The organism is Paenibacillus sp. JT22N12 (assembly GCF_056269365.1).
In genome coordinates this window covers 173,015-230,685 of record NZ_JBWDNU010000008.1, presented here as the reverse complement: position 1 = coordinate 230,685, position 57,671 = coordinate 173,015, and the positions used below count along the sequence as shown (strand labels likewise).

Below are 57,671 nucleotides of genomic sequence, written 5' to 3'. Positions count from 1 at the left end.
GCAGCATGGAGCTGGATCTGCTGCTGAGGTTTCAGGCGCATACCCTGATGCAGGCGATCCAGGAGCGGGATGATATTCCGGTGCTGGATCTGACGCCGGGCATCCGCTCTCTGCAGGTTCATATCGATTCCAAGCGGATAACGGTGCAGGAAGCCTGCCGGATCATTCTGGAGCTGGACAGTCAGCTGCCGCCGCTTGCTTCCATTCGCGTTCCTTCGCGGATCGTCAGACTACCGCTTTCCTGGGATGATCCGGCGACCCGGCTGGCCATTGAACGCTACCAGCAGAATGTCAGGCCGGACGCTCCCTGGTGTCCAAGCAACCTGGAATTTATCAGGCGTGTGAATGGTCTTGCATCCATCGATGAAGTGAAGAGAGTCGTCTTCGACGCGAACTATCTGGTGCTGGGTCTGGGTGATGTCTATCTGGGTGCGCCTGTGGCGACGCCTGTGGACCCCCGGCACCGTCTGGTTACGACCAAATATAATCCGGCCCGCACATGGACGCCGGAGAACGCTGTCGGTATCGGCGGAGCCTATATGTGCGTCTACGGCATGGAAGGGCCTGGCGGCTATCAATTCGTCGGCCGCACGATCCAGATGTGGAATTTGAACCGGCAGAACGCGAGCTTTCAGCCTGGGAAGCCCTGGCTGCTGCGATTTTTTGATCAGATCCAGTTCTATCCGGTAGAGGCGGAGGAGCTGCTTCAGCTGCGGGAGGATTTCTCCCGCGGCAGGTTCGAAGCCGATATCACAGAGACGACCTTTGATCTGAACGAATATTTGCAATTTCTGGACTCCATCAGCGAGAGCTCAGAAACCTTCCGCAAGCAGCAGCAGACGGCTTTTCATGCGGAACGGGAAAGCTGGAGAGAGCTTGGGCTCTCCGAATATATCTCGGAGCATGAGTCGTCAGCGAAGAATGCGCCGGAGGACGAACTTCCGCCGGGCACTACGGCTGTTCGCTGTTCCATGCCCGGCAGCGTGTGGAAGGTGCTTGTCACTCCCGGGCAGGCGGTACGGAAAGGCGATGTGCTGATCATCGAAGAAAGCATGAAGATGGAATTCTCCCAGCTGGCGCCATGCGACGGCATCGTCGCTGCCGTATTGGTGAAGCCGGGCGATGAAGTGTTTACAGGACAGCTGATTGTAGGGATTACCAATGAAAGCGAAAGCGTGGTGACCGCAGTATGAAACCCTTCCAGCTTCCCCGGGAGCTCACAATAAGCGGGCTGCGGCGGATGTATGCCAGCAAGGAAGCGACGCCGAGGCAGATAATCGCAGAAATTTTAAATCGTGCAGACAGGGACAAAGAAATGAATATCTGGATCACTCCTCCGGCAATTGAGCATATAGAGCCTTATCTGGCGAAATTGGATTCGCTTGATCCGGCCAGCTCGCCGCTGTGGGGCATCCCTTTTGCCATCAAGGATAATATTGACCTGGCCGGCATGCCGACTACGGCAGGCTGCGTGGAATATGCCTATACGCCGGATGACAGCGCGGCGGTCGTTGCGCGGCTCACCGCTGCGGGCGCCATTCCGCTGGGCAAAACGAATCTGGACCAGTTCGCGACGGGGCTCGTCGGAACCAGAAGCCCATACGGCGAAACCCGTAATTCCCTGCGGGAAGAGCTGATCAGCGGCGGCTCCAGCTCAGGTTCCGCCGTGGCTGTTGCCTGCGGGCAAGCGGCATTCGCCCTCGGTACCGATACCGCAGGCTCGGGGCGGGTGCCGGCAGCGCTCAACCGCCTGGTCGGCTTCAAACCGAGCCTCGGCGCCTGGCCGACCAAGGGTCTTGTACCCGCCTGCGCAAGCCTGGATTGCATCACGGTGTTCACGCATAGTCTGGCCGACGCATTATCCGTAGATTCCATTGCGCGCGGCGTGGATCTCACAGACCCGTGGTCCAGAAGCGTGCCTCATCCCAAGGCCCGCCAGCCTGCCCTTATTTACCTGCCGCGCGGGCCGCTCGAATTCTTCGGACCTTATGCGGAGGACTACAGGCAGGCCTGGGAAGCTTCCGTCAGGACATTGGAGAAGCTTAAGATTCCTGTTGAATATATAGATACGGATTTGTTCGCGGAAGCTGCCGAAATCCTGTATGGCGGTCCCTTGGTGGCGGAGCGCTGGGCAAGCCTGGGCAGTTTCGTCGAAGAATATCCGGACGCCATATTTCCGGTAACCGCTCAGGTACTGCGTACCGGAGCAGCAACCCGCTACACGGCGGCATCCGTATTCCAGGCTATGCACAAGCTGAAGCGCCTGAAGCTTGCAGCCGGCGGGCTGCTGAATGACGCCGTTCTCGTGATGCCGACATGCGGCGGAACCTGGACGCGCGATCAGGTCAGAGAAAATCCCGTCAGCACCAACAGCGATATGGGACGTTATACGAATCACTGCAATCTGCTGGATTTGTCGGCAGTGGCGGTCCCTTCAAGCGATGCGGCAGAGGATCTTCCCTTCGGCATTACGTTGTTTGGCCTCTCAGGGGAAGAGGGGATGATTTGCGAAGCTGCGAAGTATTTCGTCGAGGCGGCCGCCGGCAATGCTGCAGTTGATCATTCCGCGGCTCCGGAAGCTGCCGCTGCCATGGAGGAAGCAGCCACGCTGGTGGCGGTTTGCGGCCTGCATATGCGCGGGTTTCCGCTGGAGAAGCAGATGCGCGCATGCGGTGCACGATTCGTGCGCGAGACGGCAAGCGCAGCGAAATATAAGCTGGTCAAGCTGCCGACAGCGCCAGCCAAACCGGGCATGATCAAGGTGAATGGCGGCGGTTCCGCCGTTCTGCTGGAGGTGTGGGAGATGCCCCTTGCCGCATTCGGCTCCTTCGCGGCGTCCATTCCCGCACCCCTTGGGATCGGCAAGGTCGAGCTGGAGGACGGGACGGAGGTTCCCGGCTTTGTCTGCGAAGGGTATGCCTTGTCCGGCGCGGAAGACATCACGGCTTCCGGCGGATGGCGCAATCATATGATGAAGTAATGGCTGATCTCTTCATGAAATACAGCAAGCTGAGGCCGGTGTTCCGCTCTAAGGAGAGGAAGGCCGGCTTTTCTGCGCTTCTGCACTCCTGCTAACGATTCTCTTGCAGCTTGCTCCGGCCTCGTGAAGAACAGCTTGTCAAACGAGGATGCGCGCATTAGGATTGTTCGTAGGTTAGTCGTTTATGAAGATGCATGCGTGGGGACAGAAGAAACCTCATTTGTAATCGGTTGATAAGTGTTTTTTCTACTTTATAGAAAATATAAGTCTCACGCCTATATATTTCTAAAAAGTATGAGGGAAGAAACTTACTCGCCAAGCCGTTTCTTCTTAATATATGCTAAAGAAAGGGACGCGATCGGCATGGCAATCGGTTTGTTCGTTCTGGCGGGTCTGGCCGAAATCGGAGGCGGGTACCTCGTATGGCTGTGGCTGCGTGAATCCAGGCCTCTATGGTTTGGCATTGTCGGGGGATTGATTCTCCTCGTATACGGCATTATCCCGACATTGCAGCAGTTCCCCAGCTTTGGCCGCGTATATGCCGCATATGGCGGCGTATTTGTGGTACTGGCGGTGCTTTGGGGATGGGCAGTCGATAAGAAAACGCCTGATCTGTATGATTGGGTCGGAGCGCTTATTTGCCTCGTTGGCGTTTCGGTCATTTTATGGGCGCCGCGGAGCTGACACAGGATTTTCACGCCTGCAGTTGGGTGATGCTATTGCGCCTGGCGGCTTGGCAGTCGACAGATCTGCGGCAACGCTGCATGGGATTGACAGCGTCTTTTATTGGTATAGGCTTCGGAAATCGTGTAAAATTCCTAATGGAGGGATTTAGACGATGACAGAGAAACCGGATATGGAAAACAGTCAGAAACCGCCCGCACAGACAAGCCAAGGCTTGCGCGTGCTTATTGTAACGTCTGTGAACGCGGAGAGAGATGCCGTACTGCGGGGACTCGGCGGTACAGGAGCAGAACGGTTCGAAGTTCTTGTTGGCGGAGTCGGCGTGGCCGCTGCGGCAGCCAGCACGGCAGGCGCCCTGGCATTATTCCGTTATGATTTGATTATTTGCGCAGGCATTGCCGGAGGCTTCAAGGATAAGGCGGAGATCGGCACGATTGTCATGGCCAGCGAGATTATCGCAGCCGACCTGGGGGCCGAGACGCCGGATGGCTTCCTCAGCGTGGACGAGCTTGGCTTCGGCAGCTCGCGGTTTCAGGTGAATTCCGGCCATTTGGCTGCCTTGACGGAAGCAATCCGCGCGGCGGGTGTCAGCGTTCAGACCGGTCCGGTGCTGACCTTATCCACCGTTACCGGAACAGCGGAGACAGCCGCTTTGCTGGCCGAGCGTGTACCCGGTGCCGCAGCTGAGGCCATGGAAGGCTATGGCATTGCAGCTGCCGCATATCAGCGGGGCGTGCCGGTGCTGGAAATCCGGGCGATCTCCAATATTGTCGGCCCCCGCGACCGCGACGCCTGGCGGATCGGGGACGCGCTCAAAGCGCTGGAAGCTGCAAGCTCAATTTTAACGGAGGTGTTACAATGAATATTGCTTTTTCACCATGTCCCAATGATACCTTTGTTTTTCATGCATGGGAGCACGGCCTCCTGCCGGATGCGCCTGAGTTGAATGTAACCTATGCGGATATTGACATAACCAATAATCTTGCTGCCAAGGTCAGCGGGCCCGAGGTCATGAAGGTATCCTATGCAGCTCTGCCGTGGCTGCTGTCCGACTATGCGCTGCTGCCCTGCGGAGGAGCGCTCGGCAGAGGCTGCGGGCCGCTGGTTCTTACCGCTGGCGGTGATGGCAGCGCGAGTGATCCGGCATCGCTGAGCGGCAAGCGCGTAGCTGTGCCCAGCGAGCGATCAACGGCCTATCTCCTGTTCCGCCTATGGGCAGCCCAGAATATTCCGGGGGGCGTCGGCGAGATTGTCGTCATGCCTTTCCATGAAATTATGCCTGCTGTGAGGGATGGCTTGATCGATGCCGGTCTGGTCATACACGAAGCCCGCTTTACGTATCCCTCCTATGGCCTCACTCTGCAAACCGATCTTGGCAGCTGGTGGGAAGCGGATACGGGGCTGCCGATCCCGCTCGGCGCTATCATTGCCCGGCGATCCATGGATCTGAATGCCATCGCCGGCTGGATTCGCGCCTCTGTCGAATATGCCTGGGCGCATCCCGATGCTTCACAGGGTTATGTGCTCGAGCATGCGCAGGAGATGTCGCCCGAGGTTGCCCAGGCGCATATCAACTTGTATGTGAATGAATTTACGGCCAATCTTGGCGAGGATGGATATGCGGCCGTTACCGCTCTGCTCGGCAGAGCGGCAAAGGAAGGACTGGTTCCGGAAATCGATCCGGCGCTGCTGCGCTAGCAAAGGAAGCCATTGTTTCAACATATAGGAAAGGTCGAAAATAGCTATACTTTGCTTCTATTACATGAGGAAAACAGGCGGATTCATCGTCTGTTTTTTGTTTTTTTCACATTTGTCTGCCATTATCATGAAATTATGATGTTTTCTCTATTGTACGGATTTCCCGCAGCAGGCTATGATTAGAGAGGATGGGTTATTTAGACATAATAGAGAGAGGGAGAGAGAAGCTTGAAAAAAGGGTTGCTTTATTTGACAGGTGCGCTGGTTGTACTCTTCGTGCTTCTCACGGGCTGCGACAAGGAAGAAGCGGAGAAGCCTTCAGATGTGTTTCAGGCTTACTTGACGGACTGGCAGCAGCAGAATTTTGCAGGCATGTATACGAAATTGACGCCGGCAGCCAAAACCGCCATCACAGAGACGGATTTTGCCGAGCGCTACAGCAAGATATATGAGGGCATTTCAGCCAGTCAGCTGTCGGTTACGGGCACGGTTCCTCTTGAGGAGGACAAACCAGGCGAAGAAGCTGCGGAGATCAGCTACACGTATAATGTCAAAATGGAAACAGCGGCAGGTCCCGTGACATTCAGCCACGCTGCAAAGCTGCTCAAATCTGTCATCGATAAAGAAACGAAGTGGCTCATCGCATGGGAACCGTCGCTTATTTTTCCGCAAATGGCGGAGGGCGATAAAATTCGTGTGCTGACCTCGGAAGGTCAGCGCGGCGAGATTTATGACCGGTCCGAGAATGGACTGGCTGTCAATGCTGAGCTTCCGCAAATCGGCATCGTACCCGGGAAATTAGGCGACAACCCCGAAGAGGCCAAAGCCGGGCTGGCTGAGAAGCTTGATATAACGGTGGACGATATAAACAAGAAGCTCAGCGCAGCCTGGGTCAAGGATAATCTTTTCGTCCCGATTGCCGTTGTTCCGCAAGAATCGCTGCAGCCGTATCTGGACATCCCCGGGGTGGATTATCAGAAGAAGACGGTGCGCGCCTATCCGTATGGAGCCGCCGCTGCCCATCTGACGGGTTATATTGCCGAAATCAGCGCCGAGCAGCTGGAGCAGAATAAGGACCAAGGCTATAAAACGGGCGACCTCATCGGAAAGTCGGGATTGGAGCAGGTGTTCGAGAAGCGGCTTAAGGGGAAGGACGGCAAGCGGATTATTATCGCCGATGAAGCGGGCAAGGAAAAAGCCGTTCTCGCACAGATTGAAGCCGCAGCCGGCGAGACGATCCGCCTGACCATAGACGGAGAGCTGCAGCAGACGGTCTATGATGAGCTCAAATCCGATACGGGCTCCGCAGCGGCGATCGATCCGCAGACCGGAGACGTGCTGGCGCTTGTGAGCAGTCCGTCCTATGATCCCAACGCCTTCCAGCGGGGAATTCTGGGCAAGCAGTACCAGCAGTGGAATGATAATCCGGATAAGCCTTTTCTGAACCGCTTCGCGCAGGGCTACGCGCCGGGTTCGGCCTTTAAAGTGATAACGGCCGCGATTGGTCTGGATACCAAGAAGCTTGATCCGGCGGAGAAGAAGAATATTTCCGGTCTGACCTGGAGCGCCGATCCTTCGTGGGGGAATTATTATGTGAAACGGGTGCATGATGTGAACCCGGTCAATCTTCAGGACGCCCTGGTATATTCGGATAATATTTATTTTGCCCAGACGGCGCTTGGCATCGGCCGGGATGCCTTTACGGAGGAGACGGCCAAATACGGTGTGGGCGAAGCCATCCCGGTTCCCTATCCTCTGAAGAAATCGCAGCTGGCCAACGACGGCATTCAAAATGACATTCAACTGGCGGATACAGGATATGGACAAGGGGAGCTGACGATGACCTCCCTGCAGGTGGCGCTGATGTTCTCCGCTCTCGTCAATGACGGGAATATGATCTACCCGCTATTGTCGGAGGATGACCGGGCAGGCAGCGCCAAATACTGGAAGGAACACGTCATGTCGCCTGAAACGGCAGCGCTTCTGAAGAGCGATCTGGTCAAAGCAGTGAGCACTGCCGGCGGTGCCGGCCACGGCGCCTATATCCCTGGGGCTTCCATCGCGGGCAAGACGGGAACGGCAGAATTGAAGCAGAGCAAAGGCGGAGAGGGCAGCGAGAACGGCTGGTTTGCCGGTTTTAATGCCGATAATCCGAATTTGCTGCTGGCGATGATGATCGAAGATGTGAAGGAACGCGGGGGGAGCGGCTACACGACTCCGAAGGTGAAGCATATTTTCTTAAAAACGCTCCAGCTCCAGAATAACGGGTAGGCCGCGAGGGGGGCTGCGATCGATTCGCAGCTCCTTATTTTGTTTGAAGGCGGGGTGGAACGACGGGCGATTGCTGCGGCGGAACAACATGGAGGATATACCCTTTTCCCCGTATACTTTCAATTGCGAAGGTGTCGTTGCTTTTTTTGCGGATGCGGTAGAGCAGCGAATTCAATTCTTCCGGCGACACTTGCGAAGCCGCATCATCGGTCATGCGCTCGGGCCAGACGCAGCGGATAATCTCGTCCTTACCGACGAATTGATGCTCTTTGCGGACAAGCAGCTCCAGACAATTATATTCTTTTTCCGAAAAACGATAATCCTGATCATGCAGCCGGATCGTCTGTCTGATGGGATCAAACATGAAATCGCTGCGCAGGCTGCGGTTCTCCGAGCTTAGAAGGGTAAAGTCCAGCGTCTCCTCCAGATTTACCGGGGAGAACGTGAGAACGACCATGCCTTTGGCAAAGGAAATATTGTCGGACGGCTCAAGCGGCACAGGCTGAAACGGGATCAGCGAGTTCCCGTTCAAGTCGGTTCCGTGCTTGCTGTCCAGATCCATGATAAAGGTTTGATTATGTTCGGAATAGATTGACGCTTGCTTCCGGGAAACAAAGGCATTCTCGAAAGCCATGTCGGGCTCCCACTGCTCTCCTTTTCTTCCGAGGATCGTCTGAGAGGGATGGCAGGGCAGAATCGTTCCGCATTCATAGGGGTAACCGCGTTCAACAACCAGGCATGAGGGCAAACTCACAGTCAAAACCTCCAGTACAGACCATAGATAACTCTTATTTTATCATGAATTCTCCGAATATTCCTCTTATCCAAAGAATGGAAGGACTGGGACGTTTCATTGACTTGAACAATCAACAAGGTTAATATAAATCCATCAAATCTAGCATTGGAGCCCGGTGATATGAAATATTCCAAAGCAACGAATTATGCACTGCACACTATGCTTCATCTGGTTGCATCTACTGCCGAGAATCCGGTTGGCGTTCAGCAGCTGGCCGAGATTCAGCAGGTATCGCAAACCTATCTTTCCAAAATATTGACCAAGCTCGTCAAAGCGGGCATGATTGAATCGGCTTCCGGGGCAGGCGGGGGCTACAAGCTGATCCGGAGGAAAGAGGACATTTCCTTCCTGGATGTGATCCATGCCATAGAAGGAACGGCTTCATTGTTTCATTGCGGATTGGAGCATAACAGCGAAGAGTGCCTGATCCAGGGTGTCATGGTGGAGGCCGAGCAAACGATGGAGCAGGTATTGCGGGAGCGCAAGCTGATTTCGCTTGTCGATAAAGTACAGGTTGTCCGGAAGTAGGCATTGCTGTAATAAGATATGGAAGGGCCACTCCCCAACCTGGGATGGTGGTCTTTTTGCTGTTGCATCCGGATGAATTCAAGTTGAATAAAATGGAAGCCGTTTTGCCCATTCCTTCTTTTTTTCTGCCGCGAAACCCTGTAAACTCTTAATGGATGGGCAAGCACCCATTGAACCTGAAGCTTAAGGACGGGTGTTATGATGTCAAACGGACTGCTGATTTATCAATTTTTCTGTTTCGGAATTATTTTCTGGCTGGGCTTATATATGCTCAATCGAATACCGGCTCAGCCGCGCCTGTCTGTCATCGGCGCTGCTCTTGCTGCCTTCGCGGTCTCCTTGAATTCATCTATTTTAATGCGGTTTTCCACGGGAGGAATAACCAAAACTATTCTTTCCGCAATCGATCATATTTCGGCTGTGGTCACTCTCATACTGCTTCTTTTGTCTATTGTTTTTGTGGTTTCGGCTTATCTGGGAAAACAGCTCACAGCCGTAAAGGGCTTGGCCGGACTGCTGCTTCAGCTCTATATATTCGCTGGTGTGTATAATGGACTCGTTGACGCTGACATGACCAACAGCGGCCCTTGGCTGGGAAATGGATTGGCGCTGCTGCTGCTCGGAGCCGCAGCGGTTTCAATGGAAATCAAGCGGCAGGGCGAGGCCTGGCTGCCTGATTTCTTCCGTTCGCTCGACTATTCCGCCTTCTACGCGCTGCTCTTCTCCGGTATGGTCGTGCTGGCGATTGTATGGGGTACAGGCAGCGACATCACGCTGCTGGGGTTATTATCGGGGGTTATCGCACTGTCGGTAGGGCTGCAGGTGTTCTCGCATCAGCTGCGCACCCTTCTCGATAATGTGGCATATGCGACATTTCCCGCTCTCCGGGAAGAGAGTGCCGAACTGCGGATGGTGGACCGCGCTGCGCCCCGTGTGGACGAAGAAGCGGTTCCGGAGCAGCTGGACGATGAAGCATTGTTCCGCTTTACCCGCAGCGCCCTGAAAAGCTTCGGCGATCTGGAGCGTCTTGCATCCAATCCTTTGGCGCGGCTTAAGCTGATTGATCAGCGGATGCATAGCCAAAGCGGACAGGGCGAGGTCATTGAACGCGCCATAGAATTGAAGGCCGTATTGACCGAATCGATAGAGCAGCTGAAGCCCCGCCAGAATGAGCCATTCGGCACTACGGATGAGTGGAGGTACTACAATGCCTTATATTTTCCTTACCTTGCGGGACTGAAGCCATATAACCGCAAATTCTCCGAAGAGCTCCTGGACGCCACATCGCTCGAAGCTCTGGAGTGGTTTCGGACTTACGTGCCCGAGCGAACCTTATACAACTGGCAAAATGCAGGCGCCCGCCTCATCGCCTTAAGATTGAAAGAAAAGATGGCAGGCTAGAATTGCCGGGAATTTATTTGTCCTGCTGATGCATGTAAGGGAGAGAGACTCCGGGCGGCTAGAGCTGTTGAAGCCTTTACCAGGGTGGGACCAAATTGACGCAGCCAAGCTGCGCAAAAAAAAGCTTCGCCCTCGAATGGGAGCGAAGCTTTTTTTGCTAATTGATTCTTGAAATCAAATCTCAGTATGTTAAGGATTAATGCCTGCTGCATGCTTCGAATGATCAGTCCCAACGAGTTCCCGCAGCAGATTTTCGCTGCTTTGTTCCAGGCGCATGGGAAAGAGCTCGACCTTGTCCGGCGCCATTTTCTTCAATTCCGGAAATACGGCCTCGGAAGCGTAAATTTTGGCCGACCGGTCCAACGCCTCCGACAGATGTTCACTGTCCAGGAGACCGAATGCTGCAGACTTGATTCCGGTAATGCCGGCATCGTTAACGCGCCGCGCCATCCATTCTCCGCCCTTTTTACCAAGACAGACAAACGATACCTCCATATCCGGCTGCAGTCTGGCAATTTCCAGGAGGACGGAAGGCTCGGCTGTGGCGCCGATCACATGCACTTTCTTATCGAAAGGCGCAAGTACGGCTTTGACCTCCTCCGCCTGGTTCAAGGTTGTAACAATAATATCGGCTTGACCGGCCTCTTCGATTGCGTTTAATCCCCCGGACAACAAATCCTCCAGGAAAACCATTTGGACTTCGCGGCCGGTAGCTTTCTCGATTTCTCTCCGGTAGAAGGTGTACGCATGTCCCTTGCATTCGACAAACAGGATCCGCGCAACCGATGGCTGTTCGTTCTGCAGCAGGCTGTAGGCAAGCCCGGCTACGAACAAATCGTGCAGCTTGATGCCTTCAGCCTGCGCTTCCTTGATCGCGCGCTCGAGCAGCTGCCGCATCGGCGAGCGCTCCTTTCGCAGCTGCTCCGTTTCCGCACCGCCCAGCACCTGCGTCCCCTTGCCTTTTTGCATGGAGACAAGACCTTCGTCACGCAGCTGGGTATAGACCCAATTGACCGTATTCCGATTAAGACCCAGTGTTGCAGCCAACTGGCTGGCGGCAGGCAGCATATCTCCCGTTTCAATTTGCCCGGTGCCGATCAGCCACTTGAGCTGTTCCTTGATTTGCGTATTCACACTGAACGTCAAGCGATGATCGACCTGTAGGCATATCTTGTTTTTCATTCTATATAACCCCCAAATACCTAGTTAACTATTTATATTATACATCTATATTTCCTAATATCCATAATAATTATTGGTTTTGTGCGTTGACAAGGAAATAAATTATGCGGTATAACTAGATTGCTGGTTATTTAGCGAGAAAGGGAATTTGAAGACAAGCTAAACGAATTCCCAGGTTTCGGGTAGGAAGCTGCAAACCATATTGAATACAGGGAGGAAGTAACATGGGTAAAATTGCGGTATTTGGATTTGGCCGGATAGGCAGACAATTATTAAGGGTGGCGCTGCAGGAAGAACTATTTGTTCCGGTATCGGTTTCCGATATCAAGGACGAAGGGACACTCGCAGCGTTATTCGAGGTCGATACCAACTACAAACGTTGGCACGAGTCCGTTTCCGGAAGTGAAGGTCAGCTGGTTATCGGCGGAAGAGAGATCCAGTACATCAACTCGTCCAAGGAAGTGCCGGATTGGAAGGCCTTGGATGTGGATCTTGTTATCGACTGTTCCGGCCGCGCCGTTACCCGTGATGTTGCCCAGATTCATCTGGACAGGGGGGCCAAGCGGGTGCTCGTAAGCGGGCCAAGCAAAAGTCTTGACGATTGCGATGCTGTTCTGCTTAAGGGCATCAACCTGGATACATTTGATCCGGAAAAACATAAAATCATCAGCATGGCGAGCTGCACGACAAACGCATTGGCGCCTGTTGTCAAAATCATTAAAGAAAATTTCGGCATTAAATATGGACTTTTCTCAACGGTCCATTCCTATACGAACACCCAATCGCTGACAGATCAGCCTATGAAGGACCGCCGGGATTCCTGGGCAGCAGCGGAAAACATCATTCCTTCCTCCTCAGGAGCGGCGAAAGCTCTGAAATTTATCTGGCCCGATCTGCAAATTACGGGCAAGGCCTACCGGGTGCCGACCCGTACCGGAAGCATTGCCGAATTGAATCTTGTGGCGGAGAAGTCCTGTACCGTTGAGCAAATTAACGATATCTTCAGAAGCGCTGCTACAGAGGGTGTATTGAAGGGAGTCATCGATGTTTTGGAGGGCGAATGGGCTTCTTCCCGAATTGTAGGAGACTCGCATTCCTCCATTATTGATCTTCCGCTGACGCAGGTTCAGGGAGAGATTCTATCCATTGCCACCTGGTACGACAACGAATGGGGCTTTGCCTCGCGGCTGGCTGAAGTCGCTGCATTCCTGGCCCGCTAACCCAATTCTTCAAAAGATGCCGGAACGAACCCGTGGCCGCATAAATAGCTCTAAAAAAACAGGAATCTACCTCGATCCGGAGGAAGGGTTCCTGTTTTTTTTGCGGGTCGGCATATCGATATAAGATGCCGATGATTCGATCATCTTTGAAAAAGAATATAACTTATTCTTTTCAATTTATTACTTATACCAAGTACAGGATGGAACCGCTGAGAAGCGAATATAAAGATTATATATTTGGAAAAAGAAGACGTTTATCCGGATACTAAAATGGAACCTGGAGGAATTAATATGAACAAATGGTTCACTCTTATCCCGATGCTATTACTGATTTCTGCATGCACGAACAATCAAGATATGCCCGTTCTGAATGACGTTACGACAACCGCCGCTCAGGAGGAAACAACAATAGCTGAAAATGCGGGCAAAGAAAAGCTTTTCGAGTTAAAGCCATACAACGGGGAGGAGAAAATCATGATCGGTTGGGGCGGTCAAGAATTTACGGCAGTATACAGCGAGCATCCTTATGTCCTTGGGCTTATATGTTCCCGAGCAAATGGAAACATATGAATTCGAAGACGGCAGGGAGTGGGGCTATAGTAAAGAAGGCAAGAGTGAAGCAAAGAGCTTCATTTCCACCCTGGGTTATGGCGATATCCATTTGAATGAGTTAACTTTCGAAAATGAGGAACTAATAAAATACGGTGAGTATATCGGTTCAGAAGATTTAGTTGCGCGAGTAGAAGATTTTTTTCTTGTGGAGCATGCCGGACAAAAGTATGTTGTGCGCTTTTCTTATTTCAAGGATGAAAAAGAGAAGGCAATACCGATGTTCCTGGCAGCAGCAAAAACATTAAGAATTGCAGGTGTACCGCAGTAATTCAAAAGGGATGAGAAAGCCACCTTCGAACATTGTTTGTAACTCCGGGACGCAGTCCACCAGGCGGCTTGGGAGCTCCGCATGGAAGTGTGTCCCAAAGGGACGAAAACGATCTATGCAGGGAGCATCAACCAAGCGTTTCTCTGCAACGCCAACGTTATTCAAATTCCGGGTGTCCAGAGGGCCGGCGGCCCTTTGGGGTCCCTCCTATGGAGGGATTTTGGGAGGAGCTGTACGCAGTCCACCAGGCGGCTTGGGAGCTCCGCATGGAAGTGTGTCCCGAAAGGGATGAAAACGATCCATGCAGGGAGCATCAACCAAGCGTTTCTCTGCAACACCAACGTTATTCAAATTCCGGGTGTCCAGAGGGCCGGCGGCCCTTTGGGGTCCCTCCTATGGAGGGATTTAGGGAGAAGCTACACATTTTTACGGAATTTCTCAACCTCTGAAGTCAGCTTATAGTCATGATCGGCCACGACATCCATGAATTTCTTCAGCAGCGTCAAATACCCACTGGAAGCCGGATCGTTCCATTTCAGAACATTGGTATAACCGATCTTGGCGTTTGCCTGGATTTTTTTATTTTCATAATCAAACAGCGGCGTGTTGTTGGAACCGAAGAACGTAAGCGTCTTATATTCAGCAAATAAATTTTTGATTTGCGCGGTCCGGTTGGAGTTTGGATACTGCTTCACGAATCGTTCTGCCGCAAGAGCGCGGTTGACGAGCTCCTGATAGCCGATCGTGAGGGCGGCATCCTTCAATTTCGCTTTCTCCGATTCAACGGTCATGATATCGACATATGCCCGGATATCCGGATTAATCCCTTTGGTGAAGGGCTGCAGAGCTTTGTAGCTGACCACGGGGAAGAACATGCCTTCTGCCGTCTCTAGCTTGTAGCCGCTCGCGTTGGCTTCCTTCAGCAGTGCTTTCAGCTTGTTGTCTTTGGTCCGATTGAGGACATTGGTCAGGCTGTCTCCGATTTTGTACACTTTGCCGATAGCGGCTTGAATGGATTCCGGATAAAATTTCTTCTCAATAACCGGCAGCTCTTTCTTGATCCCGTTCTCCAGGAACAGCACCATCAAGGAAGCCTGATAGGGAGACACTTCATCGATATGCTCGCTCAAATAAGCGAAGGCTTGGGGCAGCTGCCCTGATTTCTTCAGCATGGCCTGAAAATTATTGAAGACCTTGGTTGCTGTACCTGTATTCAGAGCTGAAGCTTGCACGGCCAGCTTCTGGGGAGCAATGGATGAGTTCTGCAGTGGTGCTGCTCCGGCTTGAGTGGATAAGGTCAGTGCTGCGAGCGCGGCTAAAGTGAGAACCTTCGTGCTTTTAGAAAAAGTAGTCATAATTGTAATCCTCCATCATTCTAGTTTTTCGGGCTAAATATAGATTACCCGAACATTGTTTCAGTGGAATCACAACTTGTTTCCGACTTGCAAACCTTCCGGTTATGGCGCTGCTTGCGCCGGGCAAAAAAGTGGACGACCGATAAAATGTCCATTGCATCAATGACATCCTATGACATCCTGCCGGGTCTCATTCTTCTGCATGCCGTTTCACCCGAAAATTTCAATTCGAGGTCCCTGCCAATCTGGCTTCGCGTTTGGCCGCCATGAATTGGCTCACGATCTCTCGTTCGTTAAAAGGCAGTTCCGTGCTGCCCAGAATCTGCGTCGTTTCATGGCCTTTGCCGGCGATCAGTACAACATCGCCTTTCCGGCATTCCTGGAGAGCGAATAGAATTGCTTCCTTGCGGTCAACGAACGAGCGGTATTCGCCTCCGGCCTGCCGGATTCCATTGACGATCTCTTGTATGATGCGCTGCGGGTTCTGGTTTTTGGGATTATCCGACGTGACAACGGACAAGTCGGAATAGGTCGCCGCAATCTTGCCCATGGCGTACCGCTTGCGTTGGCCATGCATGCCTTCGGCGCCGTATACCCCGAACACAAGAATGATTCTGGAGCGTACGAATGGCCGAATCGTCTTAAGCGCCTTCTCCAGTCCGTCCTCGGTATGGGCAAAATCGACGATTACCTTGTTATCATCATCCTGATAAACGGTTTCCAGTCTGCCGCATACCCCTTTTACACTGTCAATGCCGGCTTGAATGTCATCAAGGCCAATGCCGCAGCCGATTGCGCAGGCAATGGCCGCAAGCGCGTTATAGATATAAATAATGCCGGGCAGGTGTACCCGCACCGGTATGGATCCAGCGGGTGTATGGGCAGTGAAGGATACCGCATTTTCAAAATACCGGATATCGGCAGCATAGACGTCGCAGTCATTGCGGATACCGTAAGTAATCAGTTTTACCGGCCGCACTTTCAGCTTGTCGATCAGCAATTGGCCGTATGGATCATCGGCGTTGATAATATTGGCGCAGCTGGTTCTTTCGAACAATTGGGATTTTACCCTGAAATATTCATCCATGGTCTGGTGAAACTCCAGATGATCGGGTGTCAAATTGGTAAATATGCCGACCTTGAAGCGGGAGTGGGCGGTACGCCCCAGACTGAGCGCATGGGAGGATACCTCCATTACGCAATCGTCAATCCCGGCTTCCCGCATTTTCGCAAACAACTGCTGAAGATGAAGCGATTCGGGTGTCGTGTTTCTGCTTTTGACCGCCATGCCGTTAATCAGCGCACCCATGCTGCCGATCAGACCCACGGAGCGGCCGGCCTGCTCCAGAATGGATTGTATGAAATAGGTGATGGAGGTTTTGCCATTCGTGCCGGTAACGCCGATCAGATTAAGCTGTGCGGTCGGGTTGGCATAGAAGGCAGCCGACAGATGCGCAAGCGCATAACGTGAATCGGCAACCTTCAAGACTGTGATTGGAGCGTCCACGTCCAGATCCTTCTCTACAATGACGGCAACCGCTCCCCGTTCTATGGCATTGCCGATAAACCGGTGACCGTCGGTCTCGAATCCGGATATCGCCACGAAGACGCTGCCTACTGTCACGTTTCGGGAGTCGAATGCAATGGCGTTGATTTCAATCTCGAGATCTCCTTTTACCTTGACGAATTCAAGATCGGTAACAATGGACGACAACCACATCGTTTTTACCCCCTTTCAATTGAGTATCTTGCTGGTCCAATCATGCCAATCAGTTAAAACCGTCCCGTATCTGCTTCTTTCTGTGACCAATCACGGCGAAGCTCTTCCACATAATATGTCCGGGAAATGCATTGCCAATGTCAAACAGCTCCAGTTTGCTTTTGCATGGGCAGTAAAGTCGGCATTGGAGGTAGCGGCGGACTGTCCTATGGTTCACGTTCAGCCCGTCTGATTAAAAGACTTATAGTATTGTAATCCAAGCCAACCGATGGTCTTCATTGCCGTGATTTATTAATCCAGATTAGCCGGACAATGTTTCCGCGCCAATACGGATTGTTTCCAACTTGCAAATTTTTGCATGATTCGATCAAAAAAACTGATTTAAATTCAACCAGGGTTAATGGATTCTTGCTGAGGAATAATAAAAGGAATGGAATTTTCGGACATGCGACATATCAGGCAAAAGGAGGACAACATGATTAGAAGTCCATATGAATGCATCATTATTGGCGGGGGAATTGCCGGTTTGCAGGCAGCAATCCAGTTAGGCAGGTATCAGCACCGGGTCCTGCTGCTGGATGGGGGCAAAGGCCGCTCCACCATATGCCGCCGTTATCATAATCTTATGGGTTGGCCGGAAGGAATCAGCGGGGAAGCGCTCCTTCGATTGGGGAGGTCCCAGGCGGAAAAGCTTGGCATCGAGCTGGCGAAAGAAACAGTGGTGATGACACAAATCCGGGATGGCGGGTTTAGGGTCGATACAGCAGCAGGAGCCGTGTATGAGGCGAAAAGACTGCTGCTGGCGACGGGAGTTTCGGATCGGCTGCCTGCCGATCTGGATCTGAAGCCCTGCATCGGCACCAGCCTCTATATTTGCCCGGACTGCGATGGCTATGAAATAAGAGGCAAGCGCACGCTGGTGCTCGGCTCGGGCAATGCCGGCGCATCGATGGCCCTGGTGCTGCGTTACTGGACAGAGGAGATCATATATATCAACCATGAGCGGCAGGAGCTGGATGCAGGCATGCACGAGCAGCTCAAGCAAAAGGGAATTGCATATATGGAAGAAGCGGTCGCAGCAGTGGATCATACGGACGGTAAAATGGCGGGTGTGAGGCTTTCAAACGGAGCTTACATTGAAGCGGATTGCGGGTTTATCGCTTTTGGAAGAAATAAGGTTCAATCCGATTTGGCTGAGCAGCTCGGCGTCAAGCTGATGGACAACCGTCATATTATCGTGGACGCCCGCACGAAAATGACGAGTGTAAGCCATGTATGGGCGGCTGGCGATGTGACGGTGCATTCCGAACAAGCGGCGATTGCCATGGGGGATGGCGCGCAGGCTGCTATTTGGATACATAAGAGCCTGATCGGGTCTTGAAAATCGATCATATTGATCATTCCCCGGTTTAAAGGTATATTTAAATGAAACTTATTTTGCAGGCAATAGTCGCCAATTTGTACAACGAAAGGTTGATCGATGTGGAGAATGCGAAAACTCCCCCCAATTTTATTAAAAATATCATGACTGAGGATCTGGGAAGCGGCAAGACGAAGCAAGTGGTTACGCGTTTTCCACCCGAGCCGAATGGATATTTGCATATTGGACATGCCCGGGCAATCTGGATTAACTTCAGCCTGGCGGACGAGTTTGGCGGCAGGACCCATCTGCGCTTCGATGACACCAACCCGTTAAAAGAAGATGTCGAATATGTAAATTCCATTAAGGAAGATGTAAAATGGCTTGGCTATGACTGGGAAAGCCTGTTTTTCGCTTCCGATTATTTCGAGGAAATATACAATCGGGCCGAGAAGCTGATCGGGAAGGGTAAGGCATATGTCGATGATCTCAGCGCTGCGGAAATTCGTGAAATGCGCGGCACTCTGACTGAACCGGGTAAGAACAGCCCCTACCGGGACCGCAGCGTTCAGGAGAATCTGGAGCTGTTCCGGAAAATGCGCAGCGGGGAATTGAAGGATGGGGAAAAGGTACTGCGCGCCAAAATCGACATGGCTTCGCCGAATATCAATTTGCGCGACCCTGTCATTTACCGCATTGCTCATGCTTCCCATCACAACACAGGGGATAAATGGTGCATTTATCCAATGTACACCTTTGCCCATCCGCTTGAGGATGCCATTGAGGGCGTGACGCATTCTCTCTGTTCGCTGGAGTTTGAGGATCAGCGTCCGTTCTACGACTGGGTTGTCGCGGAATGCGAGATGGCGGCCACACCGCGCCAATACGAATTCGGACGGCTCAATCTGGCCCAGACTGTGACCAGCAAGCGCAAGCTGAAGCTGCTTGTCGACGAGAAGCATGTGGACGGTTGGGATGACCCGCGCATGCCGACGATATCGGGCCTAAGACGCCGCGGCTTCACGTCTGAGGCGATCCGCAATTTCATCTATGAGACCGGGATATCCAGAAGCCAGGGCCTTGTGGAGCTGCAGATGCTGGAGCATTTTGTCCGGGAGGACCTCAAGCTGAAGGCCCCAAGAACAATGGCAGTCGTTCAACCGCTCAAGGTGGTCATCACCAATTATCCCGAAGGCCAGGTAGAGTGGCTGGAAGCGGAAAATAACAGCGAGAATCCGGAAATGGGCAATCGCCAAATTCCGTTCTCGCGGGAAATCTATATTGAGCAGGACGATTTCATGGAAAATCCGCCGAACAAATATTTCCGCCTGTTCCCGGGCAACGAGGTACGGCTCAAGAATGCTTACTTTATCAAGTGCAATGAGATGATCAAGGATGCGGACGGCAAGGTCATCGAGATTCACTGCACGTATGACCCTGAGACCAAGAGCGGCAGCGGATTTACCGGCCGCAAGGTGAAGGGCACGATTCACTGGGTGGAAGCGAGCCAGGCGGTTGAGGCGGAATTCAGGCTGTACGAGCCGCTGATCAGCGCGGAAGCGCCTGAGGATGAACTGCTTGGCGAAGAGGATGGATTGGATGCGGCAGCGGTTGAGAAGCCGGCCAAGACGTTCCTTGATCAACTCAATCCGAATTCGCTGACCATCAAGCGGGGGTTTGTCGAAGCGGAGATGAAGGAAGCCAAGCCGCAGGACAAATTCCAGTTTTTCCGTCATGGTTATTTTAACGTGGATACGAAATACTCGAAGCCCGGAGCGCCGGTGTTCAATCAAGTGGTTTCTCTGAAAAGCTCGTTCCAGCTGCCGGCTGCCGAGTAGGCCAAACTTCACGGTGCCGTCCGCATCCGCAACCTATCGGATGTAAAGTGCCTGTGGCCGTGTACGGATGCAGACGGCAAGGACAACAAAGAAAGGCCGTCGATTGCAATCGACGGCCTTTCTTATGAGTATTGATTCTTAATAAATGAAATTAATGGCCCATCATCATGGCTGGATCCGGAGCATCTTCTTCCCGTTCATGATCCGCTTTAACCCGCGGTTTGCGGAGGATGATGCTTAATAATACGCCCGCAAGCGCGACGAAGGCTGTTACAAAGAAAGTATCGTCAAAGGCAGAAGTAGCGCTTATCAATGGATCCCCGCCTGCGCCGGCTTCCTTCATATGAACGGATATTTGGGAAGTTAAATATCCTGTCAAACCGGCAATCGCGAATGAAGTAACGACCTGCTGGCTGGCAGTTGTCAAAGGCGTTACCCGGCTTACAAGCCTGCGTGGAGCCGAGTTCAGCACATGCGTATTCAACGACATCATGGACAATCCCATGCCGGCGCCCATCATGGCAATTGGAATCATGACCAAAGCCATCTTGGTATCCACATTGACCTGGGAGAGAGTAAACAGAGCGACAGCTATGATCGTCAGACCGGTGAATGCCAGGGGACGCGCGCCTAATTTATCGAACAGACGTCCGCCGATCGGCATGAAGATCATCGAGCAAATGGCCATTGGCAAGGTGGTTAATCCACTCTCGAGTGCCGTGAAGCCTCTGACATTCTGCAGGTACAGCGGAATCATCAGGATCGCACCGAACAACGCCACTTGCGAAATCCATAGAATAATTACGCCGCGTGTGAAATCCGATGATCCGAATACGCGCAGTTCCAACAGCGGCTGCTTCTGGCGAAGCTCTACAATAATGAACAGAATCAGGGCGACGCCGCCTACGATCAGACCGGTCAAGGTCTTGGTGGAGCCCCAGTCCGTTCCACCTTCGCTCACGCCGTAAGCCAGCATGGAGAAGGCGATGGGAGCAAGGATCATACCGAGAATATCAAGGGCAGGCGCTTTTTGACGCTCAACGTTAGGCAGATATTTGATTCCGACAAGCAGAGCGGCAATCCCGATTGGCAGGTTGATCAGGAAGATCCAATGCCAGGACGCGAAGCCGATCAACCAACCCGACAGGATCGGCCCGACAGCGGGAGCAAGCAGCATCGGAATACCGAGCATGCCCATTACAGCTCCCCTTTTCTCGGTTGGAGCGAGCTTGAATATCATCGCCATGCCGATTGGGGACACCATACCGCCGCCAACCCCTTGAATGATGCGGAAAAGAACGAGCTGTTCCGGCGTTTGCGCCAAAGCGCAGAGCACAGAACCGAGTGTGAACAAGGCGATGGTAATCAGGAAAACCCGCTTCGCGCCGAATTTATCCGTCATCCAGCCGGCCAGCGGAATGACCGCCGATAGTGCAAGGGTGTATCCAGTGATTGTCCACTGAATGGTTTTGAGCGAGCTGTTGAAGTAATCCTGCAAGTTAGGAACGGCGACATTGACGACTGTACTGTCCAGAATAACCATGATCATTCCAATAATGACGGCAAGAAGCGGCGCAATTATGGATTTGATTGAAAATTCCGGCTCTGACGCAGCAGTTGATGCATTTTGCGTGGACATGAGTTTGTTCCTCTCCATCTCTATATATTTGTCTCTTTCTCTATACCGTGCCTGACACAATATGCAGCATGTTCAAGCTCGCCTTGACGTGAGTTGAATAACCTCCTATTATTGACTTATGGTTTTTATAAAAAACCTATCGGTCACGGTAGGCTTAATTTTACCGATATTCTTGTGAAAGTCAAATCATTTTTTTGAAAAGAGGGAGTAAAGTGAGCCTTATCAAGGACAGAATTATTGAGTCCGCTGTTCGTCATTTCTCGGAAAAAGGATATCTGGCCACATCGATTCAGGATATTTCCGATGATTGTGGAATCGCCAAAGGTTCTTTATATAAATACTTTCAGTCCAAAGAGGATTTATTCAGGGAAGTTCATGTGAGCCGTATACAAAATCTGCGTGAGCAGCTTGAGACTATCAGAGAGCATTCGGAGCTTTCCCCGCGCGAGGTTTTTATCCGGGAAACGGAAATTCAATTTGAGTTTTTTATGGTCAACCGGTTTATTATGCAGGAAATCAAAGAGCTGACGAAGTCCGACGGGCAAATGACGACGTTCTTCCTGCAGTTGAAATCCAGCTTGCTTAACTTCCATAAGGAAGGCTTGATCAGGCTGGTGGGTGACGAAATCATTCCGAACATATGGGATCTGGTCGTTATGTATAACGGCATTGTACGGGAATATATCTTCCTGCTGGTCTTCGAGGATAAACCGCTGATTATCAGAGATATCACCTCTTTCATTGTAGACCGCATTGAGGAAATGGCTGCGAGCATTCTGCAAAAGAAACCGCTTCCGGTATTAAGCGACTCGCTTATGAATGAATGCGTGAAATGCGGCATGGAAGGGATTGCGGTCTCTGCTGACGATCATCGGAACGCTCTGCTGGCGGTGCTGCTGACGACCGTGAAGGAGCTGTCCGTCACCAATGCAAAAAGAACGCAGCTGAAAGAGGCGGTTGAGGCGCTTCAGGATGAATTCAGACAGGAACGACCCAAACTGGTCGTGATGCAGGCGCTGCTCGTACTGCTGGAGCAGGAGCATGAGCTCAAATACTTTGTTTGGCAGCTGAACAGGCATCTGATCAGGTACAGGCATAAGCTGGACGGGATTGGTTGACTAAGGATCCGGTTATCCGCTATACTACTTCACAATAAGCAAAATGACGACCAAAGCGATGACAGGGACGAGTACAAGGCACAGGTTGCAGCCAGCGAGCCGGGGATTTGGTGAAAGCCCGGACTTCAACCGCCGTTGGAAAATCACCCTTGAGTATCTCTTGAACCTTATACAGGCTTAGAGAGTATCGGCAGATCCCGTTAACGATCACCAGAGCGAAGCATTGGCGCTGCCGGTATGTTCCTGACATGCCACAGGCGCCTGGCTTAATCAGGGTGGTACCGCGAGACTTCTCGTCCCTTTTTTCAGGGATGAGAGGTCTTTTTTATATTTATTTACCTAAACACCGACAAGGAGTGAGACGGATGGATTATGGAAAAACGTTAAACCTGCTGCAAACCGATTTTCCCATGCGCGGCAATCTGCCGCAGGCAGAGCCCAAACTGCAGCAGCAGTGGGAAGAGCAGGATATCTATGCCCAGGTGCGCAGCAGCCGCAGGGGCAAGCCGAAATTTATTTTGCATGACGGACCGCCGTATGCCAATGGCAACATCCATATCGGCCATGCGATGAACAAGATTTTGAAGGATATGATTGTCCGCTTCAAGACGATGCAGGGCTTCGATGCCCCTTTTGTTCCCGGCTGGGATACGCATGGGCTGCCTATCGAGCAGGCGATTGCCAACGGCGGCAAGGTGGACCGCAAGAAAATGACGGTCTCTGAATTCCGTGATTATTGCAAAGAATATGCCCTGGAGTGGGTGGAAAAGCAGAAGGTGCAGTTCAAGCGGCTGGGTATCCGGGGCGACTGGAGCAACCCGTATATTACGCTTCAGCCCAAGTATGAGGCACAGCAAATCCGCGTATTCGGCGGAATGGTGAACAAAGGCTACATCTATAAAGGCTTGAAGCCGGTTTACTGGTCTCCGTCCTCGGAGAGTGCGCTGGCGGAAGCGGAGATTGAATACCAGGATAAGACTTCTACCTCCGTATACGTCGCTTTTGATGTGAAGGTGGGGAATGGGAAGCTTCCATCAGATGCCTCAATCGTCATCTGGACGACAACCCCTTGGACGCTGCCTGCGAACCTTGGCATTTCTCTGAACCCGGACTTTGATTATGTTCTGGTTGAAACGGGCGGGAAGAAATTCGTGGTTGCCGGAGGGCTGCTGGAAGCAGTCTCGCGAGAAGTCGGCTGGAAGGATGTTAATACGCTCTCTTCCTTCAAGGGAAGCGAGCTTGAAGGCGTGCTGTGCCAGCATCCTTTCTACGATCGAACTTCACTTGTGATGACTGGCGATCATGTCACGCTCGAGGCAGGAACAGGCTGCGTTCATACGGCTCCAGGACATGGGGAGGACGATTTTATGATCGGGCAGAAATATAATCTGGGCGTGCTCTGTCCGGTGGATGATCAGGGGCATTTCACCGCGGAAGCACCGGGATTCGAAGGCATGTTCTATGAGAAGGGCGGCAAACTGGTCACGCAGATGCTGGAGGAATCTGGCCATCTGCTGCATCAGAATACCATTACACATCCCTATCCGCATGATTGGCGAACGAAGAAGCCTGTGATCTTCCGGGCCACCGAGCAGTGGTTCGCTTCCGTGGACGGTTTCCGCCAGCAGATGCTGAATGAGATCAAGCGCGTGGCCTGGACCCCGGAATGGGGGGAAATCCGGCTGCATAATATGATTGCCGACCGCGGCGACTGGTGTATTTCTAGGCAGCGGGCATGGGGCGTTCCCATTCCGATTTTTTACTGCCGCAGCTGCAATGAGCCGCTTGTGAATGGAGAGACCATCGAGCATGTGGCGGGAATATTCGAGCAGGAAGGCTCCAACAGCTGGTTTCAGCGCAATGAGACGGAGCTGCTTCCGGCAGGTACCGCTTGCTCCAAATGCGGACATGATCAATTCCGCAAGGAAACGGACATTATGGATGTATGGTTTGATTCCGGCTCCAGCCATGTCGCTGTGCTGGATTCACGGGAGGATCTGCAGTGGCCGGCGGATCTTTATCTGGAGGGCTCCGATCAATACCGCGGCTGGTTTAACTCCTCTTTGATCACGGGAACCGCAGTGAAAGGGCAGGCTCCATACAAGGCCGTACTCAGCCATGGCTTCACGCTGGACGGCGAGGGACGTAAAATGTCCAAATCGCTTGGCAATACCGTTGATCCCAATCAAGTGTGCGACAAGCTGGGTGCGGATATTCTCCGTCTGTGGGTTTCTTCTGCGGACTATCAGTCCGATGTCAGAATTTCGGATAACATTCTGGGCCAAACGACGGAGGTCTACCGGAAAATCCGCAATACTCTGCGGTTCCTGCTCGGCAATCTGTTCGATTATGATCCATCCAGGCACCGGGTTCCTGTAGAGCGGCTGAGCGAGCTGGACCGTTTCGCGCTGCTGCGGCTGCACCGGACGATTGAGCGGGTAACGAAGGCATATGACGCCTATGAGTTTCACCTGGTTTACCAATCGGTCCATCATTTCTGTGCGGTCGATCTGAGTGCATTCTATCTGGATATCCTGAAAGACCGTCTTTATGCCGATGCGCCGGATGACGTCTCCAGGCGGGCAGCGCAAACTGTGCTGTATGAGGCTCTTACTGCCATCACGAAGCTGATTGCGCCAATCCTGCCCCATACGGCCGATGAGGCATGGACCTATATCCCGGGTACGGAGCTGCCGAGCGTACAGCTGGCCGATCTGCCCGCTGTGGATGCAGGCTTGTTCGATCAGGCGCTGGAGGCGAAGTGGGAGCGGTTCATCGGGCTGCGTGATGATGTACTCAAAGCATTGGAGGATGCGCGCAAAGCCAAAGTCATCGGCAATTCATTGAGCGCCGCCGTACATCTCTATCCGGGTGAAGAAGATTATGCGCGGCTTCAGGAATTCCAGCAGCTGGAGCAGCTTTTCATCGTATCAGCGGTACAGGTGCATCCGCCCGGCATTACAGTTCCGGATGAGGCGCAGGCAAGCCAACAGCTTCCGGTGAAAGTGGTTGTGGCCGAAGGGGAAAAATGTGAGCGCTGCTGGAATGTCACGCCTCTGGTTGGCCTGGATGCCGATCATCCCACCTTATGTCCGCGCTGTGCGGCTGTCATGAAGAAGTTGTCGTCGTAAAAAACATGTTCGTTCCAGTCTTGAGAGGTTGGCTTTACAGATAAATAATAAGCAAAAAACCGTCCCCATTGGAGGACGGTTTTTTTAATATTCATGATTAATTGGCGATTGCCAACATTTTCTTCGCTTATTCCTCGATAAGCATAGAATTTCTTAGAAGCCAAAAGCCCTTTTCCGCCTACGCCAGCTACTTCTGAATTGCTTGCATTCCCCTGCTGCTCATTGAGAAATCGACACGTCCTATAGACAGCATTCTGTCAAGCTTGGCGATGATAGGTCTATTGAGGCATTGGAAAAGGATTATTGAGGGAGGGACGACGAGGAATAATTAGCACATCCGCAGTGAACCTTAAACTTGTTAACATCTCATTAAACGAACCAAGGAGGTTGGAAAGTGATCAAGTTTATCGTATTTGCCGTGTTATTGCTGGTAACGGGCTGTACAGCCAACAACAATGTGGCCCATAAGCAATCGGTTCCCAAGCAGACACGAATTCTAACTCATACGCATACCGCTGCTCCTGCAACTACCGTAACAAAGGCATCATCAACAGCTACATCAGTGGGGTCCAGTGTAAATCAACCGTCTGTCACCGCCAAGGAAGCGCCAAATGGAATTGCTTCGGATTTATTGGATCTGATTGGGACTCCGGCTGGAAACCCGGCTAATCAGGCACCTGCAGGAAACGCAAGGGAACAGATGCCTACAGGGAATCCAAATGGCGTACCGGCAGGGAATCCGGCCAACCAGATGCCGACAGGCAATCCTGGAACCCAGACTCCGACCGGAAATACAGGTGAGCAGACACCAACAGGGAACCCGGCAGATCAGACGGGCACAGAAAGCCCGGGAAATCAAGTGCCGACCGGACCGGCAGGACAGGCGCCCGAAAGCAAAACGGATTCATCGCAATTCGCACAGCAGGTTCTGGAGCTGGTCAATCAGGAAAGATCCAAAGCAGGATTGGGTTCACTGAGTATGAGCAGCGAATTGTCGAATATGGCCATGGTCAAAGCACAGGATATGTACAATAACCATTACTTTGATCATAATTCTCCTACGCACGGATCCCCATTCGATATGATGAAGGAGTTCGGGATCACGTATAATTCAGCAGGCGAAAATATCGCCAATGGTCAGACCACCCCAACCCAGGTTATGAAGGATTGGATGAACAGTCCGGGGCATAAAGCCAACATACTGAATAAGAGCTATACCCAAATCGGCATTGCCTTTTATAACAATGAATGGGTCCAGGAGTTTACCGGATAATCAGTCTTTACCCTTAATTGGGCTGTGCATGAAGCTGCCTCCAACATTAAACAGCACTCCACGCATGAATGTGGAGTGCTGTTTGATGTTAAGGAGAGAATAGGTCATGAAGCCACAATAACTTGCCCTGGCGGAATTTCCACTGGGTATTCTTCTACTGACAGTATAGAAGGAGAGCCGTTCCTGTGTTCTTGGGTTTAGATCGACATGCCGCCCGAGACCTCGATGCGCTGTGCGTTGATCCAGCTGTTCTCATCGGAAAGAAGCGAGGCGATCATCGGTCCGATGTCATCGGGTTGTCCAACCCGGCCGAGCGCTGTCATCTCCGCGACGCGTTTGTTCAGGTCGGGATTATCGCGGACCATGCCGCCGCTGAAATCGGTCGCGATGGCTCCGGGGGCGACCGTATTGACCGCAATCCCGCGTGCGCCAAGCTCTTTTGCCTGATACTTGGTCAGAATCTCGATTGCGCCCTTCATGGATGCGTAGGCGCCGCTCCCCGGTGTGACGATGCGGGTCAGGCCCGTCGAGATGTTCAAGATACGCCCGCCATCGTTGATGAGCGGAAGGAGCTTTTGCGTCAGGAAGAATACGCCCTTGAAGTGGATGTCATATAGACTGTCCAGCTCTTCCTCGGTCGTTTGGTCGAATGTGTTGTGGTGAGAGGTACCGGCGTTGTTGACGAGGTAGTCGAAGCGCTCCGCACCCAGCTCTGTGAGGGCCTCGCGCAAGCTCTGCACGAACGGATCGAAGGAGCCGACATTGCCGGTGTCGAGCTGCAGGGCGATGGCCTTTTGCCCCGTCTCGCGTACCAGGCCGACGACCTTCCCGGCTTCAGTCTGATTGGAATGGTAGGTGAAGATCGAATCGACGCCACGCTTGGCCAGGCTCAGCACGGTGCTGCGGCCCAGGCCGCGGCTTCCGCCTGTGACGATGGCGATCTTGGCGCTTGAATGGGTTGCTTTCCCGGAAGTTTGCTGTGTCATTACGCATTCCTTCTTTCTGTAAGATGCCAGTTCATTGATATTTGACTAACTGGTTAGATATAATATAGACCTAACTGACCGGTTTGTCAAATCATTATTGTCATGATATATTTGTAGCCAAAATGCAAGAAACAAGGAGGAACAGTCATGCGAAATGCCGAAGCGACCAGAGAACGGATACTGGAGGCGGCTATGGCGGAGTTCTCCGCCTATGGCATTGCAGGGGCGCGGGTCGACCGCATCGCCAAGAACGCCGGGTGCAACAAGAATATGATCTATATCTACTTTGAAAATAAGGAAACGCTCTTCACCACAATCCTTCAGAAGCACCTCGCGCGCGTATACGAGGAGCTAACCTTCACGCCTGACGATCTCGCCGGTTACGCGGCGCGCGTGTTCGATTTCACGATGAAACAGCCCGATTTGATGCGGCTGATGGCATGGTTCAGCCTGGAACAGAAGGCGGATAGCCCTGCCGTACGCGTGGCCGTTCACGACGCCAAAGTTGCGGCATTGCTGAAGGCGCAAAGCGCCGGTCAGGTAGGAACGACTTTTCCCCCGGGCTTTCTGCTGACCGCGATCATGACGCTCGCCACAGCCTGGACGCCGGCGAACCCCTTTGGCCCCTCGCTTGATCCGGATGCCGCGAAGGACCCGGCTGCGCTGCGAAATGCGATCGCCGAGGCGGTCAGGCTAATCGCTCAAGGTAATGAGGGGACGCGCAGCTGATAACCAAGGCGATCCGAGGCTATTCTTGACAAGCAAGCTTGCCATCGAGATGTTCGCCCGGTCAAGCATTCCGCAGTCGGAATCTTCAGCGAAAGCAAAGCGGTGGATAGCGCTGTACCGTCCTGATAACTTATACAGGCCGCAAGGCGTATTTCATCCTAAACCCTATTATTTCTCGAAACCGTTTAAACTAGTCGGCGGCGTTTGCATCAACGTTTTGCAGGCGCACCCAAAGCTCAAGCGGCGAAGCAAGTAGCTGCCCTTAAGTGCTCTCACAAGTTGAAAAGCACCGATCTCCACATAAAAGAACCTCCAATTCCGCTTTTAAACAAGGAAAGAGGTTTTTTTAGTTTGCATGAATGCAAGCGCGAACCGCGCTCCAAGAGATAAAGTGAATCTCTCCAACGCAGGCGCCCCTGAAATTTACACGCATCCGCATAAAAATCAATTGTCATTTCCCACCGTTTTTGTTAATCTGGTATTATGGTACTACCGCAAGTTTATTATTGTCAGCTATTGAACTTCATTTATGAAAATCGGTTTATGTCTCATTTTATTTAAGAAGTTATTCATATTATTGGTACTACCATAATACCAAAAAGGGAGAGCAAACAATTGAGTATTCTGCTAAAAGGAATGACATGGAACCATACCCGCGGCTACCTGCCTATGGTTGCAACCAGCCAGCGCTATTCTGAGCTCCACCCGGAGGTTCAGATCCAATGGGAAAAGAGATCCCTGCAGCAGTTTGCCGATATGCCCCTGCAGCAGCTGGTGGACGCCTATGATCTCTTGGTCATCGATCATCCCTGGGCCGGCTATGCAGCGGAGCAGGGGGTGCTTCTTCCGCTCAATCTATCCCTGTCTGAGTCTTATATGCAGGATCAGGCGGAAGGCACGGTCGGCGCTTCGCATGCCAGCTATCAATTTCATGACCGGCAGACTGCTCTGGCCATTGATGCGGCAGCGCCAGTAGCGTCCTGGCGGCCGGATCTGCTCGCGGCATCGGATATCGGCGTGCCAGAAACCTGGGAGGATGTTCTTGCGCTTGCCGGGACCGGGAAGGTTGCTTTTCCCGCTATCGCCATTGACAGCCTGATGAATTTTTATATGTTCTGCCTGGCACTGGGGGAGACTCCTTTTCTGAATAAGGAAAACATTGTGAGCCGGGAGACCGGAATCTTGGCGCTGGATAAGCTGCGGGAGCTTGCAGCGCTTTGCAGCGGGGAAATCTTTGGGCGAAATCCGATTGCAACATACGAAGCTATGGCAGCGGACGGGAGCGAATTGGCCTATTGCCCGTTTGCTTATGGGTATTCCAATTATTCGCGCCGCGGCTATGCGGCCAATCTGCTGGAGTTCGGGGATCTGGCCGAATACGAGGGGAAGCGGCTGCAGTCGACGCTTGGCGGGACCGGACTTGCCGTGTCCAGCAGCACCAGGCATAAGGAGCATGCGCTGGCTTACGCGGCTTTTGCCGCAGATCCGCTGACGCAGCGTACGCTGTTTACCGAGAGCGGCGGGCAGCCCGGGCACCGCTCGGCATGGCTGGATGAGGACAACAACAAGCGTTGCCTGAATTATTTTGGACAGACACTTCCGGTCCTTGACCGGGCATTCGTGCGTCCGCGTTATAACGGCTATCTGGCGTTTCAGGATCATGCCGGCGACGATGTCCGGGATTACATGATGAATGGCGGCAATGCAGCCGCGATATTGGAGAAGATGAACGGGCTGTACCGGGATTCGCAAAAAAGACAGGGGGAGCACTCATAATGTTTAAACCGCTCGAGGGCTTGCTGGTGCTCGATTTCAGTCAATTTCTATCCGGTCCGTCGGCCGCGCTGCGTTTTGCCGATCTGGGCGCGAGGGTGATCAAGGTGGAACGCCCCGATGGCGGGGATTTATGCAGACGACTGTATATCTCCAATCTGGAGCTGGACGGGGACAGCACGCTGTTTCATTCCATTAACCGCAATAAAGAGAGCGTGTCCGCGAATTTGAAGGATCCGGAAGATCTTAAATTCGTCCGTTCTTTGATTGAGAAGGCGGATGTGATGATTCAGAATTTTCGTCCGGGCGTGATGGAGAAGATTGGCCTTTCCTATGAGACGGTGAAGGAGTGGAACCCGCGTCTGGTTTATGGCGTGGTTACGGGTTACGGCCGGAGCGGCCCTTGGGTGAACAAGCCGGGTCAGGATCTGCTCGTTCAATCGCTGTCGGGATTGGCCTGGCTCAACGGCGATGCCGATCAGCCGCCTGTCCCGTTCGGTCTGGCGGTTGCCGATATGATGGCTGGCGGACATCTTGTCCAAGGGATATTGGCCTGTCTGGTGCGGCGGGGCATAACGGGCCATGGCGGACTGGTGGAGGTCAGCTTGCTGGAATCGACGCTTGATTTTCAATTCGAGGTGCTGACGACGCATTTGAACGATGGGGGCAAAGCCCCTCAGCGCAGCGCGGTGAACAATGCCCATGCATATCTGGGCGCGCCTTATGGCATCTACAAGACAAAAGACGGTTATATTTCGCTTGCCATGGGCTCTATCATCACCATTGGCAGTCTGCTGGATTGCCAGCCGCTGGCGGAATACTCCGATCCTGCGACCTGGTTTACATCAAGAGATGAAATCAAGGCGCATCTGAGGGAGCATCTGCTGAAGGAGAGCACCGCTTATTGGCTGGGAAAGCTGGAGCCGGCCGATTATTGGTGCTCCGATGTGCTCACTTGGGAACGGCTGCTTGAGCATGAAGCCTTCAAGGAGCTTCAGATGACGCAGCAAGTCCGCAGGGACAACGGGGCAGAGCTGGTCACGACACGCTGTCCCATCCGCATCGACGGCCAAATCTACCAATCTGACGTGGGATCTCCCAGAATCGGCCAGCATAATGATAAAATCAAACGGGAATTTGGAGGCGTGGGCATACAATGATAAACTCTGTGTATTATGAGCAGTATGAGCTGGGCGCTGAGCGGCATACCGGCGGACGGACGATAACGGAGACGGATATTATTATGCATGCAGGCCAAACCGGGGATTTCTATCCGCATCATATGGATGCGGAGTGGTGCAAGACCCAGCCCTTCGGGCAGCGCATGGCCCATGGCACTCTGATATTCAGCGTAGCAGTCGGGATGACCGCAGGGGTCATCAATCCCGAGGCTTTCTCGTACGGCTATGAGCGGATGCGCTTTATTAAGCCGGTGTTTATCGGGGATACCATCCGGGTGAAGGTCACCATCAAGGATAAACGGGATCATCCCAAACGGACCGCCGAAGGGATTGTCAGCGAGCTGTGCGAGGTCCTGAACCAGCGGGATGAGGTTGTGCTGGTCTGCGAGCATTTGCTGCTGGTCAAGAAGAACGGGGAAGCGGTGCAGCCTGTTTAAACGATCCAGGAGTTATCCCTGTCCATAACAGCAGATCCAGCAGAGGAAGGAGCGCGCATTCATGAGCAAGCATCCATCGCCGGATGGAATAGAGCTGAATTACAAGCCGAAGCTGCCGCGCAATAAGGACTACGGAATCGGTATCGTCGGTGCCGGGGACATCGTATTGAATGCCCATCTTCCGGCATATCGGCTGGCTGGCTTCCGTGTGGCGGGAATCTATGATATTACGCGCAGCAGGGCGGTAGAAGCTGCGCAGCGGTATGGCATCGGCAAAGTCTACGACAGTCTGGAACAGCTTCTCAAGGACCCAAATATCGATGTCGTGGACATCGCCGTTCCCGCCAAGTATCAATGGGATGTGGTCCGGGCTGCCGCTGCCAGCGGCAAGCATCTGCTCTGTCAGAAGCCGCTCGCGGAATCCTATCAAATCGCGTCGCAAATTGTGGAGCTGTGCGGCATGTCAGGGGTCAAAGCCGCCTCCAACCAGCAAATGCGCTGGTCGCCGGGCATCCGCGCTTGCAGGGATTTGACCGGTCGCGGATTGATCGGAGCTCCGCTGCAGGCGACAATACAGGTGAATGTCCATACGCCATGGGAGATTTGGCCATGGATAGCCGGGATCGAAACGCTGGAGATTATGTATCACAGCATTCATTATCTGGATTCGATCCGCAGCGTAATGGGCATGATTCCGGAATATATTTATGCCGATGGAGCCAGATACCCCGGACAAGGGGTGACAGGCGAGACACGGACGATGATTCATATCAAATTTCCCGGCGACGCCCGCGGGCTTATTCACGATAATCATAATAACGGCATGCCTCAGGATGACTGGTATGCGACGTTCCGGTTCGAAGGGACGGAGGGAATCGTCAAGGGGACGAACGGGGCGCTTTATAATTACCCCAACGGCCAGGGCGATACGATAGGCTATTACAGCAAGCTTCTTGAACCAGGCTGTTTATACGCGCCGAAGCTTGAAGGTCTATGGTTCCCGCATGCTTTCATGGGAACGATGGGGGAATTGCTCTGCGCCATCGAGGAAGAACGCGAGCCGGAGAACAGCGTCAGGGATAATCTGGTCACGATGCAAATGATGTTCGCGGCGTATCGCTCCATGGCGGAGAATCGTCCGGTCTATCTGCAGGAAATAGCCGGTTCCGTCTCATAACGAATAACAATGGCAGTCCAGCGCATGAATGCATGCCGGGCTGCTTTTTTTTTTGCCTGAAATCATAGAATCCATCCGGTATGATGGCCGGTTGGTCTCACATGTTATATTATAATGGAAATGGTTTCTGGCAGGTTCAGACGAAAGGATAGAATAAATATGAAAGCAGTAATTCTATATATCGAAGATGATCGGGAGATTGGCAGCTGGACGAGCCGGCATTTGCAGGAATGCGGCTATGCCGTGAAATGGCTGCAGAGCGGAGATAAAGCGCTGGAGGAGGCACCGGGCTGCGGGCTTGTCATTCTCGATGTCATGCTGCCCGGACTGGACGGCTTCACCGTCGGACAGCGGCTTAAGAAAGCGGAGCCGGGCATTCCCATCCTCATGCTGTCGGCCCGGACCGCGATAGACGATAAGCTGGCTGGCCTTCAGTTCGCCGATGATTATTTGACCAAGCCGTTTCATCCCGATGAATTGGTGGCGCGGATTGAAGTGCTGCTCCGGCGCTCTGGCGCTCATCCTGTGGAACCTGTGGCGATCAAGCATCTGCTAGTCTACGAGAAGGAGAAAAGGATCGAGAACACCGAGACCGGAGAGGAGATTTTGCTGACAGGCAAGCAGTTTCAGATCTTCTCTTACCTGCTGCGCCATCTCGGGCAAATTATGACCAAGGAACAAATCTATGAAGCCGTGTGGGGGGAGCCGTATTTCGATGGGGATAAAACACTCATGGTTCATATTCGTTATTTGCGCGAGCGCATTGAACGCAATCCGGCCGTTCCCGAAGTGATCGAAACGCTGCGCGGTATCGGCTACCGGGTGAGGCTGTGAGGAACAAGCGCAGCGGCGCCGGGTTTCGCCGGTCTCTAATGTCCCGTTATTTGTTGATTGTTCTGCTGGCCTTATTGTTTATTCCAGTGATGTTCGCGCTGGCTTCCCTTGCCCTGGTGATCTCGGCTCCGGTAACCCGCAGCCTCGATACGAATACGTCTCAATACGGAAGCGCAGCCGATCTGGAATCAGCCTGGCATCAAGAGGCAGCGATGCTGGCCAATCAGAGCGCCGATCAAATCAATCAGCGTCTGAAGGAGTTAAAGGGGAAGTATCCGGACGTATCCTTGTTCTGGGTGGACGGCGACGGCGGCACCCGGCTTCAGCTGCCGCAGCAGGCGGGGCTTCCCCTGCATTGGACAGCGTCCTCCGCTATACGGTTCATGAAGGAAAGCGTTAACAGGGATCCGTTTACCGTAATAGCTCTTCTCGGCAAAGACGACAGCGCAAAGGCGTTCATGGTGCTGCAAATACCAAGATCCCTGCTGCGGCATACGGCTCCTTTAGGGTATAGCACAACCTATTTGATCGGATTTATGGTGCTGATGTTCGTCCTGTTTATCCTGCTGTCCTGGCTGTTCTTCAGACAGATCCGCGTGCGTCTGCTCGGCCTGCAATCCGCTATGGCGCTGCCGGCGGACAATAGTCTTCCTCTTCCCATTGTGCAGCATAAGGAGGATGAAATCGGTCAGCTTGAGGGCGCTTTTAACGAAATGGTGGTCCAGCTGAGGGCCAGCCGCCAACGGGAGAGGGAAGAAGAGGAGCTGCGCAAACGTCTGATCTCCAATCTGTCCCATGACCTGAGAACGCCGCTCACGATTATAAGCAGCCAAATCTATTCGCTCCGCAGAGATGTGCCCGGTCAGTCCGCCCAGAAGGCGTTAAGCCAAATTGAAGGCAAAATAGGCGATATGGGCAGTCAGATCGAGAATCTGCTGTCCTACACGCTTATGGCGAGCGGCCGGTATACGCTGCAAACTGAGCGGCAGGATGTGCTGCGGCTTGTTCGGGAAAGCGCGGCTGCCTGGTATCCCCACTGGGAGAAAGAGGGAATTGATGCTGATGTCCGGCTGCCGGAGCAGCCCCTGATCTGGAATGTGGACAAGGAAGCTTTCAGACGGGTATTGGACAATCTGTTCCAAAATGTCGTCAGACATGGGGGCGGCGGAGCCTATATCGGGATTTATACGGAGGAGCATGAAGGGACGCTCGCCCTTGTCATTGCCGACCGGGGTGAGGGAATGGATACGGATTCCCCCGGCAAAGGGGCGGGTATCGGCCTTGCCATTGTCGATTATCTGCTCCGGGAGATGGGGCTTTTCCGCCAGACAGCCGGTTCAGTGGAAGGCACGCGGGTATACATTTATCCCCGCGCTATGGATTCTAATTTTTAAACCAAATTTAAACAAAGGGGATCCTTTGTTTTAAACTTCATGCGCTATCATCGTTTATGAGGTGAAAGACATGAATCAATGGGTGATCCAAACAAATGGACTATGCAAGAAATACCGCGGACGCTACGCGGTGTCGAATCTGAATTTGAAGATTGGCCGAGGGGAAATCTACGGCTTTCTCGGGCCCAACGGGGCAGGCAAAACGACCGCGATCAAAATGATGCTGGGACTAATCAAACCTACGAAGGGCTCGGTCATTCTGTTCGGTCTGGAGCTGCGGAAAGAGCGGCTCCGCATTCTGCGCAAGGTGGGATCGCTCGTTGAGTATCCCTCCTATTACGGGCATCTGAGCGCTGTTCAGAATTTGGAGGCGGTGCGGCGCATATTGGATATTCCGGGACCCAAAATAGCCGAGGTGCTGGAAATTGTCGGTTTGACGAAGGAGTCGGCCCGCCCGGTAAAAGGATTTTCGCTCGGGATGAAGCAGCGCCTGGGAATCGCATGCGCACTGCTTGGCAGCCCGGAGCTGCTCATTCTGGACGAGCCCACGAATGGACTGGACCCTTCCGGAATACTGGAAATCCGCGAATTGATCAAAAGCATGCCGAAGCAGCATGGGATTACCGTCCTGGTCTCCAGCCATATGCTGAGCGAGGTGGAGCAGATGGTCAGTACTGTCGGGATAATCCGGCAGGGTGAGCTGGTTTTCCAGGACACGATCGGGAATTTGCGGCAGCAGGCGAAGGGCGCGATTACGCTGGTGGTGTCGGAGCCTGACAAGGCGCTGGTGGCCATGCATGAGCAGGGCGTGCGCGCCAGACTCACGGATAGCGGAATCGTCATGGAGCAGGCAAGCGACGATATGGTTGCAGTGATGGTCAAATACCTGGTTGAGCGGGAGCATGACGTATACCGCGTGGAGGAAAGAAAGAAATCGCTTGAAGATCTCTTCCTGCAAATTGTGGGGGAGGTTCGAACATTATGATAGCCAAAGCGTTCTCGGCCGACCTGTTGAAAATACGCGGCAAAGGGATCTGGCTGCTCGCTGTTGTAGGACCGGCAGGGCTGATCGCCATGCAGGCGGTTAATTTTGGCCTTCGTTATGATTACCTCACCAAGCAGCATGCGGATGATCTCTGGGGCGGACTGCTGAATAATATTCTGGCCTTTGTGCCGGTTTCTCTGTTCATGGGCATTACGCTCATCTGCTCGCTTACCGCGAATATCGAGCATGGCATGAGCTCGTGGAAGCAGCTGCTGGCCCTGCCGATATCAAGAACTGCGGTATTCGCCGCCAAATTCGCCGTCGTGCTCCTTGTACTCAGCTTGTCCTGCGCGCTGTTGGCAATTGGAACGCTCATTCTCGGGGTTCTGCTGGGGTTCGGTTACGATTTCCCGGTTGGCCCTCTGTTAAAGCTGTGTTTCTTCCCGTTTATCGCCTCATTCCCGGCACTGGCGCTTTTTCTGTGGATGACCTTAACCTTCCGGAATCAGGCTTTGCCGGTTTCCATCGGGTTATTGATGGCGGTGGCTTCATTATTCTCTATGTATTTTACGGAATGGGCGCCCATCAGCTGGCCGCTTCTGGGGTATACGGGACCTCACCGGCTGCTGTTTGTCGGTGCGGGACTGGCGCTTGGATTTGTTCTTCTGCTTGCGGGCAGTCTCCATTTCGAGAGAAAGGATGTGGAGTAAGATGTCATCCTTCCTTAGAGCGCTGGCTGCGGAACGTCTGAAGCTGGTCAAATCCCGTATCTGGCTGCTGCTGCCGCTCAGTCCGCTGATCTCCGCGTTGATTGGAATCATGATCACCTTCAGGGCCGAAGATGCCGGAGCTCCTTATCAGGCACTAATAATGGGGATGACACCTGTCCCCCACGCCATGCTGCTGCTGCCTATCCTTACCGGCATATTCTCCGCAATCGTCTGCCGGTATGAGCATGCAGGGGGCTGGAAGCTGATGCTGTCGCTGCCAATATCGCGATCGGGTCTGTTCTTTGCAAAATTTATTGTAGTAGCACTGATGCTGGCTGTGGTGCAGCTGCTCTTACTGGCTGCCATACTGGCTGCCGCCTTGTATCATGGAATAGAAGCCGGGGTTCCCTGGTCCATACTGCTGCGGTGCGTGATCGGAGGATGGGTGGCCTGTCTGCCTCTTGCCGCCGCCCAGCTGGGGGTATCGATTGCCTGGACCAGCTTCGCTGCCCCTCTTGTCATTAACGTGATGCTCACTCTGCCCAATATCCTGATCGTCAATTCCGCTAGATTTGCCCCTTTCTACCCATGGGCGCAGCCGCTGCTGGCGATGATGCCTTCCGGCTCCGGATCCGGCGGCGTTGGCGGATTCATGATCCCTTATGAAAGTGTGATGATCACGGTTCTGGGCAGCTTTATGATCTTCTTCATGGCAGGCTTGATTTATTTGAACCGCAAGGAAATCTGACCGGTCTTCAAACAGACCCAATAGAGCCGCTTTAGGGCGGCTCTATTGGGTCTGTTTGATGTTTCCTGCCAATAAATATCACCCCGTACTTCTTACTGCAACAAGCTGCAGCTTGTTGTATAATAACGATCAACAATCGGCGGGAGGGTTGATCATGGATGCGGCGTTGGAACGATATGATGTTGAAGACCAAGATGTTCATCACCTTTTCTGTTGTTTTCCTGCTCACAGTGCTTCTGGCATGCACAATTTTGTATTTCAAAAATGTAAGCGATACCAAAAATCAAACCTATGCCTTATCCAGCACGATTACGAAGCAGTTCAGCCGTACGGTAGAGCTGTACATCCACGAGATGGAGGCGATGTCCGTCTCGATCTTCGGCGATCCTCTGGTGCAGCGCAATCTGCTCGATCACTACGAGACGGATAATCCGGTGGAGCAAAACCGCATCGAGCTTTCGCTGTCGAGCAGGCTTTACACCCTGATGCATCCTCAGCCGAAGGTGCAGAGCATTTACTTGTTCACTTTGGACCGGTATGCCTATTATGTATCGCGCTCCAGCGGGCCGAAGCTGACGGACAGCCTGGAGAAAGAAGACTGGTATACCGGGCATGACTACGACTACAAGAAGAAATTTCTGCTTCTGCCCACCGTAGTGGAGGATATCCACGATATCGAGTCGCCGAAGGTCATTTCTTTTGTCCGCAGCATCAACCGCATTCCTTCGCGCAGCAGCATCGCCTTTATGAAAATCAACATCAACATCGATGTATTCCGGGATATGCTGGTCCAGTCGGACAGCAATGAGATGGAGAAGAATATGCGGGTGTTTATTCTAAACGATGAAGGAACGGTCGTATATGATAACAAGAATGAGCTGACAAGCGGCACACTGCAGAATCTGAGCGCTGCGATGCTGCCGGGTGGGAAAGCTTCTTCGGAGCTGACATGGAACGGCAGGAAATATCTGTATACGATCGACAGGTCCGCCTATACGGGCTGGAGAACCGCTGTATTGATCCCCAATGAGTATCTGCTTGCCCAGATCAAGCGCACACAGCTGATTCTGATCCTGGTGGGGCTCGCGGCGGTTATAATTATCGCGCTTGTTTCCTATATTCTGTCTTATCACATTACAATACCGCTCCATAATCTGATGAAGAAGATGATCCGGGTCGAGCAGGGCGACTTCTCGCAGCGGATGGAGGTCAGAAGCAATAACGAAATCGGCCGCCTGAGCCGGATTTATAACGATATGCTGGGCAGCATATCCCGTTTGATCAACGAAGCGTACCAGTCCAGGCTGGCGGAGAAGGATGCCCAATTATCGGCCCTGCAGGCCCAAATTAATCCGCATTTTCTGTACAATACCTTGAACATTATGAAATCCATCAGCCGCATCAAAGGGATTGAGGAAGTGGCGGAAATGTCGGAATCGCTGGCGGAATTGTTCCAGTACAGCATGAAGAATCTGCAGCATCCTGTTGCGCTCAAGGATGAGCTGGAGCATATCCGCTGTTATATGAACATCCAGCAGCACCGATTCTTTGACCGGTTCGAGCTCCACTGCGATATTCCCGACGAGCTGCTGCAGGCATCCATCTTGAAGCTGACAATTCAGCCGCTTATAGAGAATGCGATCATTCACGGTCTTGGCAAAACGAAGTCAGGAGGCGTCATCAGACTCCGGGCGCACCAAAGCAGCGGAATGCTTCAGATCGAAGTGACGGACAACGGCAGGGGGATGGACGAGGAGAAGCAGCAGGAGCTGCGCAGCATGCTGCGCACCCCCATTCTGTCGGGAGAGCTTGATCACGACACACGCGGAATCGGCTTACTGAACATTCAGCAGCGGATTCAATTATTTTATGGCGGGAATTACGGATTAAACATCATGAGCCTTCCAGGCGAAGGGACAACCGTCAAGCTGGAAATTCCATACCTTATACCTGCAGATGGAAAGGGAAGGGACGCGCATGAATATATTTCTCGTCGAGGATGAGCGCTGGGCGCTGGAGGAATTGAAGACCTTATTTCAGAGCTATGAAGAGGAGCACCGTATTTTTGCCTTCGGGAACGGCGAGGACGCTTTGGCTGGAGCAGCCAGGGCGCAGCCGCATCTGGTGCTGACCGATATCAATATGCCCGGGATGGACGGACTGGAACTGATCAGCGAGCTGAGCAAAGCCGATCCCGCGGTCAAAGGGATTATCCTGAGCGTTCATGATGAATTCGAGTATGCCCGGCAGGGGGTGAAGATCGGCGTTGTGGACTATTTGCTCAAGCCCGTCAAGAAGGATGCCTTGTACTTGAGCATCGATAAAGCGATAAGCGGCATCCGGAACGAGCAAGGACAGCGGGAAGAGCGGATGAACTGGTCCATCAGCCGGATGCTGTTCGCATCGTGTCCGGCGGAGGAAGAGATGGCTGCGTCGTTCTATGGGCAGGGATATTTGATGGCGCTGCTTCTGCTGGGAAACTGGGGAGCGCACAGAGGCTGGCAGGATACCGGTATCCGCAATAGCGAGCTGAGGAGCCAGATCGTTTACGGCAGTGTCCGGGAGGAGGATATTCATTGTCTGGATCTGGATTCCCGGCGGAAAATCATCCTCGTTCCGGTTGCCGCCGACTCCGGCAAATGCGGCATGGAATCCAGACTGATCACGCTTTTTCAGCGGATGGATGAGAGTGTTCAGCTCAGCTATGTTTTCAAGAACGGGAATGAGCGGCTCAGCAAATGCTTTACCCTCCTGAACCGGAGGCTGGAAGAAAATATGCGGCTCGGCATGCCGACCTGCATTTCCCCCGATGCCCGGACAATGGACGTGGATATCAGCGGCATCTGGGATAAGGTGCGGATGATGGAAACGCTGTTCAGCCAGGGAGACCTCCGCAGGGGAACGGAAATGATCCACAAAATTACTGCGGAGCTGATGCGGAAAAAAATCACCATGCGGCAGCTGCAAGGTTTTATCCGTGATTTGCTATACTCCCTGCAGTTCAAATGGCGCCTATCGCAGCAAGGCCGGGTCGATCCGCCCAAGATGCAGGATGAGCTGCTGTCGAGTCTGAATGAGCTCACAAGCTACGAGGAGCTGAATGGATGGCTGAGCGCGAAAATTATGAATCTCCATCCAGGCCGGGAAAGCAAGGATATGAAGCCGAAAAGCATGATCCCTCTGCTCATGCAGTGGATACACAGCCATTATCAGCATAATATCTGCCTGCAGCAGTTTGCAGCGGATCATCATGTCAGCCTTGGCTATTTGTCCAAGCTCTTCAAGAATCAGACTGGCTGCACCTTCTCCGACTATCTGATTCATTACCGCATCGGCAAGGCGAAGATCCTGCTCACCGAAGGGATGGAACGGCTCTCGGATGTGAGCGGTCTGGTCGGTTATGAAGATGCGAAGCATTTCAGTCATGTGTTCAAAAAAATCGTGGGCGAATCGCCGCAGGCTTACGCCAAACGAACGAAATAAGGCTGAAAAGCAAAATCACCCTCCCAAAATAGCCAATCTACAGGTAGGCGGAGCATGGCAATCCCTCTAAACTTAATTCATACGGACTGCCATTCATACATGAATGCGCATACAAAAAGGGAGGACCAAAAAAGCATGCGAAAAAGAAGAAGCGTCATGACCATTTTTGCGGCCTGCATCTCGCTTATGATCATCCTGACAACCGGCTGTGGAACAAGCGGCACGACAAACAATGAGAATCCTGGCAACAGCAAGCCTGCCGGTACGAATGCAGCTGATGAAGGCGGCGAAAGCAGCGCGGAAACGCCTGCCGCCAAGAAGGTAACGTTAACGCTGATGGTCGGCAATACCGGAACGACGCTTGATGCGCTCAAGGTCGTGGCGGCAGAGGCTGAGAAGAAACTGAACATTGCCATTGAATTCGATATCAAGCCGGACGGCACGGAGGGCGACAATCTGGTTAAAACCCGTCTGGCTACAGGCGATATGGACGACTTGCTGGTGTACAATTCCGGATCGCTGCTGCAGGCGCTGAGTCCTGAGGAGAACTTTGCCGATCTGAGCGGCGAACCCTTCATGACGGATGTGCTGGATTCCTTCAAAACGACGGTTACGGCAAACGGCAAGGTGTTTGGCGTTCCGGTCGGCACGACGGTTGTCGGCGCCGTTCTGTACAACAAGAAGGTGTATGCCGACCTGGGCCTTGAGATTCCACGCACATGGGATGAATTTATGGCCAACAATGAGAAGATCAAGGCGGCGGGCAAGACAGCGGTGATCGGCACTTACAAGGACACCTGGACCTCCCAGCTGCTCATACTCGGAGATTATTACAACGTCCAGTCGCAAAATGCATCTTTTGCGGACGATTATACGGCCAACAAGGCCAAATATGCGACCACGCCGGCAGCGCTCAGAGGCTTCGAGAAAATCGAGGACGTATACAAGCGCGGATATATGAATAAGGATTTCCTGGCTACCACCTATGATGCGGGGCTCAAAATGCTCGCGGAGGGCGACGGTGTGCATTATCCGATGCTCACCTCGGCGCTTGACTCGATCTTCCAGAACTTCCCTGACAAAATCAGCGATATCGGCGTGTTCCCGGAGCCAAGCGACAGCGCGGACATCAATGGTCTGACGGTGTGGATGCCAAGCGCGCTCTATCTCAACAAGGACAGCAAGAATCTGGAGGCCGCCAAAAAGTGGACAGAGTATTTCCTGTCGCCTGAAGGCCAGTCCGTCCTGTCATCCAAGCTCAAAGCATCCGGACCCTATCTGATTAAAGGCATTGATCTTCCTGAAGACACCTATGCAGGGGTTAAAGAAATGCAGTCTTACTTTGATGAAGGCAAAACGGCGCCGGCGCTGGAATTTCTGTCCCCGGTCAAAGGCCCCAACCTGGAAAGTATTACAGTCGCAGTAGGCAGCGGGATCAACACCGCGGCTCAGGGCGCCAAGGATTATGACAAGGATGTCGAGAAGCAGGCGCAGCAGCTGGCGCTCCCCGGCTGGTGATGAAGCCATAGGCTAAAACGTATTCATACCCTGCAACTTCTGCTGCAGGGTATGTCTGTTCAATCGGAGCGCGCCGCGAGGGAGGGCCTCCCGGCGGCTTCTACTGTCCAAGAGAAAGGATGAGCGCATGATGAATACCGCCTCCAAGCGGATGTATTCGTACCTTTTTTTTCTGCTGCCTGCAGGTGTGATTTATTTTACCTTCTATTTGCTGCCGACGCTCCTGTCCTTCTTCTTCAGCACGACGAGATGGACGCTCACGAAATGGGAATTTATCGGCATGGACAACTATGTCACCTTCTTCTCCGAAACGGCACTCAGCATCGGGTTTCGCAACACGCTGATCTTTGCGGTGGTCACCTGTGGATTGAAGGTGCTGCTGGGGCTGTTGCTGGGCGCTTTCCTGACTTCAAGAATTATCGCCAAAAATTATTTGCGCTCCGTTGTTTTCTTCCCCACGCTGCTCAGCACCATCGCCGTCGGGATTACCTTCTCCACGATGATGCATCCGTCACAGGGGATTATTAATGTGGCGCTGGGCGCGCTTGGCATCACAGGTCCCGACTGGCTCGGCAACACGCATATCGCTCTATTGTCGGTTGCCCTGGTTGATGTATGGAAGGGAGTGGGAATCGCGACCGTCATCTTCATCGCCGGGATAACGGCCATTCCCCAGGTCTACTATGAAGCGCTCAAAATCGACGGCGGCAGCAATCTTGCGGCCTTCCGCCATATTACGCTGCCCCTGTCCCGTCCGGCGATGAACTCCGTCATTATTCTGGCTTTTATCGGGGGTCTGCGGACCTTCGATCTGATCTGGGCGATGACCAAGGGCGGGCCGGGCTTCACCACCGACCTGATCGCCTCCATTATCTACAAGCAGTATCAGGCCGGCTTCTACGGCCTTGCTACGGCGGGGAATGTCATCTTGTTCATCGGGGTATCGGTGCTTGCTTTCCCGCTATACAAGTTTCTGACCAAAAGCGAGGTAGACCTATGAGCGAGCGTGCCAAACGGATTTCCGTCGGCTTTATTGCAGTTGCGGTGACCACGATTATATTCTGGGTGCCCTTTTACTTCGTCATTATCAATTCCTTCAAAAACCAGCAGGATGCGGCGCTGATGTCGATGACCTGGCCGAAATCCTTCGAAATATTCAGCAACTACAAAGCCGTTCTGACGGCTGCGGACAATATGCTGCTGCGCGCCTTCTATAACAGTACGCTGCTCACGGTACTGTCGATCGTTATTCTCGTCTTTGTCAGCGCCATGGCCGGCTTTGTGCTTCAGCGCAGGGAAGGGGGCAGGGGATCGTCCCTGCTGAACTTTATCGTGCTGGCCGGGCTGATGATCCCGCCTGCTATCGTTCCGACGATCTGGGTGCTGGATTCGATCGGCCTGTTCAAAACATTGGCCGGCATTACGCTGGTCGAGGTCGCGCTGCATTTTCCGTTCTCGGCGATTCTCTACAAGGCCTTCGTGGCCACGCTGCCCAAAGAAATCGACGAGAGCGCATTTATCGACGGCTGCGGCGGCATACGCCTGTTTTTCCATATTATTTTCCCGCTATTGAAGCCGGTTACCTCAACGGTTGTGGTCCTGACCTCCATTAACGTGTTCAATGATTTCGTCAATCCCCTGTATTTCTTCCCGGGGGCAGACAATGCGACGGTGCAACTGACGCTTTACAACTTTACCAGCCGGTTCACGTCCTCCTGGAATTTGTTGTTTGCCGATATCGTGCTGATTTCCATTCCGCCGCTCGTTCTGTTTATTTTCTTCAATAAGAAAATAGTCGCGGGCATGACGGCCGGCGCTGTAAAAGGGTAAAATCTGCAAGCGCTTACCCTTTTACGCCGCAAATGGTCTCGATCGCATTAGTTATTGTCCCGATACGCCAAGATTTTTGGAGTGCGGTTGATTATGATGAGTACAAGAAACCGTTCTCATATCCATGTTGAACCTAAGGAGGCGATGCAGAATCAAGCCGATTGGTGTAGGGATTCTCGGATTTGCCCATGGGCATGTCCATGCGTACTGCGAGGAATGGAAGAAGCCGGAATACGGGATAAGCGTATTGGCGGGCTGGGATCACGATCCTGCGAGACTGGAAACGGCAAGAAGCGCATTCGGGATAGAAGTCTATGCGAATGCGGATGAATTATTGAAGCGTGACGATATCCAGGCGGTGGTGATCGGCTCGGAAACCTCGAAGCACGCCGGGCTTGCAGAGCTTGCAGCATCGAGCGGCAAAGCAATAGTGCTTCAAAAGCCGATGGCGCTGACGATGGATGAAGCCAAGCGTATCGCGGATGCGGTTCAGACATGCAAGGTTCCGTTCACATTGGCCTGGCAGATGCGGGTCGATCCGCAGAATATGCAGATGAAGGAGTGGCTCCAGAGCGGCGAGCTTGGACGTGTGTTCATGGTCCGCCGCCGTCACGGCCTGCCCATGGGGCTGAGTCCGGATTTTGCCGACAGCTGGCATGTCGATCCCGCTCTTAACCGCGACATCTGGGCGGATGATTCCTCGCACCCGATCGATTTTATTCACTGGCTGCTGGGTGTACCGGAGACCGTCACCGCCGAACTGGAGTCCTTCTATAATCCGCGTATACCGAATGACAACGGGATTGCTATTTTCCGCTATCCCGGCGGCCCGATAGCCGAGGTGAGCTGCTCCTTCACCTGCACGGCGGCGGAGAATACGACGGAGATCATTTGCGAGAAAGGCAGCATTATCCAAAATTACGGCGATGTGCCGAGCTGCAACGTAGCCCGCACCGCAGGCGCGGCAGGCTTGAAACGATACAGCGCCGGGAGCGGCGGCTGGATTGAAAGCGATATACCTTCTCCAGACAATCATAGTCACCGCATCCGCGGACTGGCAAAGCCGCTGGCTGAATTTCTCCGGGGCGAGCGGGCTCCGCTGGCGACTCCCGAGGATGGAATGACGTCGCTGCGAATGGTTCTGGCTACTTATGTGTCGTCGCGGGAAGGACGCCGTGTCGCATTAAGCGATAACGCCATCCAGAATGCGTAGATCTCAAAAAAACCAAATAGGAGGCAACTGAAAAATGGCCGTTAAAATTGGCATTGTAGGGATGAACGGAATTGGCAACAACCATGCGAATTGTTATAGAGAGGATGAGCTTGCGGATCTGGTAGCAGTCTGTGATGTGGTGAAGGAGCGCGCCGATGCCGCAGCCGAGAAACATGGCGTAAAGGCTTATTACAGCCTGAAGGATATGGTGGAGAATGAGCCGGATATCGAAGTGATCGATATTACGACAGGCGGCATCGACAACGGCAGCTGGCATTTTGAGCCGGCTATGGAAGCCATCGGCTACGGCAAGCACGTTCTGGTTGAGAAGCCGCTGTGCCACGATATCCGCGAAGGCCGGGAACTGGTCGCTTTTGCCGAGAAGCAGAAGGTGTATCTGGGCTGCAATCTGAATCACTATTTCACCCCGCCGGCTGAAAAAGCCAAGGCATACATGGAGAGCGGCGATATCGGCGAATTGGTGTACTGCATGGCCAAGATGGGCTTCAACGGGGGAGATCTGAATTATGGACTTGCGGGATCGCCGAAGATCAAGGGCCATCCATATTTTCATATGAAAGCGTTTCTGACTCATCCGCTCAGCGTTATGCGTCATTTCTGCGGCGATATTACGCATATTCAAACCTTCTCAGACCGTCCTGGCTTCCGCCGCAGCGCGGGAGACGTTATGGTATCGATCAACAGCATTCATATGAAATTCGCCAATGGCGGCGTAGGCTATCTGCTCAGTCAGAGAGGAGACGCGGTATACGGACTTGGCGGCTGGTGGAGCCTGGAGGTTGCCGGTTCGAAAGGCACCTTCTGCATCGAGAATTGCGTGGAGAAAATCTCCTACTGGAAAGCGGAGAAGGGCATTCCGGCGATAAGCGTTCAGCCTGAGGCCATCGTGACGGATTATGGCACCAATGATTTCAACCGCACATTCAACAACCGGCTTCACGCGTTCCTTGAAGATGTGTCCAACCGTGTGTCGTTCGACCAGCTTCGCGCCAATGGAAGAGACGCGCTTGCCGTTCTGGAATATACCTTTGCCGTCATTGAATCCTATGAGAGCGGCGGAGAGGTTGTTCGTCCGCATCCGCTGCCGCCGCTGCACGGAGATCCGATGTTCATGAAATAGCATCATCCATCCATATATTACTGAAGGAGTGTTCAATACTTATGGTCAAATTAGGCGTAAACTCTGTACTTTTCAAATCGTTCAGCTTCGCCGAGGCGGCAGCTGCAATTGCGCGCTCCGGCTATGACGGCGTGGAAATATCGGCTATCAAAGGCATGTGCGAGCATCTTGATCTTGATCGCTGGCAGGAGCAGAAGGATGAGCTGCAGGCCATCGTGAAGGAGAACGGCCTGCAGTTCCTGTCCATGGAGGTCGCTTCGCTGGACGAGGAGAGATTGACCAAGGCATTCGAGGCCGGTGCGGCCATCGGAATTCCCGTCATTAACGTTGGACCTGGCGGAAAATCCGGCAATGAGGAGGATCTTGCAGCATCGATCGCCAAATTGACCCATCTGGCGGAGAAAGCCGCCTCTTATGGAGTCACGCTGTGCGTGAAGGCTCATGTCGGCAATGCGATTGACAATACGCCGACGACGCTTGCTGCGATGGAGGCTATATCCTCCACGGCTTTCGGGATAGATATGGACCCGAGCCATATCCACCGTTCCGGTGAAAACGCGGAGGAAGCACTGCCAGCTGTGCTCAGCCGTGTGAAGCATGTACACATACGCGACTGCAAAGGCCGCGCGCAAGGACCCGGCCCGATTGAACTGCAGGCTTGCGGACGGGGCGATATCGATCTGTTCGGTTATTGCAAGGCTATGGTAGACGGCGGCTATGACGGCCCCGTTGTTCTGGAGGTCATCGGAGCCGGACCGGACCATACGATCGATCAGGTATCGATCGTGGCGGCGGAATCGTACGGGTATTTGAATGCCTGCCTGAAGAAGCTGGGCGGCAGATAATCCGCAAAAGCGGAGCCGCTTCAGGAGTCCTTTGATCTTCCGATTGCTGTTGTACCCCTGAATTTTTTTATTTTGGATACCTTTATCTGTTAAATTCGGGGTACAAAGGCAAACGCTTCGCTTCTCCAGATTCAAATGCCGCCTTCCGCTCTCGTTTTTCCTTTGGATGACTTATTGTCGCAAACCTGTTCCAGGCTTTTGCTTACGAAGTGAGTTCTTGCTTGATGCTGCTGAATACCGGCAGATCAGGTAAAGCCTCGCAAAAAACTTTCAGGAGGTAATCATGAAATGACAGCTAAAAAACCGAATGTGGTTATTTTCGGTATCGATAGTTTACGGCGCGATCATATGAGCTCATATGGATATTCGCGTCTGACAACACCTTTTATGGACCGGGTTGCAGCGGATGGCGTGCTGTTCGAGAAGCATTTCAGCCCAAGCATTCCGACAACTCCGGCTTATGCTTCCATGCTCACAGGAATGGATGTATTCGGAACCGATGTCGTCGCTCTTCGTCATCAGGGTCCGCTTGGCGGACATGTGAAGACGCTGGCTGAGACGCTGGGCGAGAACGGCTATAACACGACCTGTATCGGCTTCACCGGCAATCCATCCTCACGCGGCTTCCAGACGTATATTGATTACGAATCCTGGGTTCCCGACGAGACCGGACGTACGCCCAAAGCGCAAAATCTGAACAATGTCGCCGTGCCCGAGCTGGAACGCCTTGCAGCGGAAGACAAACCGTTCCTGCTGTTTCTGCGGCATATGGACCCGCATTCACCTTACCTGCCGCCCGTTCCGTTCGAGCGCATTTTCTACGGAGACAACGAGAAGGATGAGAGCAACCGGTCGATGGAGCCTGTTTACGGCTTCAAGCCCTTCGCGAATTTCCTGAAATCCTGGATACCCGAGGGCGTCACCGATGAGCAGTATGTGGAGGCGCAATACGATGGGGCAATCGCCTATATGGACGCCTGCATCCAAACCTTGTTCGCCAAGCTGGGAGCGATGGGAATTGAAGAAGAAACATTGATTGTCATTACATCCGATCATGGGGAAACGCTTTATGAGCATGATTGTTTCTTCGACCATCATGGACTGTATGATTGTACGCTGGTCGTTCCCCTCATTATCAAATTCCCCGGACGTGTTCCGGCGGGAAAACGGGTTTCCGGCGTCAGCCTGATCTCCGATATTATGCCGACGGTGCTGGAGCTGCTGGATATCAAGACCGATACGGCATTCGACGGCCAAAGCCTGACAGGCTTGATCCAGGGCGAGGATGCGAAGCGGGTCAGCGAGTTCTATATAACGGAATGCACATGGATGCGCAAGCATGGCTGGCGTACGCCGGAGTGGAAGCTGATCAGCGCGCTGGAGCCGGACTTTCACTTCAAGCCGGAAGTGGAGCTGTATAATCTGATTCAGGATCCGCTGGAGAATGAAAATGTCGCAGAGCGCGAGCCGGAGGTCGTAGCCTTCCTGCAGAAACGGATGAATGACTACATCGCCAAACGCGAGCAGGAAGTGGGCCGAACCAATCCCATCTATACGAATCTGAACTGGCACGGGCAGGGCAAGACCTTCACTTCCTCTCAGGAAGCCTACGATTCGCTCCATATCGGCTCCATCGTCAGCGCCCGCTCGCTTCAGGAGAAGGAGAAGGACGATCCGGCGGCTAAAGGCAAGACAAAAGGCAAAGGCAAGGCCAAGGGTAAAGAAAAGGACAAGGAAAAAAATAAGGCCAAAGAAGAAATTGCGGCAGCAGCGGAGACCAAGGACGAGTAATAGGTCCACAAAAAACCAGCCATAAACAGACTTGTTTTCTTATATGGACCCATGCTTTTTGCAGGTAGCAAGCTCGAAAGGAAGGACTGCAAATGATCAGAGTAGCTGTTGTCGGCGTCAACAATATCGGTAAAATCCACTGCCGCGCGTATCGAAGCCATCAGGGCACCGAGCTCGCAGCCGTCTGCGATCTGATGCCGGAGCGGGCCGAGGCGGCAGGGCGCGAGCATTCGGTTCCCCATTATACGGATTTGCGGGAGCTGCTGAGCAAGGAAACGATTGATGCCGTTATCGTGGCGACTGCGGGCGTAGAGAAAGGCAGCCACCACTTTGAGCCGGCCATGATCGCGATTGAAGCAGGCAAGGCGGTGTTCGTGGAGAAGCCGATATCCAATAATATCGAAGAGGCGCGGAAGATGGTTGCTTTTGCCCGGGAGAAGGGCGTGCGGCTTGCCTGCAACCTCAATCACCGCTTCACCCCTGCGGCGTACAAGGCGAAGGAGCTGGTCGCGGAAGGGAAGCTGGGCTCCCTGCTGTTCCTGAATATGAGGCTGACGATCCGCAATCCGCAGGAGGATACGGAGTGGCTTCATATGCGGGCCCTCCATCCGCATTCCATCGATGTTATGCGGTTTCTTGCCGGGGATGTGAAGCGGGTGCAGTCCTTTATGACCAAAGCACCCGGGCGGACGTCCTGGTCCACTGTTTCCGTCAATATGGAATTTGTCAGCGGCGCAGTCGGGCATTTGACGGGAAGCTACGATATGTCCATGAGGCATCCCATTGAATACTGCGAGGTTGCCGGTCACGAGGGCCGGCTTGTTATTGACAATGTATATGAGAGTATGACTTACTATCCGCATCATTCCGATGAGCTGACGGTTGTCCGCAATCCGTTGTTCGGAGGGATGAAGGGCTTTGACGACACGTTCGGGCATCGGATCAACCGGTTCATCGAGGAGATTCAGACAGGGGTAAAACCGGAGGATATTGCCGCATCCGGGGCAGATGCGCTCGCAGCGCAGGAAGTCATTGAAGCTGCCATACGTTCTCATCAGCTGGGCGGAGCTCCTGTAGAGGTTGCGGCTAACGAATGATACAGGGGACGTGGAGGGAAATGGATATGAATAATAACGGGCATGGCTCGGTATTATGGTTTACCGGTCTATCCGGAGCCGGCAAGACGACAACGGCCAAATTCATGGAAGAGCAGCTGCGGAAGCAGGGACGGCGCGTTGAACTGCTCGATGGCGACGAGCTGCGCGATACGATCTGCAAAGGACTCGGCTTCAGCCGCGAAGAGCGCTTCGAGAACATTAAACGGGTTACGTATCTCGCCAGGCTGCTTTCGCGAAACGGGGTGGATGTGCTGGTATCCGCCATCACGCCTTACACGGAGATGAGGGAGCACGCCAGGGCGCAGCTGCCAGGTTATGTTGAGATTTATGTGAAATGTCCACTTCATGTATGCGAGATGAGAGATGTCAAAGGCTTGTACGCCAAAGCGAGAAGCGGAGCGATTGCCCAATTCACGGGCATCTCCGATTCCTATGACGAGCCAAGCAACCCGGACATCACACTATGCACATCCACTGCGACGCTGGAGCAAAATGGAGATACGATACTTGCATGGCTCGGCCATGCCGCACCACTGGAGAAGTCAACTTCTCGGAGGGATTAGAAGCACGATGAAAATAATTATGATCTCGCTGGATACGCTTCGCGCCTCGCGCCTCGGCTGCTATGGCTACCATAAAGCCACAAGCCCGCATCTGGACCGGATAGCCCGTGAGGGAGTCCTGTTCGAAAAGGCTTATGCGGCGGATATTCCGACCGAGGTCGCGCATACCGGGATTTTTACCGGCAAAATCGGTCTGACCACAGGCGTTGTATCTCACGGCTCGGAGCTGACGCATTTGCCCAAGTCAACCGAATGGCTGCCTTCCATGCTGCGCTCCGCCGGCTTCACCACAGCGGCAGTAGACAATTTGTACCAGCTAAAGGAATGGTTTGCCCGCGGCTACCGGTATTATATGAACAGCGTCGGGGGCAACCGCTGGATTGACGGACGCACGGTCAATGAATTGGCGATGCCCTGGATCGGGCAGCACCGGGAAGAGAACTTCTTCCTGTTCCTGCATTATTGGGATGCGCATACGCCTTATCTGCCGCCGGATTCCTACATTCCGGAGTTCTACGAGGCTGGCAGGGACCCGTTCGATCCACGAAACAAAAGCATGGAAGGCGCGTATAATCATCCAGCTTATCCTTTTTTCAAGCATCACCATTATGATCTGGTCGGCGAGGTTACGGACAGTGATTATTACGATGCGCTTTATGATGCGGAAATCCGCTATCTGGATGACCGGTTGAAGGAGCTGGATGATCATCTTGAAAAGCTCGGGATCCAAGAGGAGACCATGATCATTCTGTTTGGCGATCATGGTGAAAGCCTGACGGAGCACGACATCTACTGGGACCACTGCGGCTTGTATGAGCCGACTGTCCATGTCCCGATGATTATCCGTTGGCCGGGAAGAATTCCCGCTGGCCGGAGGGTTCCGGGGCTTGTGCAGCAGGTCGATCTGCTGCCGACTATCCTGGATGCCGCGCGCATGGAGGCTGTATCCGGAATTGACCAGGCGAGGCTTAAGTATCCCGCGGGTCTCGACGGGCGCAGCTTATGGCCGTCGATCAGCGGCGAAGCGGGAGGCACGAACGATGCGCTGCTGTTGAGCGAATGTGCCTGGCAGGCGGCAAGGGCGATTCGAACGGACCGCTACAAGTTCATCCGCACCTATGACTCTGGGCCGTTCACACGTCCGCCGAGAGAATTATTTGATTTGACCGATGATCCTGCGGAAACGGTCAATCTTGCAGAGAGGCTGCCGGACGTTGCGGAGTGTTTGGAAACCCAGCTGAATGAATGGGTGGAGCGCAAGCTGGCAGGAAGAGCGGACCCCATGCAGCGGCAGCTTCAGGAAGCAGGACTGCCCTTCCGGAGAAGAATCGAGCAGATTCTCGGTTCTGCGTCGCTGACCTGGGAGGAATGGTACCAGAACCCGCAGCGGGAGCGTTTCGACAACGCGGTGCTTCACCGCGGCTGACGGCTAGTTTTTCCCGCACGACCGTACAATCGGAGTCTTTTGCAAAGGGTGAATAGAGGCATGCAGGATATTCTGAGCAGAAATAATTATATGAAGGATGAATTTCCGTTCTGGATTACCCGGACTGTACAGGGCTCGATCTCCGAGCATGGGCATGAGTTCGTCGAGCTGGTCTATGTCGTTCGGGGCAAGGGCATGCATATCTTCCAGGGTTCCCCGTATGAGGTTCATGCGGGGGATGTGTTTATTATTAATCCCGGTGAAACCCACGCCTATTATGTCGAGGCCAGCGAGCAGATTGATATTATCAACTGCTTGTTTATGCCGTCCTTTATCTCCGATGCGCTGCTCAGCGAGCTTGAAATTACAGGCTCGATGGACTATTTCTACGTTCACCCGTTTCTGAAGCATGACGTGAGGTTCAATCACCGGCTTAATCTGCACGGGCAGGATGCGGACTCGGTTCAGCAGCTCCTGGACAGCATGATTCGTGAGCTGGACAGCCGCGTACCCGGCTATAAGACGCTGATCCGGCTGCAAATGATCGAGCTGCTTGTGCTGCTCTCCCGCTATTACGCGATGATGCAGCAGCAGCGGGTTCACCCTTCTCCCCGTCAGCTGGAGCGGGAGATGACCGCACGCCGGATTTACGGCTATCTGGAGCGGAGCTTCGAGAAGAAAATCACGCTCCAGTCCTTGTCCGGCTTATTTAATGTAAGCACGCGGCAGTTGAACCGGCTGATGCGCGAGGAGTTCAACCGCAGCGTATTCGATGTGCTCCATGAGATCCGCATGGAACGCGCCAAGCACCTGCTGCTGGAGACGGACGACAAGGTCATCAATGTGGCGACTACGGTGGGCTATGAGGATCAATCGTTCTTCAACCGGTTGTTTCTCCGGCATGTGGGCTGCTCGCCCAGCCAATACCGGACAGGTGTGGAGATCGAGTAATCCCAGCCCGTATAAGAGTATTCCTGGAGAGAGAGGAGCTGACGCATCTCCTATGCAAACGCGTTCGCCTAACGTGCTGTTAATTACGGCAGATCAGCTTCGTCATGATTGTGTCGGCTATAGCGGCCAATATCCCGTACAAACTCCCCATCTTGACCGGTTTGCCGCGCAAAGCACCGTATTCGATCAAGCCTATTCGCATGTGCCGCTGTGCTGCCCGGCCAGGCAGTCCCTGCTGCATGGAAGAAGGCCGGAGACCTTCGGCGCCTTGTGGAACTATAATGCTTTTCTTCCTGTGGGTTCTCTTCAGCCGGAGCATTTCACCTGGTCCGGACTGCTCTCGGATAATGGCTACCGGTCCGCTTATATCGGCAAGTGGGGTGTGAATCCGGAGCATGATGCGACAGCCTTCGGCTACGATTCTTATGTAAGCGAAGCGGATTACCAGGCCTTCCGGAAGCAGCGGTATCCGGATATTGAATTCAAGAACGGATATTTTGGCGAAGGAAGTCCGGTTCCGCTCGAGGATTCGCAGACTCACTGGATGGCGGATCGGGCGGTCAGCACGCTCAGACAGCTGGAATCGGAAGGCAAGCCCTGGCATTTGGCTGTGCATTTTCCCGAGCCGCATCTGCCATGCCGTCCTTCGGGAAAGTTTGCGGAAATGTACGATCCTGCTGCGATGCCGGAGTGGGCGGGGTTCCGGGAAACCTTCCAGGGGAAGCCCTACATTCAGCGGCAGCAGCTGCTGAACTGGGGAGTCGAGGATTATAACTGGGCCGATTGGGCGCCTATTGTGGCCAGGTATTACGGAGTTATCAGCCAGCTCGATGAAGCGATTGGCAAAATACTGGCTGAGCTGGACGCGCTTGATGCGACTGCCGATACGATTGTTATTTTTACCGCTGACCATGGCGACATGTGCGGTTCGCACGGAATGATGGATAAGCATTATATTCTCTATGACGATGTCGTCCGCGTCCCCCTCGCCATCAGGCTGCCCGGTAAGGATCAGACTGGCCGCGTGGACAGCCGGTTTGTCTACAACCTGCTGGATATGGCGCCGACGCTTATTGATTTGCTGGAGCTTGCGACGAAGAATTCCCCGCAGCTGCAGGGCCGATCCTTGAAACCGCTCCTGACGGGCGGACCGGAAGCTGCTGATTGGAGAGACTCCATTGTCGCCTCTTATAACGGCCAGCAGTTCGGATTGTACACCCAGCGAATGATCCGTACGCGAACCTGGAAATACATTTGGAATTTGACTGATGTGGATGAGTGTTACGATCTTACGGCCGATCCCGGGGAACTGGTGAATTTGATCGCGCAGCCGGAATCCGCCCCGATTATCAAAAAATTGCGGACCAGGCTGTATGAGCAGCTGGCCCTGGACGGCGATCCCGTCATTAACAATGAATGGATGTCGCATCAGCTGCTGGATGGGGCGAAGCTTGCGTCCAGATAGATCCGGAGCCTGAATGATAAACGCGTGATCCCGCATAGGCTGCGGGATTTGTTGTTTCTAACGGGCATACGCTATTTACCCTGTTCCCTGTATTACTACATCAGCAGGATCGGCGTCACAGCAATCGATCTTGGTGAGCTTCCCGCAGGGAGGCTCGCTACGACCGTGTTGCTTGCCGTCTCAATAACCGTGATCCCGTTATTAACCTGGGAGGAGACATAAGCAAATACGCCGTCGGGAGTAATCGCAACGGATACCGGTCTGCCGGGTGTAGGTATATCTGTCAATACCGTATTCGTTGCCACATTGATGACGGTTACGCTGTTATTGACATTGCTGGCAACGTAGGCTCTGGAGCCGTCAGGAGATATCGTAACGCCAAATGGAATGGATCCCGCCGGCAATGGAACCGTTGTTATAATCGTATTGCTGCCGGTATCAATGACCGAAACCGTATCGTCACCCTGATTCGTGACGTAAGCGCGAGTGCCATCAGGAGTAATCGCAACGGCGTTCGGGAGAATTCCGGCAAGAATTGTGGCAATGACGGCATTGGTTAGCGTATCTATCACTGAAATCGTGTTGCTGCCGACATTTGCGACATATGCGCGTGTACCGTCAGGGGTGATCGCGATTCCGAGTGGACTGCTGACCGGAGAAATTGGTATCGTCGTTTGCACGGTATTCGTAACCGTATCCAGTACAATGACCGATCCCTGGAAGTCGGTCACATACGCGCGAAAGCTGTCGGGAGTAATTGCAATTGATGTTGGCTGGCTTCCGGGAGGCGTGGGAATCGTTGTAACTACACTGTTGGTCGCTGTGCTGATGGCCGAAACCGTAGAGTTGCCGAAATTCGCAATATACACGCGAGTACCGTCCGGCGTAACCGCAACTCCAATCGGACTGCTTCCGGCAGGCAAGGCGATGGTGGATGCGATCGTATTGTTTTCCGTACTAACGACCGTTACAGTATCTTGATCGATATTGGCATTGTAAGCAAAAAGGAGGGTGCTGATAATTGAATCTTCACCTCTTAAAATATGCTTCTCAACCACTTGTCCGCCGCCGTCCATTTCCGAGATTGTCACTGAAATATTGCTGCCGCCCAGACCGCTTGTAATAACCCTTACTCCGTAAACGTCAAGATCGGCAAATATATGATCAAGCAGAAACACGCTGCCATCCGATCCTGACGGGGATAACGATACCAGATATAAGGTATAGAATGTGGTTGAATGAAATCCGGATGTGACTGGAGTCACTGTATAAGCCTGGATCGAAGCAATAGCGGGATCCCGTCCTCCGTTAGACAGCCAGACAGCAAGCCGGCTCGTTCGAGGGAATGCCCGATTATCGATTGGCCCTGTATCATACACACTCATTTTGTATCACCCTGCTTTTCACATTTGATATAAGACATCATATGTGAAATGAACAGCGGGTAATTGTACGTGCGCTGAACGGCAGTTGTTTTTTTTTTGACCAATTGGCATGGCCCATTCATCACCGGCTATCCCGAAACAGCAGCACGAGCATGTACAAGTATAAGCTAGCTGCTGAACCGGTCTTGATATGCAATGAGGACACTGTCAATGACTAGCGGATTGCATTCCCCGGTATCGCGAGCGAGGTAGTTAGACACCCTTGCCGCCCAGCGTCTGCAATTGAATCTGCTCAATTCCTGCAATTAAAGGCCTTGCCAGCGCGATCAGCGTCTGAGCCTCTTCGCCTAACAGCGAGGCCTGATGGGCAGAGGCATCAGTCCAAACCTCCGTGACCCATATCGTTTCCGGCTCGTTCTCCGTAACATTGATGACATACAGCAGGCAATCCTCGATCACATCCATCTGAGATGCCGCTTCCAGCAGTATTTTCGCAAGCTCATCGCGTTTGCCCGCCTGTGCAGTAAATTTGCCATATAACCCGTATTGGTTCATTTCCGATCATTCCCTTCGATTATGTGTCCACATTCATAATAACCAATCTTGGCTGACATATTCAGTCAGTGAAGTATAACAGATATTTGCTGAAAATTAACTTTCGCAATCGGTTTCAAAGTTAGCGATTATGGTGAATAACAAGTAGTTTTTTGCAATCTGACCCGTAATACGGACAAGACATATTATTTTGGGTTAAAATCAAAAAAGACCGTACATATTTTTACCTTATTAAGGGAGTTTTCAGCTTTAGAAGCGAGCATCAGTAAAGAATCGCCAGAAAGCTTCATTGAACGCATGTTTATGCTTTCTGCGCGAGTTTGCTGCTCGTTTGAAATGCCCCGGAGGATCTCACTAAA

48 protein-coding genes and 1 other annotated feature (1 of these 49 cut by a window edge) are annotated in these 57,671 nt (G+C 53.0%); of the genes, 40 read left to right on the top strand and 8 right to left on the bottom strand.

What is annotated here, in order from left to right; all coding sequences use genetic code 11:
- The 6 genes from uca to AC0YOA_RS26215 all read left to right on the top strand — a co-directional run.
- Positions 1–1,193, top strand: the 3' portion of a protein-coding gene (uca, locus tag AC0YOA_RS26240; RefSeq protein WP_475789134.1) for an urea carboxylase. The gene continues 2,452 nt to the left of window position 1, outside the view; only the last 1,193 of its 3,645 coding nucleotides appear in the window; its start codon lies off the left edge, out of view; it ends in the stop codon at positions 1,191–1,193.
- Positions 1,190–2,980, top strand: coding sequence for an allophanate hydrolase (gene atzF / locus AC0YOA_RS26235; RefSeq protein ID WP_475789133.1), 1,791 nt, complete (start codon positions 1,190–1,192; stop codon positions 2,978–2,980). The genes uca and atzF overlap by 4 nt, the downstream gene beginning before the upstream one ends.
- A 357-nt stretch (positions 2,981–3,337) precedes the next feature.
- Positions 3,338–3,664 (top strand): YnfA family protein, encoded by a 327-nt coding sequence (locus tag AC0YOA_RS26230; RefSeq protein ID WP_210040003.1) that lies wholly within the window; start codon positions 3,338–3,340, stop codon positions 3,662–3,664.
- Between the two features lie 172 nt (positions 3,665–3,836).
- Entirely contained in the window at positions 3,837–4,526 is a 690-nt protein-coding gene (locus tag AC0YOA_RS26225; protein WP_475789190.1) for a futalosine hydrolase, read from the top strand.
- Entirely contained in the window at positions 4,523–5,362 is an 840-nt protein-coding gene (locus AC0YOA_RS26220) for a 1,4-dihydroxy-6-naphthoate synthase (protein WP_475789132.1), read from the top strand. Before AC0YOA_RS26225 ends, AC0YOA_RS26220 begins: the two co-directional genes overlap by 4 nt.
- A 228-nt stretch (positions 5,363–5,590) precedes the next feature.
- A complete protein-coding gene (locus AC0YOA_RS26215; RefSeq protein ID WP_475789131.1) occupies positions 5,591–7,633 on the top strand; it encodes a penicillin-binding transpeptidase domain-containing protein in 2,043 nt (680 codons plus the stop codon).
- Positions 7,634–7,667: 34 nt separating this feature from the next.
- Here AC0YOA_RS26215 and AC0YOA_RS26210 read toward each other — a convergent pair whose 3' ends face one another.
- Positions 7,668–8,387: an FHA domain-containing protein gene (locus AC0YOA_RS26210; protein WP_475789130.1), complete on the bottom strand. Its 720-nt coding sequence runs from the start codon at positions 8,385–8,387 to the stop codon at positions 7,668–7,670.
- Positions 8,388–8,549: 162 nt separating this feature from the next.
- Between AC0YOA_RS26210 and AC0YOA_RS26205 the strand changes: the two genes are divergently transcribed.
- A complete protein-coding gene (locus tag AC0YOA_RS26205; protein WP_210039821.1) occupies positions 8,550–8,957 on the top strand; it encodes an Rrf2 family transcriptional regulator in 408 nt (135 codons plus the stop codon).
- Positions 8,958–9,155: 198 nt separating this feature from the next.
- Positions 9,156–10,358 (top strand): hypothetical protein, encoded by a 1,203-nt coding sequence (locus AC0YOA_RS26200; protein ID WP_475789129.1) that lies wholly within the window; start codon positions 9,156–9,158, stop codon positions 10,356–10,358.
- A gap of 189 nt (positions 10,359–10,547) precedes the next feature.
- Here AC0YOA_RS26200 and AC0YOA_RS26195 read toward each other — a convergent pair whose 3' ends face one another.
- Positions 10,548–11,540, bottom strand: a complete 993-nt coding sequence (locus AC0YOA_RS26195) for a GntR family transcriptional regulator (RefSeq protein ID WP_475789128.1) — start codon at positions 11,538–11,540, stop codon at positions 10,548–10,550.
- A gap of 224 nt (positions 11,541–11,764) precedes the next feature.
- Here AC0YOA_RS26195 and AC0YOA_RS26190 point away from each other — a divergent pair, with 224 nt between their 5' ends.
- From AC0YOA_RS26190 to AC0YOA_RS26180, 3 genes are all read left to right on the top strand, one after another.
- A complete protein-coding gene (locus AC0YOA_RS26190) occupies positions 11,765–12,760 on the top strand; it encodes a type I glyceraldehyde-3-phosphate dehydrogenase (protein WP_475789127.1) in 996 nt (331 codons plus the stop codon).
- Between the two features lie 291 nt (positions 12,761–13,051).
- Positions 13,052–13,330 carry a hypothetical protein gene (locus AC0YOA_RS26185; protein WP_475789126.1) on the top strand — a complete coding sequence of 93 codons (279 nt, stop codon included), beginning with the start codon at positions 13,052–13,054 and terminating at the stop codon, positions 13,328–13,330.
- The gene (locus tag AC0YOA_RS26180; protein WP_475789125.1) at positions 13,287–13,640 is read left to right on the top strand and encodes a hypothetical protein; all 354 of its coding nucleotides are present in this window, start codon (positions 13,287–13,289) and stop codon (positions 13,638–13,640) included. Before AC0YOA_RS26185 ends, AC0YOA_RS26180 begins: the two co-directional genes overlap by 44 nt.
- A gap of 416 nt (positions 13,641–14,056) precedes the next feature.
- Here the strand turns inward: AC0YOA_RS26180 and AC0YOA_RS26175 are convergent, their stop codons facing one another.
- Both AC0YOA_RS26175 and AC0YOA_RS26170 read right to left on the bottom strand, forming a co-directional pair.
- The gene (locus tag AC0YOA_RS26175) at positions 14,057–14,995 is read right to left on the bottom strand and encodes a hypothetical protein (protein ID WP_475789124.1); all 939 of its coding nucleotides are present in this window, start codon (positions 14,993–14,995) and stop codon (positions 14,057–14,059) included.
- Positions 14,996–15,218: 223 nt separating this feature from the next.
- Positions 15,219–16,715, bottom strand: a complete 1,497-nt coding sequence (locus AC0YOA_RS26170; protein ID WP_475789123.1) for a UDP-N-acetylmuramoyl-L-alanyl-D-glutamate--2,6-diaminopimelate ligase — start codon at positions 16,713–16,715, stop codon at positions 15,219–15,221.
- A 475-nt stretch (positions 16,716–17,190) separates the two neighbouring features.
- Between AC0YOA_RS26170 and AC0YOA_RS26165 the strand changes: the two genes are divergently transcribed.
- Both AC0YOA_RS26165 and AC0YOA_RS26160 read left to right on the top strand, forming a co-directional pair.
- Positions 17,191–18,096, top strand: coding sequence for an NAD(P)/FAD-dependent oxidoreductase (locus AC0YOA_RS26165; RefSeq protein WP_475789122.1), 906 nt, complete (start codon positions 17,191–17,193; stop codon positions 18,094–18,096).
- A gap of 44 nt (positions 18,097–18,140) precedes the next feature.
- The gene (locus AC0YOA_RS26160; protein WP_475789121.1) at positions 18,141–19,913 is read left to right on the top strand and encodes a glutamine--tRNA ligase/YqeY domain fusion protein; all 1,773 of its coding nucleotides are present in this window, start codon (positions 18,141–18,143) and stop codon (positions 19,911–19,913) included.
- Positions 19,914–20,064: 151 nt separating this feature from the next.
- Here AC0YOA_RS26160 and AC0YOA_RS26155 read toward each other — a convergent pair whose 3' ends face one another.
- Positions 20,065–21,612, bottom strand: a complete 1,548-nt coding sequence (locus AC0YOA_RS26155; RefSeq protein ID WP_475789120.1) for a DHA2 family efflux MFS transporter permease subunit — start codon at positions 21,610–21,612, stop codon at positions 20,065–20,067.
- Between the two features lie 152 nt (positions 21,613–21,764).
- On the opposite strand from AC0YOA_RS26155, the gene AC0YOA_RS26150 reads away from it, so the two are divergent.
- The 3 genes from AC0YOA_RS26150 (at position 21,765) to AC0YOA_RS26140 (ending at position 27,074) form a co-directional block, all read left to right on the top strand.
- Positions 21,765–22,670: a TetR/AcrR family transcriptional regulator gene (locus tag AC0YOA_RS26150; protein ID WP_475771571.1), complete on the top strand. Its 906-nt coding sequence runs from the start codon at positions 21,765–21,767 to the stop codon at positions 22,668–22,670.
- A gap of 49 nt (positions 22,671–22,719) precedes the next feature.
- Positions 22,720–22,974, top strand: a binding site (T-box leader).
- 61 nt (positions 22,975–23,035) lie between these two features.
- Positions 23,036–25,801, top strand: coding sequence for an isoleucine--tRNA ligase (ileS, locus tag AC0YOA_RS26145; RefSeq protein ID WP_475789119.1), 2,766 nt, complete (start codon positions 23,036–23,038; stop codon positions 25,799–25,801).
- Between the two features lie 394 nt (positions 25,802–26,195).
- Positions 26,196–27,074: a CAP domain-containing protein gene (locus tag AC0YOA_RS26140; protein ID WP_475789118.1), complete on the top strand. Its 879-nt coding sequence runs from the start codon at positions 26,196–26,198 to the stop codon at positions 27,072–27,074.
- A gap of 197 nt (positions 27,075–27,271) precedes the next feature.
- Here the strand turns inward: AC0YOA_RS26140 and AC0YOA_RS26135 are convergent, their stop codons facing one another.
- On the bottom strand, positions 27,272–28,060 hold the full coding sequence (locus AC0YOA_RS26135) for an SDR family NAD(P)-dependent oxidoreductase (RefSeq protein WP_475789117.1): 789 nt from the start codon (positions 28,058–28,060) through the stop codon (positions 27,272–27,274).
- Positions 28,061–28,207: 147 nt separating this feature from the next.
- Between AC0YOA_RS26135 and AC0YOA_RS26130 the strand changes: the two genes are divergently transcribed.
- From AC0YOA_RS26130 to AC0YOA_RS26015, 24 genes are all read left to right on the top strand, one after another.
- Positions 28,208–28,789, top strand: a complete 582-nt coding sequence (locus tag AC0YOA_RS26130; RefSeq protein ID WP_475789116.1) for a TetR family transcriptional regulator — start codon at positions 28,208–28,210, stop codon at positions 28,787–28,789.
- A 615-nt stretch (positions 28,790–29,404) separates the two neighbouring features.
- The gene (locus AC0YOA_RS26125; protein WP_475789115.1) at positions 29,405–30,565 is read left to right on the top strand and encodes an extracellular solute-binding protein; all 1,161 of its coding nucleotides are present in this window, start codon (positions 29,405–29,407) and stop codon (positions 30,563–30,565) included.
- Positions 30,565–31,722 carry a CaiB/BaiF CoA transferase family protein gene (locus AC0YOA_RS26120; RefSeq protein WP_475789114.1) on the top strand — a complete coding sequence of 386 codons (1,158 nt, stop codon included), beginning with the start codon at positions 30,565–30,567 and terminating at the stop codon, positions 31,720–31,722. The genes AC0YOA_RS26125 and AC0YOA_RS26120 overlap by 1 nt, the downstream gene beginning before the upstream one ends.
- Positions 31,719–32,180, top strand: coding sequence for a MaoC family dehydratase (locus AC0YOA_RS26115; RefSeq protein ID WP_475789113.1), 462 nt, complete (start codon positions 31,719–31,721; stop codon positions 32,178–32,180). The genes AC0YOA_RS26120 and AC0YOA_RS26115 overlap by 4 nt, the downstream gene beginning before the upstream one ends.
- 61 nt (positions 32,181–32,241) lie before the next feature.
- Positions 32,242–33,357 (top strand): Gfo/Idh/MocA family protein, encoded by a 1,116-nt coding sequence (locus AC0YOA_RS26110; RefSeq protein ID WP_475789112.1) that lies wholly within the window; start codon positions 32,242–32,244, stop codon positions 33,355–33,357.
- Positions 33,358–33,516: 159 nt separating this feature from the next.
- Positions 33,517–34,191, top strand: coding sequence for a response regulator transcription factor (locus AC0YOA_RS26105; RefSeq protein WP_475789111.1), 675 nt, complete (start codon positions 33,517–33,519; stop codon positions 34,189–34,191).
- Entirely contained in the window at positions 34,188–35,585 is a 1,398-nt protein-coding gene (locus tag AC0YOA_RS26100; protein WP_475789110.1) for a sensor histidine kinase, read from the top strand. Before AC0YOA_RS26105 ends, AC0YOA_RS26100 begins: the two co-directional genes overlap by 4 nt.
- 70 nt (positions 35,586–35,655) lie before the next feature.
- A complete protein-coding gene (locus AC0YOA_RS26095) occupies positions 35,656–36,570 on the top strand; it encodes an ABC transporter ATP-binding protein (protein WP_475789109.1) in 915 nt (304 codons plus the stop codon).
- A complete protein-coding gene (locus tag AC0YOA_RS26090; protein ID WP_475789108.1) occupies positions 36,567–37,280 on the top strand; it encodes an ABC transporter permease in 714 nt (237 codons plus the stop codon). The genes AC0YOA_RS26095 and AC0YOA_RS26090 overlap by 4 nt, the downstream gene beginning before the upstream one ends.
- Position 37,281: 1 nt before the next feature.
- A complete protein-coding gene (locus AC0YOA_RS26085; protein ID WP_475789107.1) occupies positions 37,282–38,028 on the top strand; it encodes an ABC transporter permease in 747 nt (248 codons plus the stop codon).
- A gap of 158 nt (positions 38,029–38,186) precedes the next feature.
- Positions 38,187–40,031: a sensor histidine kinase gene (locus AC0YOA_RS26080; RefSeq protein ID WP_475789106.1), complete on the top strand. Its 1,845-nt coding sequence runs from the start codon at positions 38,187–38,189 to the stop codon at positions 40,029–40,031.
- On the top strand, positions 40,006–41,511 hold the full coding sequence (locus AC0YOA_RS26075; protein ID WP_475789105.1) for a response regulator transcription factor: 1,506 nt from the start codon (positions 40,006–40,008) through the stop codon (positions 41,509–41,511). The genes AC0YOA_RS26080 and AC0YOA_RS26075 overlap by 26 nt, the downstream gene beginning before the upstream one ends.
- A gap of 135 nt (positions 41,512–41,646) precedes the next feature.
- On the top strand, positions 41,647–43,029 hold the full coding sequence (locus tag AC0YOA_RS26070) for an ABC transporter substrate-binding protein (protein WP_475789104.1): 1,383 nt from the start codon (positions 41,647–41,649) through the stop codon (positions 43,027–43,029).
- Positions 43,030–43,159: 130 nt separating this feature from the next.
- Positions 43,160–44,029: a carbohydrate ABC transporter permease gene (locus AC0YOA_RS26065; RefSeq protein ID WP_210040007.1), complete on the top strand. Its 870-nt coding sequence runs from the start codon at positions 43,160–43,162 to the stop codon at positions 44,027–44,029.
- A complete protein-coding gene (locus AC0YOA_RS26060; protein WP_475789103.1) occupies positions 44,026–44,859 on the top strand; it encodes a carbohydrate ABC transporter permease in 834 nt (277 codons plus the stop codon). The genes AC0YOA_RS26065 and AC0YOA_RS26060 overlap by 4 nt, the downstream gene beginning before the upstream one ends.
- A 124-nt stretch (positions 44,860–44,983) precedes the next feature.
- Positions 44,984–46,072: a Gfo/Idh/MocA family protein gene (locus AC0YOA_RS26055; protein ID WP_475789102.1), complete on the top strand. Its 1,089-nt coding sequence runs from the start codon at positions 44,984–44,986 to the stop codon at positions 46,070–46,072.
- A gap of 34 nt (positions 46,073–46,106) precedes the next feature.
- Positions 46,107–47,213 carry a Gfo/Idh/MocA family protein gene (locus AC0YOA_RS26050; RefSeq protein ID WP_210039847.1) on the top strand — a complete coding sequence of 369 codons (1,107 nt, stop codon included), beginning with the start codon at positions 46,107–46,109 and terminating at the stop codon, positions 47,211–47,213.
- A 41-nt stretch (positions 47,214–47,254) separates the two neighbouring features.
- A complete protein-coding gene (locus tag AC0YOA_RS26045; RefSeq protein WP_475789101.1) occupies positions 47,255–48,058 on the top strand; it encodes a sugar phosphate isomerase/epimerase family protein in 804 nt (267 codons plus the stop codon).
- 288 nt (positions 48,059–48,346) lie between these two features.
- Entirely contained in the window at positions 48,347–49,849 is a 1,503-nt protein-coding gene (locus AC0YOA_RS26040) for a sulfatase family protein (RefSeq protein WP_475789100.1), read from the top strand.
- A gap of 92 nt (positions 49,850–49,941) precedes the next feature.
- A complete protein-coding gene (locus AC0YOA_RS26035; protein WP_475789099.1) occupies positions 49,942–50,946 on the top strand; it encodes a Gfo/Idh/MocA family protein in 1,005 nt (334 codons plus the stop codon).
- Between the two features lie 26 nt (positions 50,947–50,972).
- The gene (cysC, locus tag AC0YOA_RS26030) at positions 50,973–51,530 is read left to right on the top strand and encodes an adenylyl-sulfate kinase (protein ID WP_475789098.1); all 558 of its coding nucleotides are present in this window, start codon (positions 50,973–50,975) and stop codon (positions 51,528–51,530) included.
- 7 nt (positions 51,531–51,537) lie between these two features.
- Positions 51,538–52,956 carry a sulfatase family protein gene (locus tag AC0YOA_RS26025; protein WP_475789097.1) on the top strand — a complete coding sequence of 473 codons (1,419 nt, stop codon included), beginning with the start codon at positions 51,538–51,540 and terminating at the stop codon, positions 52,954–52,956.
- Between the two features lie 60 nt (positions 52,957–53,016).
- On the top strand, positions 53,017–53,907 hold the full coding sequence (locus AC0YOA_RS26020; protein ID WP_475789096.1) for a helix-turn-helix domain-containing protein: 891 nt from the start codon (positions 53,017–53,019) through the stop codon (positions 53,905–53,907).
- A 52-nt stretch (positions 53,908–53,959) separates the two neighbouring features.
- Positions 53,960–55,372, top strand: coding sequence for a sulfatase family protein (locus AC0YOA_RS26015; protein ID WP_475789095.1), 1,413 nt, complete (start codon positions 53,960–53,962; stop codon positions 55,370–55,372).
- 95 nt (positions 55,373–55,467) lie between these two features.
- Here AC0YOA_RS26015 and AC0YOA_RS26010 read toward each other — a convergent pair whose 3' ends face one another.
- Positions 55,468–56,757, bottom strand: a complete 1,290-nt coding sequence (locus tag AC0YOA_RS26010; RefSeq protein WP_475789094.1) for a YncE family protein — start codon at positions 56,755–56,757, stop codon at positions 55,468–55,470.
- A 252-nt stretch (positions 56,758–57,009) separates the two neighbouring features.
- The gene (locus AC0YOA_RS26005; RefSeq protein ID WP_475789093.1) at positions 57,010–57,312 is read right to left on the bottom strand and encodes a putative quinol monooxygenase; all 303 of its coding nucleotides are present in this window, start codon (positions 57,310–57,312) and stop codon (positions 57,010–57,012) included.
- Positions 57,313–57,671 lie beyond the last annotated feature (359 nt).

Excerpts from the sequence above, each read along its gene's own strand:
- AC0YOA_RS26200 (WP_475789129.1), top strand. The coding sequence starts at position 9,156 with ATGATGTCAAACGGACTGCTGATTTATCAATTTTTCTGTTTCGGAATT.
- AC0YOA_RS26115 (WP_475789113.1), top strand. The coding sequence starts at position 31,719 with ATGATAAACTCTGTGTATTATGAGCAGTATGAGCTGGGCGCTGAGCGG.
- AC0YOA_RS26060 (WP_475789103.1), top strand. The coding sequence starts at position 44,026 with ATGAGCGAGCGTGCCAAACGGATTTCCGTCGGCTTTATTGCAGTTGCG.
- AC0YOA_RS26055 (WP_475789102.1), top strand. The coding sequence starts at position 44,984 with ATGTTGAACCTAAGGAGGCGATGCAGAATCAAGCCGATTGGTGTAGGG.
- AC0YOA_RS26095 (WP_475789109.1), top strand. The coding sequence starts at position 35,656 with ATGAATCAATGGGTGATCCAAACAAATGGACTATGCAAGAAATACCGC.
- AC0YOA_RS26165 (WP_475789122.1), top strand. The coding sequence starts at position 17,191 with ATGATTAGAAGTCCATATGAATGCATCATTATTGGCGGGGGAATTGCC.
- AC0YOA_RS26135 (WP_475789117.1), bottom strand. The coding sequence starts at position 28,060 with ATGACACAGCAAACTTCCGGGAAAGCAACCCATTCAAGCGCCAAGATC.
- AC0YOA_RS26175 (WP_475789124.1), bottom strand. The coding sequence starts at position 14,995 with ATGACTACTTTTTCTAAAAGCACGAAGGTTCTCACTTTAGCCGCGCTC.
- AC0YOA_RS26170 (WP_475789123.1), bottom strand. The coding sequence starts at position 16,715 with ATGTGGTTGTCGTCCATTGTTACCGATCTTGAATTCGTCAAGGTAAAA.
- AC0YOA_RS26085 (WP_475789107.1), top strand. The coding sequence starts at position 37,282 with ATGTCATCCTTCCTTAGAGCGCTGGCTGCGGAACGTCTGAAGCTGGTC.
- AC0YOA_RS26205 (WP_210039821.1), top strand. The coding sequence starts at position 8,550 with ATGAAATATTCCAAAGCAACGAATTATGCACTGCACACTATGCTTCAT.
- AC0YOA_RS26220 (WP_475789132.1), top strand. The coding sequence starts at position 4,523 with ATGAATATTGCTTTTTCACCATGTCCCAATGATACCTTTGTTTTTCAT.
- AC0YOA_RS26130 (WP_475789116.1), top strand. The coding sequence starts at position 28,208 with ATGCGAAATGCCGAAGCGACCAGAGAACGGATACTGGAGGCGGCTATG.
- AC0YOA_RS26040 (WP_475789100.1), top strand. The coding sequence starts at position 48,347 with ATGACAGCTAAAAAACCGAATGTGGTTATTTTCGGTATCGATAGTTTA.
- AC0YOA_RS26120 (WP_475789114.1), top strand. The coding sequence starts at position 30,565 with ATGTTTAAACCGCTCGAGGGCTTGCTGGTGCTCGATTTCAGTCAATTT.
- AC0YOA_RS26090 (WP_475789108.1), top strand. The coding sequence starts at position 36,567 with ATGATAGCCAAAGCGTTCTCGGCCGACCTGTTGAAAATACGCGGCAAA.
- AC0YOA_RS26065 (WP_210040007.1), top strand. The coding sequence starts at position 43,160 with ATGAATACCGCCTCCAAGCGGATGTATTCGTACCTTTTTTTTCTGCTG.
- cysC (WP_475789098.1), top strand. The coding sequence starts at position 50,973 with ATGAATAATAACGGGCATGGCTCGGTATTATGGTTTACCGGTCTATCC.
- AC0YOA_RS26225 (WP_475789190.1), top strand. The coding sequence starts at position 3,837 with ATGGAAAACAGTCAGAAACCGCCCGCACAGACAAGCCAAGGCTTGCGC.
- AC0YOA_RS26075 (WP_475789105.1), top strand. The coding sequence starts at position 40,006 with ATGAATATATTTCTCGTCGAGGATGAGCGCTGGGCGCTGGAGGAATTG.
- ileS (WP_475789119.1), top strand. The coding sequence starts at position 23,036 with ATGGATTATGGAAAAACGTTAAACCTGCTGCAAACCGATTTTCCCATG.
- AC0YOA_RS26070 (WP_475789104.1), top strand. The coding sequence starts at position 41,647 with ATGCGAAAAAGAAGAAGCGTCATGACCATTTTTGCGGCCTGCATCTCG.
- AC0YOA_RS26005 (WP_475789093.1), bottom strand. The coding sequence starts at position 57,312 with ATGAACCAATACGGGTTATATGGCAAATTTACTGCACAGGCGGGCAAA.
- AC0YOA_RS26110 (WP_475789112.1), top strand. The coding sequence starts at position 32,242 with ATGAGCAAGCATCCATCGCCGGATGGAATAGAGCTGAATTACAAGCCG.
- AC0YOA_RS26010 (WP_475789094.1), bottom strand. The coding sequence starts at position 56,757 with ATGAGTGTGTATGATACAGGGCCAATCGATAATCGGGCATTCCCTCGA.
- AC0YOA_RS26035 (WP_475789099.1), top strand. The coding sequence starts at position 49,942 with ATGATCAGAGTAGCTGTTGTCGGCGTCAACAATATCGGTAAAATCCAC.
- AC0YOA_RS26160 (WP_475789121.1), top strand. The coding sequence starts at position 18,141 with ATGAAACTTATTTTGCAGGCAATAGTCGCCAATTTGTACAACGAAAGG.
- AC0YOA_RS26195 (WP_475789128.1), bottom strand. The coding sequence starts at position 11,540 with ATGAAAAACAAGATATGCCTACAGGTCGATCATCGCTTGACGTTCAGT.
- AC0YOA_RS26045 (WP_475789101.1), top strand. The coding sequence starts at position 47,255 with ATGGTCAAATTAGGCGTAAACTCTGTACTTTTCAAATCGTTCAGCTTC.
- AC0YOA_RS26080 (WP_475789106.1), top strand. The coding sequence starts at position 38,187 with ATGCGGCGTTGGAACGATATGATGTTGAAGACCAAGATGTTCATCACC.
- AC0YOA_RS26105 (WP_475789111.1), top strand. The coding sequence starts at position 33,517 with ATGAAAGCAGTAATTCTATATATCGAAGATGATCGGGAGATTGGCAGC.
- AC0YOA_RS26190 (WP_475789127.1), top strand. The coding sequence starts at position 11,765 with ATGGGTAAAATTGCGGTATTTGGATTTGGCCGGATAGGCAGACAATTA.
- AC0YOA_RS26020 (WP_475789096.1), top strand. The coding sequence starts at position 53,017 with ATGCAGGATATTCTGAGCAGAAATAATTATATGAAGGATGAATTTCCG.
- atzF (WP_475789133.1), top strand. The coding sequence starts at position 1,190 with ATGAAACCCTTCCAGCTTCCCCGGGAGCTCACAATAAGCGGGCTGCGG.
- AC0YOA_RS26185 (WP_475789126.1), top strand. The coding sequence starts at position 13,052 with ATGAACAAATGGTTCACTCTTATCCCGATGCTATTACTGATTTCTGCA.
- AC0YOA_RS26180 (WP_475789125.1), top strand. The coding sequence starts at position 13,287 with ATGTCCTTGGGCTTATATGTTCCCGAGCAAATGGAAACATATGAATTC.
- AC0YOA_RS26015 (WP_475789095.1), top strand. The coding sequence starts at position 53,960 with ATGCAAACGCGTTCGCCTAACGTGCTGTTAATTACGGCAGATCAGCTT.
- AC0YOA_RS26050 (WP_210039847.1), top strand. The coding sequence starts at position 46,107 with ATGGCCGTTAAAATTGGCATTGTAGGGATGAACGGAATTGGCAACAAC.
- AC0YOA_RS26025 (WP_475789097.1), top strand. The coding sequence starts at position 51,538 with ATGAAAATAATTATGATCTCGCTGGATACGCTTCGCGCCTCGCGCCTC.